Below are 54,152 nucleotides of genomic sequence, written 5' to 3' on the forward strand. Positions count from 1 at the left end.
ACGTCCCCCCCCCCCCCCCCCCCCCCCCCCCCCCCCCCCCCCCCCCCCCCCCCCCCCCCACCCCCCCCCCCCCCCCCCCGCGCCGGTTAGTGCTGCGGTCCGGATCGGGCGTCGGATAAGTACATTCGGGGGTGGTTCGTCGGCCGCGCTTCGCCCTGAAGGAGATTCCCGATCCAACCGGTCTGTCCGAATAGTCCGATCGGTCGCACACATTTGCGTCAGATTGATCGGATTCGCGCGAAGTTGATCAATTTCGCGCGGGTGCGGATGCGCTCGCCCTATAGGCCCGTGCTACGGCCTGGACCCAGCCACGGGGACTAATGCCTTCGGGCGGAGCAATCCACCGTGCGTCTACAAGGGTCTCCCCCACCGGGTCGTGCGCCCACCGCGCCACCTGGGCGGCCCGGTCTGCCACCGAGGCAGGCGGCGACGCCAGTTCCGCCAGCACGAGACCGCCGCCGGACTGTAGATACAGCGCGTCGATGATCTGCGCCACCTGGTCGGAAGCTTTGAGCTGCGTGGAGAATCCGCTCTGTTCGTGGGCGACCACCTCGGGGAAGCGTCCGACCATGGTCCGGTGCAGCGAGCGGATCCGGCGCAGCAGCACCCGCGCGCGCACCCAGAGTTCCACCACGATCCACACCGCGCCGAGTGCGATGAGCAGGCTCGCGAGCCCCCAGAGCGGCCATGCCCACGAGGGAGTACCGGGCGCGGCCGGGAGCGCGTGCTGGAACGCGCGCCGGACCCGACCTGCCGCGAGCAGCCCGACCACCGCCGTGCCCGCCGTGTAGAACGCGATACCGCGCCCCAGCGCGGTCCAGTCCAGAGTGCGCAGGCCGGTGACGACGACGAACACGCTCCCCGCGGCCACCGCCGACCACCCGAAGGTGTACGACCAGGTCAGCGTGACCATCGCCGCGCAAAGGCCGACGCCGTAGACGACCAGGGCGACCAGCCGCAGGTTGCGCCGTGACACCACCGGCCAGGCGGCCGAGGCGACCACCGAGGTGGCCGTGGTGAAGGCGATCCAGCTCGCGGTGACGACGCCGTCCGACAGCCGGCCCGCGGGCACACCGCCCGGGGCGAGATTGTCCAGCGCGACGGCGATCTCGGGCACCGCGACGGTCGCGGCGAGCGCGACGGCGGCGACCGCGACGACGATGGCCACCCGGGCCGTGGTCGCGGGCTTGACCAGGACGCGACCAACCCGAGCGCCGGCGGCCATCCAGACCAGCAGAGCCGTCGACCACAGGATCATCCGAGCGCCTCGTCGAATCGGAGCACCGAGACGCCCGCGCCCCGGCTGTTGAACACGCGCAATCGGGTCATCAGCATGGCGGCGAACGTCTCGGCCTCCCATTCGGCGAGCTCGTCGGCGCCGTCGTCGACGATCCGCTGATGCGCGCGCCGGCTGAGCATGTAGGCGATCAGGTCGTCGCTCGCCTCGAGCGTCACTTCCGGGGCGGGCGCGCCTTCGTGGTCGAAGACGATGTGACCCAGTTCGTGCGCGAGGGTGTGCTCGCGGCTCGGCAGCGTCTCGGAGAGCACGATCACGTCGCGGTCGGGATAGCGACGGCGCTGCCCGCAGACGCCGGGACCCAATCGCGCACTGGCGATCTCGATCTCACGGCGCCGCTCGCCCGCGATCGCGTGCACGACTTCGTCGAGGGTGGTCGCGTCGAAGTCGGCCGCCACCGCGCACACCGCGTCGACGGCGGCGGCGACTCGGCGGTAGGACCGCAGGTCACCGCGTATGCGGCTCACGCTCATCGGCTGCCCCCTCACGGCCTCGGGAAGAACTGGGCGCGGGCGGCGTCGATCCTGGCTTGCGCGGCCGCCGCGCTCTGGAAGCTGATCACGCCGGATCCCGCTCCCGCGAGGCCGAGCGCGATCAGGCCGCCGATCACCGGCAGCAGTTTCGTCGCGGGAAGGGCGTCGGTGGAGCCGATCGGGAGGACCGCCGGGGTCGCGGGCTGCTGCGCCTGCGGCGGCGCGGCGACATCGGGTGCCGGGGCGGCGAGATCGGGTGCCCGCGCGGCGAGCGGCGGAAGCGTCGACGCGCCGATCGGAATCGGCGAGGTCCCCGGTGTCACCGGGGCGGGCGCCGGAGGAACGGTCACCGGCGGCAGCGCGGGGGCGGGCGGAGCGGTCCCCTGCGGGAGCGGAATCAACAGCAGCAGTAGGGGACTCGCGGATCCGACGGCAGCCGAACCCAGCGCGGCGGAACCCGTTGCGGCCGAACCGGTCGCGGCGGAACCGACACCTGCGGATCCGAGGCCTGCCGAGCCGACCGCGGCGGAACCGGTGCCGCCGAGGACGGCGGAACCCGCACCCAGCGCGGCGGAACCCGTACCGCCCAGCACGACGGAACCGGCACCCAGTGCGGCGGAGCCCGTCGCCAGTGCGGCCGAACCGGTACCGAGGATCGCGGAGCCGGAACCAACCGCAGCGGAACCGAGAGCCGCCGACCCGGTGCCGAGCACTACCCCGAGACCGGCCGAGCCGGAACCCAGCACCACACCCAACCCGGCGGAACCGGCGGCGGATCCGGCCGCCGCCGAACCCGCTGTGGCCGAACCGGTTCCGGCGGTCGGCTGGGCGGGAGCCGCGCTGATCTGCGCCTCCTGTCCGGGCACGGCCAGCGCGTACCAGGGCTCACCGCTGTCATAAGGCGGCGGGGCGGGGTCCGCGACGCACGAGGGGCAAAAAGGTTGCGCGGCGGCGACGGCCGGGCTGCCGAGCAGCGCGCAACCCGTCACGGCGCAGGCTGCTGCCAGCGCACGGAATGCGCGACCTCCTGCCATGCGCCGAGCCTTCCCCTCATCAGTCGAAGCGCAGTTCTGTGCCCGGTCGCCACTCTCACACGGGACTTTCCGAACGAATGGGTGCCCATATTAGACCCCGTTCCGCGAACGTGCCTCGGAAGGGCGAAGCCGATCAGGCCCCGTACACCGGCTCCGGCGGAGTCGCCTTGGCGATCAGATCGGCCACGACGGGGCCGAGTTCGGCCGGATCCCAGCGCGCGCCGCGGTCCACGGCCACCCCGTGCCGCCAGCCGTCGGCCAGCGCCACCTTGCCGCCCTCGACCTCGAACACCCGTCCCGTCACCGCCGACGACCGGGTGCTGCCCAGCCACACCACCAGCGGAGACACGTTCTCCGGCGCCATCGCGTCGAAGCCGTCCTCCGGTCTGGCCATCATGTCCGCGAACACCGTCTCGGTCATCCTGGTGCGCGCGGACGGGGCGATCGCGTTCACCGTCACGCCATAGCGCGCGAATTCGGCCGCAGCGGTCAGCGTCAGGCCCGCGATGCCCGCCTTGGCGGCGCCGTAATTGCTCTGCCCCACGCTGCCTTGCAGACCCGCTCCGGAGCTGGTGTTGATGATCCGGCCCTCGACCGGACGGCCCGCCTTGGCCTCCGCGCGCCAGTACTCGATCGCGTGCCGCATGGTGGCGAAATGCCCCTTCAAGTGCACGCGGACCACCGCGTCCCACTCGTCCTCGCTCAGGTTGACCAACATCCGGTCGCGCACGAAACCGGCGTTGTTGACCAGCACGTCCAGCCTGCCGAAGGTGTCGACGGCCTCGCGGACGAGATTGCGGGCGCCTTCCCAGTCGGCGACGTCGTCTCCGTTGGCCACGGCCTGGCCGCCGAGCGCCTCGATCTCCGCGACCACCTGAGCGGCGGGCGTTTCCGCGGTGGCCGCGCCGTCCAGCGTCGAACCGATGTCGTTGACCACCACGCGGGCGCCCGCCGCGGCGAAGGCGAGAGCGTGCGCCCGGCCGATGCCCCGGCCCGCGCCGGTGACGATGACGACGCGCCCCGCGCAGATCTGCTCGGTGTCCATACTTTGTCCCTTTCCGATGTGAGCGGGGCCTTTGGTGGTCACGCTCCGCTGCCGCCACCGGGCGTGACGTTCATGCCCGGTCTCCCTTTCCGATATGAGCGAGGCCTGCCACGGTCACGCTCCGCTGCCGCGCCCGCACTGCTCCCCCTCCGGTGTGTTCAGGACTGCTGGTCGGCGGTGGAGGCGGCGAGGAAGGCGGGCCGCTCACCCCCGCCGTGCACCAGCAGAGTCGCGCCGCTGACGTAGGCGGCCAGCGGCGAGGCCAGGAACACCGCGCAGCGGCCGACGTCGTCGGGGCGGGCCATGCGGCCCAGCGGGATGGTTCGGCCCACCGCGTCGACGCCGTCCTGATCGCCGTAATGCAGCTGACTCAGTTCGGTGTGCACCGGGCCCACCACCAGCGAGTTCACCCGCACTTTCGGAGCCCACTCGACGGCGAGCGAACCGGTGAGGCTGTCCATGCCCGCCTTGGCCGCGCCGTAGGCCGCGGTGCCCGGCGACGGACGGTGCCCGCTGACGCTCGACACGTTCACGATCGAGCCGCCCTCGTCCTGCCGCTGCATCACCGCGTTGGCGGCCTGCGCCATCAGCAGCGGAGCGAGCAGGTTCAGCTCGACGATCTTGGTGTGGAAGTTCTTGCTCGCGTCGGCCGCGAGCGCGAAGGGAGCGCCACCGGCGTTGTTGACCAGATGGTCGAGGCGGCCGTGGCGCTCGACGATCCCCTCGACCAGCGCGCGCACCGCGTCCGCGTCCCGCACATCGCAAGGCAGGTACTCGATCGCGCGCCCATCGACTTCGACGGGCGCGTCCGCCGGTCGCCGCGCGCACGCCACGACGGTCGCGCCCGCGGTCAGGAACGCCTTGCTCACGCCCGCGCCGACGCCGCGCACGCCGCCGGTCACCAGAACGACGCGCTCGGCCAGATCGATTTCGAGTGCCACCGTGCTAACCTACCAAGCAACTGCTTGCTTTGCCAATGCGTTCACACACGACGGGAAGTGCCATGGGGATCAACCGCCACTCCGAATCGACCGGCATCAGCGTGGTCACGGTGGACTATCCGCCGGTCAACGCCATCCCTACCGACGGCTGGTTCGCCATCGCCGACGAAGTGCGCGCGGCGGGCCGGGATCCGGACACCAAGGTGGTGGTGCTGCGCGCGGAGAACCGTGGGTTCAACGCGGGCGTGGACATCAAAGAGATCCAGAGCAAGCCGGGCCACCAGGCGCTGATCGACGCCAATCACGGCTGCTTCGAGGCGTTCGCCGCGGTGTACGAGTGCCAGGTGCCGGTGATCGCGGTGGTCCAGGGCTTCTGCCTCGGCGGCGGCATCGGACTGGTGGGCAACGCGGATGTGGTGATCGCCTCCGACGACGCCACCTTCGGGTTGCCCGAGGTCGACCGCGGCGCCCTCGGCGCTGCGACCCACCTCGCACGGCTGGTACCCCAGCACCTGATGCGGGCGCTTTTCTACACCGCGAGCACCATCACCGCGCAGCAGTTGCACCACTACGGCTCGGTCTACCAGGTGGTGCCGCGCGCCGAACTCGACGCCGCCGCCTTGGAGCTGGCCAAGAACATCGCGGCCAAGGACGGCCGGGTGATCCGGGCGGCCAAGCGGGCTCTGAACGGTATCGACGTGCAGGACGTGCACCGCAGTTACCGGTACGAGCAGGGATTCACCTTCGAACTCAACCTCGCCGGCGTCGCCGACGAGATCCGCGCCCGGTTCGACGACGATCTCGCGGCGCGCAAGAGCGGGCAGTAGAGAGGAATTTCCATGCGAGACAAGCGGATGTCGCTCGACGAGGTCGTCGGCGAACTGCGCAGCGGGATGACCATCGGCATCGGCGGCTGGGGGTCACGGCGCAAGCCGATGGCGCTGGTGCGAGCCATCCTGCGTTCGGACATCACGGATCTGACCGTGGTCGGCTATGGCGGGCCCGACCTGGGGCTGTTGTGCTCGGCGGGGAAGGTTCGCAAGGCGTACTACGGCTTCGTGTCGCTGGATTCGCCGCCGTTCTACGACCCGTGGTTCGCCAAGGCGCGCACCTCCGGCGCGTTGACCGCCCGCGAGATGGACGAGGGCATGCTCAAGTGCGGGCTGGAGGCGGCCGCGGCGCGACTGCCGTTCCTGCCGATCCGCGCCGGGCTGGGCTCCGATGTGCCGAACTTCTGGGAGGGCGAGCTGAAGACGGTCGAATCGCCCTACCCCGTCGACGGCGCGCCCGAGACTCTGATCGCCATGCCCGCGCTGAATCTCGATGCCGCGCTGGTGCACCTGAACCTCGGCGACGCGCACGGCAACGTCGCTTACACCGGCGTCGACCCGTACTTCGACGACCTGTTCTGCCTGGCCGCGCAGCGCCGCTACGTCTCGGTCGAGCGCGTGGTGGAGACCGAGGAGCTGGTGAAAACCGTTCCGCTGCAAGCGCTGCTGCTCAACCGCATGATGGTGGACGGCGTGGTCGAGGCGCCGGGTGGCGCGCACTTCACCCTGGCCGGGGACGACTACGGCCGGGACGAGAAGTTCCAGAAACACTACGTCGAATCCGCGAAGACGCCGGAGGCGTGGCAGCGGTTCGTCGACACCTACCTGGCCGGCTCCGAGGAGCAGTACCAGGCCGCCGTCCGCCGATTCGCCGAGGAGGCGTGATGACCAGCACCGAAACCGTCACCCGCGCCGAGATCTGCGCCGTCGCCTGCGCCGAGATCTTCAGCGGCGCCGGGGAGATCATGGCCAGCCCGATGTCACCGATGTCGATCATCGGCGCGCGCCTGGCCAAACTCACCACCGAACCGGATCTGCTGCTGTCCGACGGCGAGGCGCTGCTGTTCGCCGACACACCCCCGCTGGGCGGAAAGGCACCGATCGAAGGCTGGATTCCGTTCCGGAGGGTCTTCGACGTGGTCGCCTCCGGCCGGCGGCACGTGGTGATGGGCGCCAACCAGATCGACCGGTTCGGCAACCAGAACCTCTCCGCGTTCGGCTCGCTCCAGCGGCCGACCCGGCAGATGTTCGGCGTGCGCGGCGCGCCGGGCAACACGATCAACCACGCCACCAGCTACTGGGTCGCGCGGCACACGAATCGCGTCTTCACAGACAGTGTCGACATCGTCTCCGGTGTGGGCTACGACAAGGTCGACGCCGCGAACCCGGCCTACCGCTTCCACCACCTGCACCGCGTGGTGACCAATCTGGGCGTCTTCGATTTCGAGGGCCCCGGCCACACCATGCGCGCCCGCAGCCTGCATCCCGGCGTCACCGCCGACGAGGTCGCCGAGAACACCTCGTTCGAGATCGCCGGTCTCGCCGAGGCGGGCGAGACCCGGCAGCCCAGCCCCGAGGAGCTGCGGCTGATCCGGGAGGTGCTCGACCCCAGGAAGATTCGCGAAACCGAGGTCCCGTCATGAGCCCGCGCCTGCGCACCGCGCTGACCGATCTGGTCGGCATCGAATACCCGATCGTGCAGACCGGCATGGGCTGGGTCGCGGGCCCGAGCCTGGTGTCGGCCACCGCCGAAGCGGGCGGGCTCGGCATCCTCGCCTCCGCCACGATGACCTTCGCCGAGCTCGAGGCGGCCATCGCGAAGACCAAATCGCACACCGCGAAGCCGTTCGGCGTGAACATCCGCGCCGACGCGGCGGACGCGCCCGAGCGGATCGATCTGCTGATCCGGGAGAAGGTCGCGGTCGCGTCGTTCGCGCTCGCGCCCAAGCAGGATCTGATCGCGAAGTTGAAAGACGCGGGCGTAGTGGTCATCCCGTCCATCGGCGCGGCCAAGCACGCGGTCAAAGTGGCGTCCTGGGGCGCGGACGCGGTGATCGTGCAGGGCGGCGAGGGCGGCGGGCACACCGGCCCGGTCGCCACCACCCTGCTGCTGCCCTCCGTGCTGGACGCGGTGGACATCCCCGTTGTCGCGGCGGGCGGGTTCTTCGACGGGCGCGGCCTGGCCGCCGCCCTGGCCTACGGCGCGGCGGGTATCGCGATGGGCACCCGGTTCCTGCTCACCCAGGAGAGCACCGTTCCCGACGCGGTCAAGCAGGAGTACCTGCGGCGACAGCTCCAGGACACGGTGGTGTCACTCAAGGTCGACGGCATGCCGCACCGCGTGTTGAACACCGAATTGGTGCAGCGCCTGGAGCATTCGGGCCGCTGGCGCGGGCTCACCGCCGCCGTGGGCAACGCGGCCCGGTTCAAGAGCATGACCGGCATGAAGTGGTCGACCATGATTCGCGACGGCCTGGCCATGCGAAAGACCAAGGACCTCAGCTGGTCCCAGGTCGTGATGGCCGCGAACACGCCGATGCTGTTGCGCGCCGGATTGGTCGAGGGCAACACCCAGGCGGGCGTGCTCGCCGCAGGTCAGGTCACCGGGATCATCGACGACCTGCCTACGTGCAAGGAGTTGGTCGACAGGATCGTCACCGACGCGGTGGGGCGGATCGAGACGATCTCGGCGCTCGCCGGGCAGAAGTCGGCCGCCAAGTCCGACTGATCGGCGACGCCCACCGTCACCCTCAGTCGCGCGGGAGCCCGGCGGGATCGGCGAGGCAGCCACCGACCCCGTTGGTTCGCGCGTCGCGACCGCGAACGGATCGCGGTGACGTCGTCGTGCGCTTGATCGGGGGCCTGGCGGCCGCCGCCGCAGATCGCCCGGCGGCGCTCGGCCGGGCGCGCGGGCCACCGAGTCCAGGCAGGTGGAGTGGCGTGCTCGTCCGTGCCCGGGCAGCGGCATCGGAACGATAGTGCCCTCGCGTGCAGGTACACCGAACCGGCGACCATGGATACCGCGCATCCCGTCCCCCGATAGCGGCGTGTCAGCGGCCGCGCCTGGTCGACTTCATGTCGTCGGCCTACGCTGGTCTGATAACGACATACCGGGTTCGCCTGGTATCCGCCGCCGTCGCGCGCCGGACTCGTCCGCACGGACCGGGACAGGCGAATCGCAGGACTCGACTCCCATCCTCGACCCGAGCGGAGGCCGCGATGCCCGCGACGACCGAGATCTCGGTGCGTAGTACCGCTTTCAACCACGGCGATCCGATCCCGGCGGTCTACACCTGCGAGGGCAGAAACGAGTCGCCCCCGCTGGCCTGGACAGCTCCCCCGCAGGCCGCCGGTCTCGCCCTCATCGTGGATGATCCCGACGCACCCAGCGGCCTGTTCACCCACTGGGTGGTCAGCAATATCCCACCGGCCACCACGTCCACGGAGGAGGGGCAGACGCCCGCGGGCGGGGTGGTCAGCCTGAACAGCGCCGACCGAGCCGAATACTTCGGCCCGTGCCCACCCGCGGGAACCGGCACCCACCACTACCGCTTCATCGTGTACGCCCTCTCCCACCCCGTACGGGTGGATTCCCGGACCTCACCGGCCGACGCCAGATCCGCCATCGTCGATGCCAGCCTGGGAGACGGACAGCTCATCGGTACCTACACCGTCGACAGGTAGCAGCCCACGACCCCGGTTCCGACACCCACTGGCCGTCGATAACACCTGACCCGGAGCGCTTTCGAAGCAGACCGCGCCGGGCGCTGCTATGTAGCTCGGATTCGGCGGCCTTCGGGCCATTATCGCCGTAGGTCAGATCGGACACGGTGGCCAGATGGACATCAGCAGGGGCAGCCAGCTGCCCGTCGGAGGCAAATAACTGCCCGTGGGCGGCAACCAATGGAACATGCGCAACTCTCCCGTCGGTCGAACGTCGTGATGAATCCGTCCGCTACCGCGGCGGGCAGGGCGGCTGGTCGGGGCCCTGCGGCTGCCCCGGCGGGGGACAATGCGGATCCTGCGGTTGCGCGGGAGCGGGCGGCCGCTGATCCGGCGCCGGATCGGCGCTCGCCATACCGCCGCCGATACCGACCAGGCCGACCACAACGCCGGCGGCGACAACGGTCTTGGCCAGCGTCGACTTGATGCTCAATTCGTATCCTCTCTTCGGTGGATGCCGGTCCGGACACGCGGCTTCCGGACCGGCGAGAGAATCCTCGAAGAGAAACTTGTGTGCGCGCTGGGCCGTGTCTATGTGTGCGCTGTGAACCGGAGCACCAGATCCGGGTGACGTTCACAGGCCGAAGGTTTCGCGTGCGCGGTTTTTCCATTCCTCGATGAGTCGGCGTGTGACGAAACATTTTCGGATACGTAGAACTTCGAATTCGGCGTCATCGAGGTCCTCGCGTTTCTCGAGCAAGGGGTCGAATCTGCGTGGGATGTGTGCACGGTCGGTGTCGAGGGCGGGGTGGTACCAGGTTTCGGTTTCGTCGAAATCACCCCGTGCCTCGAACAGGTCACCGTGTCGATGGAGCGGCCTCCGGTGAACAGGTCGGGCCACGCTCAATGGACCTGCTGAGCATCGGCGGCCGCGGTCTCGCGCACGGCTTGGGCGACGGCTCGGAAATCCTTGCGCAGGATGTGCGAGTGGTTGCTCGCGACCTTCGCGCTCACCTTCACGTTCGGGTTGTGCGCGAGCACCGGATCGAGCGAGGCCCGCACCCGCTCCATCTCCCCGTCCTCGCTCCCGAGGCTGTTGCCCGTCGCCAGGACGAAACGCACCGGGCAGGTCAGGCGCTCGAGAACCGGCACGCTGGCGGTGGCGACTTCGTTGGCATCGATGCCGACCTCGGCGTGCTGGGCCGCCGTCATCCGCGCGGCCAAGCCGAACGGGCGCGCCAGCGGCAGCACGAACCGCATCTTGTGGAAAAGCTTCCGGATCCGCTCCCGGCCCTCCTCGCCGGTCAAGCCGTATGGCGCGGAGTCCACGGTCACCACACCCAGGACGCGATCCGGGTTCCGGTCGGCCCAGTGCCACGCGAGTATCCCGCCGTAGGACCAGCCCACGAGCAGCGGCCGGTCCACGCCCCGCGCCGCGAGCACGGCATCGACATCCCGCAGGGACGCCTCGAAGGAGTAATCCGCCGACCGCTTCGACTTGCCGCGAGCCCGCTCGTCGAAGGTGATGTGCCGGTAGCCGCTGCCGAGTTCGGCGATCACGGGCCGCCATGGCCGCTGACTGGCGTAGGCGCCGTTCAGGTAGACGATGGGACGGCCGGGGCCGCCGGTGTCGGTCACGGCAAGGGCTGTGTCGTCCACCGGCACCATGCCGGTCCAGGTCGAGTCGTTCGCTGTGCTGCTGATTTTGGCTGCGCTGTTCATGTGAATACTGTCGCCGGACCGGCTGACATCGGACTGATACTGACCTGACACGACCACTGACACGATGACGTCCTGGTCGCAGCGCATAGAAGGGGCACAGGCGGGCGTCGGAACGCACTGCACATGCGCGAAGATCTATGGCACCGCCACCAGGACTCCAGTCCAAACATGTACCTTCGCTGCGATCGGCCAAGAGAACAGCCGGGGATGGCGGATCAACCACCTCCGCGGAGGACGAGATCTACGTCCGTCACCAACGGACAAAGTTATGAAACCGCCGTGCCGTGAGCCGGATTCTTCGACCCACCTAATGACAGAAGCCAATGCCCCGGAACCGTCGAGTTCCAGGGCATCGTTGATCGAAGACCCCCCGAGCGGGTCTGTTCAAGCTTGCGTTCGAGTGAACTCTGTAGCTCGTACTCCCGCAATGAAGACGTCCCACTGGCGAGGGGCGAAGACAAGCACGGAGCCGTCCGGTTTCTTGGAGTCCCGGACGCAAACATCGCCGCATGCGAGGAAAGCGACTTCGACGCAATCAGCCTGAGTCGCACTGCGGCTGCTCTTGAACCACCGCAGCCTCACCGATTTGGCCATCACACCGACTTACCCCCCTTTGTTCAGGTCACTGGCAAGAAGGCGGCGACTACCGCCGCCGAATCTCATCAGCTATCGAGTCTCGGTGAACCCGTCCCACGTGCGAGCTTCGAACACGAGCGCAGGACCGTCCGGATTTTTGGAGTCTCGCACGCCGACCCGGCCACCATCCAAGAACGCGATTTCAACGCAGTCGGAATGGGTGCCGCTGTGGCTGCTCTTGAACCAGTTCGCCCCCGATAGGTCGACAGTCATGCTGAAAACTCCTTCGCTATCAGCCGGAGCAGGCTCCTGCTGTCTGTCTCGTCCAGCGCTGCCCGCCGGAGACTGTCATGCACTCGATTGTACCGTTGAACATCATCTGGTTTTTCCAAATACATGCAGCCAGTGAAGGTTTCGAGGTAGATGACCGGCGGGGACACGTTGACGCCCTTGGCGTCCTCATCGAAATCCATGATGGCGAACTGCCCCACCGGATCACCCACCGGCGCGCCAGCCGAGCAGGGCAGAACACGGATCGTCACGTTCGGCAGCTTCCCCACCTCGGCCAAGTGCCGAAGTTGCGGCGTCATGACATCGGCTCCGCCGACGGTGCTGCGCAGAACCGACTCATGAAACACCATGTCCAGTGTGATGGGCCGATGCTTTCTGGTGACGATGGCCTGGCGTTTCATCCGGAGTTCGACACGCCGGTCGTGGTCGTGCCTGGTTTCGGTAGGGTTGGCCGCCCGGATGAGGGCGCGCGCGTAGTCGACAGTCTGAAGTAGGCCGTGCACCAGCGACGGCTGGTACACGGTCAGCTTCCGTGCCGCCGTCTCCAACCCGACGTACACGTCGAAATCCGCAGGTATCACCGTCCCGTACTCGTGCCACCAACTCTTCGCAGCGCCTTGCTGGTGTAGCCCGACCATGGCAGCCGTCACCTCACGGGACATCCCCAGCACATCACAAAGCGCCTCGATATCACGCACCTTCAACCGAGTTGCCGCCCCCTTCTCCAGTCGTTGCAATACCGACGAACTCAAATCCGTCAGCTCTGCAAGCCTTTCCAACGACAAGTTCAGCGCTGTCCGGGCATCACGCAGGTAATACCCGAGCTGACGCCTCGGCAGAGTCGAGCCGGTGCTGCGCTCGTCCATGGGTCCCCTCTCTAGTGCGAATTCGACCCGTACCGGGTGACGACTACGACCCGGCACGGGATTTGCTCTGGACCTTCGGCCGAGTTCGGCTGGGAAACCCAGACTTCGAACTCCGCGCAGGTCAAAGGTGTTTTGCTGACTTCGCGCCCAGGAGGGGGCCACCCCGATTTCCCACCACGCCCCCACCCCTGGGTTCTGCCGACTTCCAGGGCTGGGCGCACCCTAGCTCACCGACTCGCGCAGAGGTCTGGAAATGAACCAATCGGAGTTCGGGGACACGCCTGTGTCCCGCTGCCGGTATTACCGGCAGGTGTGCGGCCTGCCCGCGATCGTCGACCCACCCGAGTTGGGCCGCATCGTGATTCGGGCCGGAATCGTCTGGGCGCTGATGATGCCCGCCCACCTGGGGAAACTCGTGAAGATCGACCTTCAGCGCCGTGGGCACGATATCGGCCCCATCATGTCCCACCCGCGTTCACAACGGTGGAGTTACTTGGTGCGTCCCGACCTGCCGAACGACGACAGCCTGTTCGCGGAGATGTTCCGCCTCGACGTCTCCATAGTGCGCGCGGGCGGTGAGATCGCGCTCCCCTCCCCCACCGACCGATGCGCCTTGTTCCGCCATTGGATCGAACCTCCGCGCTCCGCGTACCGCCCGTCCGGCCAGTTGGTCTTGGCGGCGATCCGGCACCTGGCACTCGGAGCGTCCACTCGACACCCGCGAAACCGGCACACGGTGGCGAACGGCGAATCCGGAAAGGGTCTGAGCGCGTGACCTTCCCGCTTCGCCATATCGCCCATCCGCAGATGGACCAGCCCTCCCCCGGCGGCGCGCGATGACACCGGAACCTTTACCCCCCAAACACCGCCTGTTGGCCGCCTGTCGCGGCGACGCTCGAGACGACCATCCCCTCTTGACCGCGGCTCGAGACCTCACCGCCCTGCACGAAAGCCGCCTCTCCGCCGGACTGGCGCAGGCCGAGTCGATCGATCAATGCCGCGCCCGCCTGGTCCGCGACATCGACCGCTGGGTCACTGCCCAGCTACGACCATCTCTCGGCGCGGCCCGCGTCCACACCGAGACGGTCGGCTCGGTGGTAGACCGCCTCGCCGAGTACACCGCACTCGCCTACGCGGCGTTGGCAAGCAGCTCGAATTGGGTCCTCGGCGAAGCGTGGGAACGTTTGGCGGAATTGGCGGTCGGCTACGAGGACTTGAAGGACGAAGTGGGGACGGGTCAACGCCGCCTGCCGGGCGGGCCGTAGCGCGGTACGGCTGCCAGCGGGTCAGCGGGAGGCTGGACACAAACCACCGAACTCACGCGGAGTCGTATCGGTAGCTCGCCTGTCGCGCAAGTTGGAGCTGATGCCGCCTGCTGCGATGCCCGGGCCGAAGAAGGCCAGTCGCCCGGCTGAGCCGTAGACAGCACTGAGGGCGTGAGGCGCTCACCCTTGCACCCGATCGTGGCTGGTGAGGTGTATTGCACAACTTCACAATCGCGATGGCGTGAATCAGCACCGACCTGGTTGCACCCGTGAGGACCGGCCAGTAGCGTCGATCCCAGCTTGCAGGGGGCGGATAAGCCGGTCCGGCCCCCGTCGCTGCGTTACGGCACCGGCGGTGAGGAACCGATGACGAGCTGGGGGAAGTTTCTGCGTGGTGCCGCGCTCGCGATGGGTGCGGTGGTGGCGCTGGCCGGATGTGAGGACAGCAGCGGGGACACTCCGCCTTCCACATCGGTGGCGGCCACGTCGACCTCCGCCTCTACGAGGTCAACCGATCCCGATGCCGCACTTTGGAACCCGTGCAACCTATCGGATTCAGCGATATCGGCTGCCGGACTGGATCCTGCCAGCAAGAACAAGGACGCGGCCGGCGTTGACTTCACCGGATGGAAGGTATGCGGGTGGCGAGCCAACTCTCGTTGGTACGACTTGACGGTCTTCTCAGGTACGCCCACTCTGCAGGACGTCCAAAAACGTCGTGATTTCGAATCCTTCACACCGCAGTCGGTAAGAACCCGTAATGCCGTCGAGTTCCTCGACGTAGGCGACAGCAAGCAGCTCAAGTGCAGCATCGCGGTCGAGGTGGCACAAGGCACCGTGTTGTTCCGGGTTGTCACCCGCTACTCCATTGGCAAGCAAGGCGATCCGTGCGTAGAGGTCCGTCGCCATGCCTCCGAGCTGGCGCAGTATCTGCCGAGGAACTAAGGAGGGGACGTGTCTGTCGGCGTCGACCCAATGGACTGGCGGAGGGTTCTCGAACTGGCGAACTCCGGTGAGGTATCGCTGCATCCCGAGATCGGCAAGGGACTGGACAAGATCTGCGACGACTACTTGGACCGGCTGGACGCTATCTTGCAAATGGCGGACAGGGTCAAGATCATCGACGGGTTCGGTCCCTTTCCCTCAGGACAGGCTCTACAGGAGAAGTTCACCGGTAAGGCTGCTGGTTCCGAGCAATCCCTGGACGCCGTCCTCATGCAGCACATCGACGCCGTGAAGATCGCGAAAGAGGTTGTGGCCAAGGCTATTGCGAACTTCGTGGAGCTGGATCAGTCCAGGGCCGACCAGCTCACCGGTCTGGATGTCCAACCATGACCTACGACGAGTACCGGAGCCGGATCATCGCCGCGCAGGAGCAGTGGAATCGCGAGCGCGACACGATCTACGACTTCACCGGTCGGTTGGGCACGTCGTTTCAGGGGGAATACGAGCCGCCGCGGATTCCCGGGCCGGACAACTACGACAGTATGACGTTGGCGCAGATGGTCGATGCCGTGAACGCGATGCGGCCGGGGACGGTGCGGGAGGCGTCCGAGGCGTGGCTGAACATCGGGATGAACCTGACCGGTGCGATTCAGGCGTTCAACGAGCAGTTCGGCCGCACTGTGACCGGTGACGGCACGAATCCGGGCTGGACGGGGCAATCCGGCAAGGCGGCGGCCGAGGCGGTCACGAACTACCGCAATCAGTCGGGGAACCTGGCCGATGCCGCTTGTCTGGTGAGTTTCAAGCTGTCGGAGATGCATACCGGTCTCGAGCAGACGCAGGCGCTGATGCCGCAGGCCACCGAACGCCCGGACCTGATGGGTAAGACGTTGCCGCAGGACGGCGTCATGAAGGCGGGTGATTACACCGAGGAGGAGGCCACGCAGGAAGCGCGGCGGATCCTTCGCACGGTGTACGGGCAGGTCGCCACTCAAACCGACCACGGCGTACCCGTCCTGCCGACCGCCCCGCGGATCGTGGCGGATAGCGGGCAGCCAGGTCCGTCGTCACCTGGTACCTCGAATTCCGCCGCGCCACAAGAGACTTCCGACTCGGCCGATCCCGCAGGCGCGGAGCCGGAATCCACCGAACCGTCCGGCGGTGACCCGCAGGAATCACCCGGGACCGACCCCGCAGCCACCACGCCCCAGTCGGTCACCCCGGCGGGGGTGGACCAGCCGGCCAGCGTGCAACCCATCACCTCGACGACCCCGTCGACGACGCCGAGCAGCACCACCACACCGAGCCCGAATATCACTACCGCCACACCGGGTCGACCCGATGCCACGAGCCCGAGCGCTCCCCGGCGATCCGGCAGCCCGAGCAGTACCGGTACGCCGAATTCCACCGCCACGCCGGTGCCGGGCCGCAACGTTCCCGCCGGTCCGCAGCAGCCGAACGCCCTTCCGGCCGCCACGGCAACCGGCAGCCAGGCGGCTCGATCCGGCGCGGCCGGCACGACCGGCATGGCCCCCGGAATGGGGGCTCGCGGCAAGGACGACGAGCGGGAGACCTCCGGCGTCAAGGACTACCTGATCAACCAGCACAACGGCGAGGAACTCATCGGTCTGGACGCCTTGCCGAAGTCCGTCCCTCCGGTCATCGGAGACAACCCGAATGGCTGACTGGCGCTTCACGGGGCAGGAATTCGAAATCCTCTGGGCGGCCTATGGTCGTGACCGCCTGCCCTACCCGCTGCAATACCGGCCGGAAGAGATGGATTTCGCCGACCTGAAGCGTCAGCGCGAGGCAGCGGTGGACGCGCTACTCGGGCGATACGCCGTCGAACTGGAACAGGCGCTCGACGTGTTGCTGGAACCGGAGGCGCGTGTCGAGTGCAAAGGGATGGGCGGCCCGGACATGTCGATCGTCTTCCGTTTCCACGGGGCGGTACGCGGGCAGATCGGCGCCACCCTGGTCCAGCTTCCCGGTACCGCGCCGGACGCCGGCGGTGACGTGATCGTGAGTTTGTGCGCCGCGCAACGAGTGGCCGCGAAAGCTGTCGCCGCGCTGCCCAAGATGCCTGCGGGCACCCATCCGCCGATCGAAGCGCGGCGGGAAGAAGTGAGCGCCGACCGGGATCGGCCGGTGCGCAAGCCGTATGAGGTCGGCGTCGTCGCACAACTGGACCGAATCTTCAAACGCGAACGCCTCGGCCTCGGTGAGATCACGGTGCTCGCGGGTCCGGCCATCGATGCGCGCCCGAGCTTCGGACGCGGCTTCTGGTGGATGGATTACGCGGACGGCCGCTACTACGTCAAGACCGGCGACCCCATCGTCGCCAAACCGCTGGAGCCTTCCGCGATGGCGGCCGAGATCAACCGGCTCACCGCTCTGACCCAGCGTTACTACCGCGAAGATCGCGAACACGACGAATACCTGCGGTCGCAGCGATAGCGGGCCATCCGGGCATCCCGGGACTACGTCACAGCGGGATGTCGGCCTCGTCACGAGGGCATTCGGGCGCGGCGAGCCCGGAAAGCGCGGCTCGTTCCCGGTGCTAACTTCGCGCCGTTCCACCGACGAAACCGATCACCAGGGAGGTTTGGTAGTGGGAAAGACAACCGTTCGGGCCGTCGTGACGGCAGCGGCGGTCGCCGCGGGCACGTTGACGATAGGTCTCGTCGCGCAGCCCGCGACGAGCGAGACGATCGGCGGCGATCCGGTCACGTTCCTGGCGCAGGACGAACACCAGGGTCAACCCTCCGACACGAGTGACGCCGACCAAGCCGAAGGCAAGGGAAAGGGCAAAGGAAAAGGCAAGTCCGAGGGTAAGGGCAAGGGAAAAGGCAAGGGTAAGGGCAGCGAGGGCAAGCCGACCGCCCTCGGCGAGAACGAGCCGGAGTCGTCCGCAGAACCCGACGCGCGCAGCGACGAACAGACCGACTCATCAACAGCACCCACCGCCCGCGACGCCGAGACCGACCCGTCCACAAGACCCGACACCCGCAACGACGAACAGACCGACTCGTCCGCGAAACCGGACGCTCGCACGGACGGAGACAGCGAATCCGCCAACGGTTCTACGAGCAGCGCGTCATGAACGACGTTTCGTCAGAAGGACAGTCGGATCACGAGGTGCCATCCGACTGAGGCCCCCACGATGCGCAGGCCGAGCGGCACGTCGGGGCGACGCGAATTCGCCGACGTGCCGCTCGGTGCCGGTCAGCGGGGCAGGCGCTCGATGATCGTCGCGTTGGCGGTGCCGCCGCCCTCGCAGATGGTGAGCAGGCCGTAGCGGCCCTCGATCCGTTCGAGTTCGTTGAGCAGCGTGGCGAACAGTTTCGCACCGGTCGCACCGAGCGGGTGGCCCAGCGCGATGGCGCCACCGTTGACGTTCACCTTCTCGGGGTCCGCGCCGGTCTCCTTCAGCCAGGACAGCACCACCGGCGCGAACGCCTCGTTGATCTCGATCACGTCGATGTCGTCGATGGTGAGGCCGGTCTTCTCCAGCGCCCACTTGGTCGCCGGAATCGGTGCGGTGAGCATGAAGATCGGGTCAGCGCCGCGCGCGCTCACATGGTGGATGCGCGCTCGCGGGGTCAAGCCGTACTCCTGCACCGCCCACTCCGAAGCGAGCAGGGTGGCGCTGGCGCCGTCGGAGATCTGGCTGGCCACCGCGGCGGTGAGCGGGCTGCCCTCGGCCAGGGGCGGCAGCGAAGCCATCTTCTCCAGGCTGGTCTCGCGCGGACCCTGGTCGATCCAGAAGTCGCCGACCGGCACGATCTCGTTGTCGAAGCGGCCGTTCTTGATCGCGTCGCGGGCCCGCTCGTGGCTGCGCAGCGCCCAGCGCTCCATCTCTTCCCTGGTGATGCCCCACTTCTCGGCGATCAGCTGGGCGGCGCGGAACTGCGTCACCTCACCGGTGCCGTAGCGGTGGTCCCAGCCTTGGGCGCCGACGAACGGGGTGTCGAAACCGTACTCCTTGCCAGCCAGCATGGCCGCGGAGATCGGGATCGCGCTCATGTTCTGCACGCCGCCCGCGACGATCACCTCGGCGGTACCGCTCATGATGGCCTGCGCGCCGAAATTGATGGCCTGCTGGCTGGATCCGCACTGCCGGTCCACGGTGACGCCGGGAACCTCTTCGGGATATCCGGCGGCCAACCACATGGTGCGGCCGATGTTGCCCGCCTGCGGGCCGACATTGTCGACGCAACCGACGATCACGTCGTCCACGACGCCCGGGTCGATCGGGGTGCGGTCCAGCAGGCCGCGCAGAGCGGCCGCACCCAGATCGGCCGGATGCACGCTCGCCAACGCGCCGCCGCGCTTGCCGACGGGGGTGCGTACCGCATCGATCACGTAGGCGTCCCGCAGCGGGGCATACGGACGACGGGACGCGGAAGGTGCTGACATGTAAGGACTCCTACGTGGTGCGCTCGGGGACGGTGAGTCCGTCGAGCACGATGGTCAGGTACTGCTTTGCTAGGTTCTCGACGGTGATCGGCCCACCCGGCCGGTACCACCGCACCGCGACCCAGACCGTGTCACGCAGGAAGCGGTAGGCCAGTTCGACGTCGAGTTCCGGCCGGAAGGCGCCGTCCCGCACGCCGTTGGTGAGCACTCGGTGCCACAGCTCGCGGAATTCGCGGTTGTAGTCGGCGATGTAGGTGAACCGCTCCGAGTCGCGCAGTCGCTTCGCCTCGGTCTGGTAGATCGCCACCGCGGCGTGCCAGCGGTCGAACGACTCGTAGGAGGCGAGCACCAAGGCTTCCAAGGTGTCTCGCGCGCTCAGGCCGGACGCGACGATCTCGCGATAGCGGCCGAACAGCTCGTCGAGGAACCCGCGCAGGATCTCGTCCACCATCGACTCCTTGGAATCGAAGTGGTGATAGAGACTCCCCGAGAGGATTCCGGCCGCGTCGGCGATGTCGCGCACCGTGGTGGCGCGCAATCCCCGCTCGGCGAACAATTCGGCCGCCAAGGCGAGCAACTCACTGCGCCGAGCTGATTTAGAGGCGTCTGTTGCGGGCACACGGCCATCATACAACCAAGCATTTGCTTGGTCGAGAGGTCCTGTTCAGCGCTCCGAGTAGCGCAGCGGCGAGGAGACCGACAGATCGGCCAGCAGGCGATCGCAGATGATCACGGGCGAGACGCCCGCCCGCGCCATGCGCGCCACGAGCGCGAGACGGCGTTCGCAACTGTCCCATTCCACGGTGAGCTGACCGCGATCCGGACCGGCGTCCACCGTGGCCATCACCCGTGGCGGGCCGCCGCGCACGGGTTCCTCGCTCAGCTTGAGCACCATGCCGCGCTGCCAGGCGTGGTAGGCGTCCATATCGGCCTCGACCACCAGCTTGTCGGTGGCCGCGCACAGGCCCTGGGCGATCTCGTCGGCGAAAGTCACCTGGTCGAAGCGGAATTTCCGGCATTTCGCGACCACCGCGAGCAGATCCGAGCGCACCTCGCACAGCAGGGCGGTCTGGCGCTGCCTGCGCCGCTCCTGCTCGGTCTCGGTACCGTCGGCGCTGAGGCCGATGCGCCGGGCACGCTCGCGATCGCGCGCCAGATCGGCGCGCAGCGCGCGGCGCGGGTCGCGGGCGACCTCCCCCTCGTCGACGGCGTGCTGCGCGAGAATGCGCATCGCGGCCGTGGCGACGGCCCTCGCGGAAGTGTGCTCGATGAGTTCGGCGCCGAGGGTGAGCGCCGAGAGGACGAGGCTGTCGAGCCGTCGCCTGGCCAGCACGACTTCGCGCACCACATCGAGTTCCAGTTGTTCGCGGGCAGGTGGGCGATCCAGGCCCATAGCCATCGCCCCCTTGTCGAGCGCGGATCCGATCTCATCCAGCATGGCACACCCCGCCCCCTCGCGGCTTGCCCTTTTCTACCTGATCAGCCGCTCATTTCGGGTGGCGTGCACGATGCGAGAAGGCGATCGCAATACGGCGCGCGAGGACTCGCCCGCGACGGCGGGCAACCGGCTGCTCGATGGTCGCCGGGCGGGCTCGTCCGCCCGGCGCGGCGCGGACGAGCCCGGGAATCGCTGCGGCTCAGGCGCGTTGACTGCTGATCGAGACCACCTCGCCGGTCAGGTAGGTGGTGTAGTCGCTGGCCAGCATGGCGATCGTCGCGGCGACCTCCCACGGCTCGGCCGCGCGGCCGAACGCCTCCCGCTCCGACAGGTGGTCGAGCAGCTCGGTGGAGCTGACCTTGTCCAGGAAAGCGTGCCTGGCGATGCTCGGGGCCACCGCGTTGATCCGCACGCCCAGTTCGGCGGCCTCGACCGCGCTGCATCGGGTCAACGCCATGACGCCCGCCTTCGCCGCGGCGTAGTGCGCCTGACCGTGCTGCGCGCGCCAGCCCAGCACGCTGGCGTTGTTCACGATGACGCCGCCGTGGCCCGCGTCGCGGAAGTAGCCGAGCGCGGCACGGGTGCAGCGGAAGGTGCCGTTGAGGGTGATGTCGAGGACTCGGTCCCACTGCTCGTCGGTCATGTCGACCACGGGCGTCTCCCCGCCGAGCCCGGCGTTGTTGACCATGACGTCGATCCGGCCGAGCGCTTCGGCGGCACCGCGGACCAGCGCGTTCACCTCTTCGGTGCTCTGCACGTCGCACGGGATCGAGGCGACCCGCCGGTCCGGGAACTCGCCGGCCAGCTCGGTCGCGGTCTCGGTCAGACGCCGCTCGTGCCAGTCGGAGACCACCACGTCCGCGCCCTCGGCCAGCAGTCTGCGCGCGGTGGCCGAGCCGATACCGGTGCCCGCGGCCGCGGTGATCACGGCGGCGCGCCCGGTCAGCAGGCCGTGCCCGGGGACGGGCGCGGGGGCGACCGACAGCGGGCCGGTCACGGGCGCGCCTCGCGGGGTAGGCCGAGCACGCGCTCGGCGATGATGTTGCGCTGCACTTCGTTCGAACCTCCGTAGATGGTGTCGGCGCGGGTGAACAGATACAGCCGCTGCCATTCGTTGAGATCGTTCTCGCCCGCCACCAAGCCGCGGGCGCCGAGCACGGCCATCGCCAGCTCGCCGAGGCCGCGATGCCAATTGGCCCAGAGCAGTTTCGCCACCGAGGCCTGGCCCGCGCCGTCGTCCACGCCAGCGCCTTCCATCGTGCGCATGGCATGCGCGCGCAGGACTCGCAGCCCGACCCAGGCCCGATCGATCCGGTCGGCGATCAGCGGGTCGTCGGCCGCGCCGGTGCGGCGGGCCAATGCCTCGATGTCGGCCAGCTCCCGGGCGAACCGGATCTGCTGGCCCAAGGTGGAGATGCCGCGCTCGAAGGTGAGCGTGCCCATGGCGATGCGCCACCCGTCGCCCGGCTCGCCGACCACCAGGTCAGCCGGGGTGCGGGCGTTGTCGAAGAAGACTTCGTTGAATTCCGACGTGCCGGTCAGCTGGATGATCGGGCGCACGTCGATGCCCGGCTGCTTCATCGGGACCAGCAGGTAGGACAGGCCCTTGTGCCTGGCGGACCCGCGCTCGGTGCGGGCGACGACGAAGCACCAGTCCGCGACGTGCGCGAGCGAGGTCCAGATCTTCTGCCCGTTGATCGACCACTCGTCGCCGTCCAGGTGCGCGGCGGTGGTGATCGCGGCCAGGTCGGAGCCCGCGCCCGGTTCCGAATAGCCCTGGCACCACAGTTCGCTGACATCGCGGATGCCCGGCAGGAACCGGTCCTTCTGCGCCTGGGTGCCGAACGCGAGCAGGGTCGGGCCGAGCAGTTCCTCGCCCACGTGCGACACCCGCGCGGGCGCGTTCGCCTTGGCGTACTCCTCATGGAAGATCACCTGCTGGCGCACCGTGGCCTCGCGGCCGCCGTACTGCTTCGGCCAGCCCAGGCAGGTCCACCCGGCCGCGGCCAGGTGCCGGTCCCAGGCGAGGCGTTCGTCGAACGCCTCGTGTTCGCGGCCTGGGCCGCCGAGGCCGCGCAGCTCGCGGAAGGCCCCGTTGAGGTTCTCCTCCAGCCACTCGCGCACTTCGGCGGCGAATCGCTCGTCCTGCGCAGCGGAAAACCGCCTGTCCGGAGCGGCGGTGTCGGATTCTGAGGTCTGGATCGCACCCACGCCGGTAGGATAACCTACCAAGCACTTGCTTTGTAGAGCACTCGCATAAGTGACTCGCGGACGGTGAGGACAACCGTGACAACCCCTGCACAGACGACACCGATGGCACTGCACCACGCCGCTCGGACCTTCGGCGACGCCCCTGCGATCGCCGACGGCGAGGTCCGGCTGGACTGGACCCAATTGTTCGAGGCGGTCCAGGAAGTGGCGCGGGCGCTGATCGCGCGTGGCGTGCGGGTGGGCGACCGCGTGGCCATGTGGGCGCCCAATACGCACCACTGGGTGGTCGCCGCGCTGGCCGCGCACTACGCCGGAGCGGCACTGGTACCGCTGAACACCCGCTACGTGGCCGACGAGGCCGCCGACGTGCTCGGACGAGTGGACGCGAAGGCGCTGTTCATCGCGGGGCCGTTCCTCGGCCGCGACCGGCTCGCCGAACTGCGCACGACCGCGCCCGACCTGGCCATCGATACCGTGGTGGTGATCCCGGTCGAGCCCGGCACCGAGAACACCGACATCGCCGCGCTGGACTGGTCGGAACTCGCGACCGTCGCCGCGCCGGTGCCGGTAGCCGAAGCCGAGCAGCGCGCCGAGTCGGTGCGTCCCGACGACATCTCCGACATCCTGTTCACCTCCGGCACCACAGGCCGCAGCAAGGGCACCCTGGTCGCCCACCGGCAGGCGCTGTCGGTGGTGCGGGCCTGGGCCGAGTGCGCCACGTTGCGCGGCGACGACCGGTATCTAGTGGTGAACCCGTTCTTCCACAACTTCGGATACAAGGCGGGCATTCTCGCCTGCTTGGTCACCGGGGCCACGATCATTCCGCAGGCCACCTTCGACGTGCCGGAGACGATGCGGCTGATCGGCGCGGAGCGGGTCACCGTGCTGCCCGGCCCGCCGACGATCTACCAGACGATCCTGGATTTCCCGCGCCGCGCCGAATTCGATCTGAACTCGCTGCGGGTGGCCGTCACCGGTGCGGCGACGGTGCCGGTGGTGCTGATCGAGCGGATGCGCTCGGAGCTGGCCTTCGACGTCGTCATCACCGCCTACGGCCTGTCCGAGAGCGCCGGCTTCGGCACCATGTGCCGGGTCGATGACGACGCCGAGACCATCGCGAACACCTGCGGCAGGCCGATCGCGGAATTCGAGCTGCGCCTCGGCGAGGCGGGCGAGGTCCTGCTGCGTGGGCCGAACGTGATGCTCGGTTACCTGGACGACCCGGACAGCACCGCGCAGACGATCGACGCCGACGGCTGGCTGCACACCGGCGACATCGGCACGATCGACGAGCGCGGGTATCTGAAGATCACCGACCGGCTCAAGGACATGTACATCTCCGGCGGCTTCAACGTCTATCCCGCCGAGGTCGAACAGGCGCTGGCACGGCTGGACGGCGTGGCCGAGTCGGCGGTGGTGGGCGTGCCCGACACGAGGATGGGCGAGGTGGGCAAGGCGTACGTGGTGCGCAAACCCGGCTCAGCGCTCACCGAGGAGCAGGTGCGCGCCCACGCGGCGACCGTGCTGGCCAACTTCAAGGTGCCGCGAGTCGTCGAATTCCGCGACCAGCTGCCCTACAGCGCCGCCGGGAAAGTGCTCAAGCGTCAACTACGTGAGGAGAAGTCGTAATGTCGGAACCGGCAACCCCGAACGAGGGTCCGGCGATCCCGGACGAAGGTGAAGTCGTCACCTATGAGCGGCGCGGTCGCGTCGCGATCGTCACGCTGAACCGGCCGGACTACCGCAACGCGCAGAACTCGGTGATGACCTACGCCATCGACGCCGCCTTCGAGCGCGCCGTGGAGGACCCCGAGGTCGGCGTGATCGTGCTGGCGGGCAACGGGAAACACTTCAGCGCCGGGCACGACATCGGCACGCCGGGCCGCGATCACCATGTGCGGTACCAGAACAAAGCGGCGCTGTGGTGGGACCACGTGGACCGGGCCGGTGGCGATCAGCGCTTCGCCCGGGAACTCGAGGTCTACCTCGGCATGTGCAGGCGCTGGCGGGAGATTCCGAAGCCGACCATCGCCATGGTGCAGGGCGCCTGCATCGCGGGCGGGCTCATGCTGGCCTGGGTGTGCGATCTGATCATCGCCTCCGACGACGCGTTCTTCTCCGATCCCGTGGTCCGCATGGGCATTCCGGGCGTCGAGTACTTCGCGCACCCGTGGGTGATGGGTCCGCGCGCGGCCAAGGAATTCCTGTTCACCGGCGATCGGTTCGGCGCCGCGCAGGCCAAGGAATGGGGCATGGTCAACCGGGTGGTGCCCCGCGCCGAACTGGAGACCGAGACGCTGGCGTTGGCCGAGAAGATCGCCACCATGCCGCAGTTCGGTCTCGCGCTGACGAAGAAGGCGGTCAACCAGGCCGAGGACCTGATGGGCATGCGGTCGGGCATGGACTCGGTCTTCGGGCTGCACCACTTCGCGCACGCGCACAACGCCGAAGTCGGCGCCGACTCCCTCGGCGGCATGAACGCCAAGTCGATGAAGGCGTCGGCGGGTACCGCAGAACAGAACGGAACGACGTAGTGGATCTGGATCTCGACCAGGCGACCCAGGAATTCCAGCGGGAGGTCCGTGAATTCCTCGCCGCGAACAAACCCGCGAAACCGCTGGCCTCGATGGACACGAAGGCCGGATTCGAGGCGCACCGCGCCTGGGAGCGCACCCTCGCCGACGCCCGGCTCTCGGTGGTCGCCTGGCCGGAGGAGTTCGGCGGGCGCGACGCCTCGCTGCTGGAATGGGTGCTGTTCGAGCAGGAGTACTACGCGGCGGGCGCGCCGGGGCGGGTCAGCCAGAACGGCATATTCCTGCTGGCCCCGACGCTGTTCGAACACGGCACGCCCGAACAGCTGGAGCGGATCATGCCACGGATGGCGCGCGGCGACGACATCTGGGCGCAGGCCTGGTCGGAGCCGGAAGCAGGCAGCGATCTGGCCGGTATCCGCTCGACGGCCCGGCGCACCAGCGGCGGCTGGCTGCTGAGCGGCCAGAAGACCTGGAGTTCGCGCGCCTCCTTCGCGGACTGGGCGTTCGGGCTGTTCCGCAGCGATCCCGAGGCCGAGCGGCACAAGGGACTCACCTACGTGATGTTCCCGCTGACCGCCGACGGCGTGTCGGTGCGCCCGATCCCGCAGCTGGACGGCGAACCCGGCTTCGCGGAGATCTTCCTCGACGACGTGTTCGTGCCCGACCGCGACGTGATCGGCGCACCCGGCGAGGGCTGGCGGGTGGCGATGAGCACCTCCAGCAACGAACGCGGCCTCTCGCTGCGCAGCCCCGGCCGGTTCAGCGCCACCGCCCAGCGGCTGATCGATCTGTGGCGCGAGGCGGGCGACGAGGACAACACCGCACAACGCGACGCCGTGGTGGACGCCTGGATCGGCAGCGAGGCCTACCGGCTGCACACCTTCGGCACGGTCACCCGCCTCGACGAGGGCGGCAAGCTGGGCGCGGAATCCTCGATCACGAAGGTCTTCTGGTCCGAGCTGGACATCGCCATGCACGAGACCGCGCTCGACGTGCTCGGCGCGTCCGCGGAACGTTCCGGGCCGTGGACCGACGGATACCTGTTCGCGCTGTCCGGCCCGATCTACGCGGGCACCAACGAGATCCAGCGCAACATCATCGCCGAGCGGCTGCTCGGACTACCGAGAGGAAGCAGCCGATGAGATTCGCGCTCAGCCCCGAACAACTCGATTTCGGCGCCAGCCTGCGCAAACTGCTGGAAGCGGGCCGCGCGCCCGCCGCCGTGCGCGCATGGGCATCGGGCGACAGCGGCCCGGGTCGCGCGCTGATCCGGCAGCTGGCCGATGCCGGTGTGCTCGGACTGGCCGTCGCCGAGCAGCACGGCGGCATCGGCGCCGAGCCGATCGATCTGGTCGTGGCTTTCCAGGAACTCGGGCGCGCGGCCGTGCCCGGACCGCTGGTGGAGACCGCCGCGGCGATTCCGGCCCTGCTGCAAGCGCTTCCGGGCCAGGATCTGGCGGCACGGTGGTTGCCCGGCTTCGCCGAGGGCGCGGCGCTCGGCACGGTCGCCTTCGCGCCGCCCGGCCCCGGCGTCGCCCTGGACGCCGACACCGCCGAAGTGGTCCTGCTGGCCGGCGAGAATCAGCTGTCCACCGGGAACCGCACCGGCCTGGTGCGATCGGTCGATCCCGCCCGCCGCTTGTTCACGGTCGCCGCGGCAGAGACCGTCGCCGGGGGCGATCAGGTCCGCGCGGCCGCCGCCGCCGGCTTCGACACCGGCGCGCTGGCCTGCGCGGCTCAGCTGCTCGGCGCCGGAAAGGCGCTGCTGCACGCGTCGACCGAATACGCAAAGCAACGCAAGCAGTTCGGCAAGCCGATCGGCGAGTTCCAGGCCGTGAAGCAGAAGCTCGCGGACGTGCTGATCGCGCTGGACTTGGCCGAGCCACTGCTGCACCGGGCCGCGCTGACCATGGCCGGAACCACCCGGAGCCGGGACGTGTCGGCCGCCGTCATCGCCTGCGGCGATGCCGCCTACCGTGCGGCTCGCGCCGCCCTCCAAGTGCACGGCGCGATCGGTTACACCGCCGAGTACGACCTCTCCCTGTGGCTGACCAAGGTGACCGCACTGCGTTCGGCCTGGGGCACACCGGATCTGCACCGTGCCCGGATCGCGCGGGCGCTGCGGGAGGACACCGACTCCGATCGCATCGCGCGAGGCATCGCATGAGCGGTCAGGCCCGGAGGAGGCAGCGCAGCGTCACCACGCAGGGCCCCGCTCATGCGACCAACAACCACAGCGTGAGCGGTCAGGCCCGGAGGAGGCAGCGCAGCGTCACCACGCAGGGCCCCGCTCATGCGACCAACAACCACAGCATGAGCGGTCAGGCCCGGAGGAGGCAGCGCAGCGTCACCAGACAGCGCTCCCGCTCATGCGCGAAAGGACACCGATGAGCACCGCCGAACACCAGGAATTCCTCGCCTCGGTGCGGGCGCTGCTGACCAAGCACGCCGGGTCGGCGGCGGTGCGCGCCGCGATGGACACCGAACTCGGCTACGACCCGGCCCTGTGGCGGCTGCTGTGCGAGCAGATCGGCGTCGCCGCGTTGGCGATCCCAGAGGAGTTCGGCGGCTTCGGCGCGGGCTTGGTCGAATCCTCGCTGGTGGTGGGCGAATTGGGCCGCACGCTCGCCGGGGTGCCGATGCTCGGATCGGCCGTGCTCGGCGCGCAGGCCGTGCTGCTGTCGGGCGACGCCGAAGCCTGCGCGCGGCTACTGCCCGAGGCGGCTGAGGGCACGCGCACGATCGCGGTCTGCTGGGCGGACGAGCGCGGCTGGGACGAACCGGGCGTGCGCGCGACGGACGACGCCCTCACCGGGACCGCGCACTACGTGCTCGACGGGATGTCGGCGGGCACCCTCGTCGTTGTCACCCGGACCGGCCTGTTCGAGGTCGAGCCCGCCGCACCGGGTGTCACCCGGCGATCCGCGCCCACCATGGACCCCACCCGCAAGCTGGCCGAAGTCGATTTCGCCGACGTGCGCGCCCGACGGCTCGGCTCGGGCGACCAGGCGGCGGCCGTGGCCCGGCTGCGCCGCATCGCGTGGGCGGCGCTGGCCGCCGAGCAGGTCGGGGCCGCCGATCGCTGCCTCGAGATGACGGTGGACTACGCCAAGTCCCGGGTGCAGTTCGGCCGGGTGATCGGCAGCTTCCAGGCGCTCAAGCACCGGATGGCGGACATGTACGTGCTGCTGGAATCGGCCCGTTCCGCGTCCATCGCGGCGACCGCGGCGGTGGCGGCGGACAGCCTGTCGGCCGCCGAAGACGTCTGGGCCGCCCGCGTGCACTGCTCGGAGGCGCTCACCGCGATCGCGGCCGAGACCGTTCAGCTGCACGGCGGCATCGCGATCACCTGGGAACACGACGCGCATCTGTTCTTCAAGCGCGCCCACGGGGACGCGCAACTGTTCGGCGCCGCACGCCGTCCGGTGGCGCAGCCGGCCTGAGCCGGGGCAGGGGCGCGCCGGGGCGACGGCGCGCCCTGTCCCGAGTGGCTGTCAGCGGCTGAGCCGATGAACTAGGATGTGACACGCGACACATGCGCATAGGCGGGGATGCGTTTTCCAGTGGCACCGCAGGTCGGGATCGGTGCCGTCACGAGTCGAACTGCCGGCTCGTCACCCAACAAGTCGTCGGGGCCCACCAGCTGGGAGGATGCCATGACGCGAACAGTGAATTCCGATCACGAGGTACTACGTTCCACGATGGACGGGCCGGTGTTCGGCCCCGGCGACACCGGGTACGACCGGGCTCGCGCCATCTGGAACGCCGACATCGACCGGCACCCCGCGGTGATAGCCCAGTGCGTGTCGCCCGGTGACGTGGCCGCGGCGCTGGCCTTCGGCCGGGAGCGCGCGCTGGAGATATCCGTTCGCGGCGGCGCCCACTCCTACAGCGGGACCGCGGTCGGTGAGGGCGGCCTGATGATCAACCTCAGCGCGCTGAAGGGCGTCGTGGTGAATCCGCAGGCCGAGCGAGCCCGGGTCGGCGGTGGAGCGACGATGGCGGATCTGGACGCCGCGACCCAGGCATACGGGCTGGCGGTGACCGGCGGGGTGGTCAGCGACACCGGCGTCGGCGGCCTCACCCTCGGCGGCGGCATGGGCTGGCTGACCCGCATGGCCGGACTGGCCATCGACAACCTCGTCTCGGCGCAGGTGGTTCTCGCCGACGGCCAGGTGCTGCGGGCGTCCGAGAACGAGAACGCGGATTTGTTCTGGGCATTGCGCGGGGGCGGCGGCAATTTCGGCGTCGTCACCGAATTCGAATACCGCCTGCATCACGTCGGGCCAGAAGTGCACCTCGGCCTGTTCTTCTGGGACATGCCGGACGGGACGGATGCGCTGCGCCTGATCCGGGAGTTCATTCCCACTCTGCCGCGTCGGTCGGGCGCGTTGATAGCGCTGGCCATGTCGGCGCCGCCGGCGCCTTTTGTTCCGGAGCGATACCACGGCCGAGCGGGGCATGCCCTGATCGTCGCGGGTTTCGGCACAGCCGAGGAGCACACCGCCGCGGTGGCGCCGATCCGCGAAGCACTGCCGCCGCTGTTCGAATTCCTCGGCCCCGTCCCGTACGCCGGGCTGCAACGGATGCTCGACGGCGCGGCGCCATGGGGCTTGCGCGGGTACGAGAAGGCACTCGACCTCGGCGATTTCTCGAACGACGTGATCGCGGTCCTGACCGCGAACGCCGCCGAGAAGACCGCGCCGCTGTCGTTCATGCCGATCTTTCCGCTCAGCGGCGCGTTCAGCACCGTCGGTGAGGACGACACGGCATTCGGCGGCGCGCGCACCCCGCATTACGGGTGCAATATCACCGCGATGGCTCCCGACGCCGAGACGCTGGCCCTCGACCGGGACTGGGTGCGCCGCACGTGGGAAGCGTTGCGCCCGATGGCTTCCAACCGCGGCGGGTATGTGAACTTCATGGCGGACACGGACCGCGACCGGGTCCGCGAATCCTACGGAAGCGTCAAATACGCGAAGCTGGCCCGCATCAAGGCCGTCTACGACCCGTGCAACGTCTTCCACCGCAACGCGAACATCGCCCCCGGCTGACTCACTCGTTCGAGCGTCTACCGGACGCGCCGGGGCGCAGGCCGTCCAGAACGATCTCCACGAGCCGCCGCCAATCACCGCTACCGCTGCCGATGGTCGCGGACATCGCGCCGACGATCATGTAGACGTCGGTCACCGTGCAGTCCTCGCGCACCATCCCGGCCGCCCGATCCCGCTCGACGAGCTCGCCGATCACCTCCTCGAGCCTGCTGCGCGATTCGCCGCGCGGCGCGCTGCCCGCCGATTGCCGCGCCGCCTCGATGGCCGCCGACAAGCCCCGATCGGCGGTCAGCACCTCGCCCACGTGGCGCAGGTAGCGGGCGAGCCCTTCCCCCGGCTCGGCACGCAGGCATTCGGTGCGGGCGAAATCCTCGATCTCGGCGAAGCGCTGCGCGGCCGCTGCCTCGATGAGGTCGGTCTGGGTGGGGAAATGACGGTAGACGGTCCCGATACCGACTCCGGCGGCGCGAGCGATCTCGGGCAGTTGCACCGCACTGCCGCGCTCGGCGAACAGCGCGCGAGCCGTAGTCAGGATGCGGGCGCGGTTGAGCGCGGCGTCCGCGCGCCGCGGACGGGGCGATGGTGGCCTTGACACCGGCGATCCCTCCATGTTTACCCTTCAATCGGAAGCGGAATCCTGTTCCGTTTCATGTCATCGAAGGGTAGCAGTTCATGTCCCACAATCGTTTCCGCGTCCTGAACCCAGGCGAGGCACGAGCCGGCCGGGTGCCGTTGCCGCCCGCCTTCGCGGTGAAAGCCACCACCGCCGACACCGAAGGCAGGTTCTCCCTGCTGGAGGTGACCCTCGCGCGCGACATCCCCCGGCATACCCATCACGTCGCCGACGAGTGCATCTACGTACTCGAAGGCACACTCGACGTCGAATTCGACGATCGGACGCTCTCCGCGACCCGAGGCATGTTCGTCCTGCTGCCACACGGGGTGCCCCACGCCCTGCGCTGCGGGTCACAGCCACCGCCACGGGTACTTCAGATCTCCTCACCCGGCGGCTGGGAGTGCTACCTAGAGGACCTCTTCGAAGCCGGTGCGTCGGTGCTGACCGACGGAGCGCTGGACCCGGTGAAGATCAATCCGATCGCGGCGAAATACGACATCCGCTACGAGGAAACGGCTTGATCCGGTCGATCGCGCCTGTCGGGCAACAGCTTTGACGACAGTGCGGTTCACTTGCGATAGCCCCCGATAGAGCAGGCCGCTGCACCGGGGGCACCCGCTTCGGATCATGTGGCCGACTTCACCGCCAATAGATAGTTAGCCTATGTAATAATATTTCCTGTGCAGCAAGCTCAGGTGAACGCAGCGGATGACATCGTCGTCGACCTTCTCGTCACCGCGGGCAGGCTCACTCGGCTGGCCGGGGTGATCAGCGGCGACGACCTGCCGCGCGCGATGTTGCGGGCACTGGCGGTGCTCGACGAACACGGAGCGCTGCGGGTCAGCGAATTCGCCAGGATCGACCGATGTTCACAGCCGGCGGCAACGGCGCTGATCGGCAAGCTGGTCGCGGAAGGTTTCGCGAGCCGGCGCAAGGACCCGGAGGACTTCCGGGCCGTGATCGTCGAACTCACCCCGGCCGGGCGGGCCCGTCTGGCCGAGTTCCGCCGAGCATTCGCCGCCGCGATCGGCGGACATCTTCCCGGCTTCGACGCCGAACGCCTGGCGCGGCTGGACACCGAATTACACGACTTGCTGGAGGCCTTGAAAACGGCTACGCGACAGCACGATCCGATCTCGAGGGGACATTGATGAGCACTTTGGCTCCCACCCGCGCCGCGACGCCTGCCGCGGACGACACCAAGCAACCGAAAGCCGTCTGGGCGGTCGCGTTCGCGAGCGTGATCGCGTTCATGGGCATCGGCCTGGTCGATCCCATTCTCAAGCCGATCGGCGAACAACTGCACGCCTCACCTTCCCAGGTGTCGCTGCTGTTCACCAGCTACATGCTGGTCACGGGTGTGGCCATGCTGATCACCGGCGTGGTGTCGAGTCGCTTCGGCGCCAAGAAGACGCTGCTGGCGGGCCTGGCGATCATCATCGTGTTCGCCGCGCTGGCCGGCATGTCCGACACGGTGGCGCAGATCGTCGGCTTCCGCGCGGGCTGGGGTCTGGGCAACGCGCTGTTCATCGCCACCGCGCTGGCCACCATCGTCGGCGCGGCCAGCGGCGGCGTGGCCCGCGCGATCATCCTGTACGAGGCGGCGCTGGGCATCGGCATCGCGACCGGCCCCCTGGTCGGCGGCGTGCTCGGCGGAATCAGCTGGCGCGGACCGTTCTTCGGTGTCTCGGCGCTGATGGCCGTCGCGCTGGTCAGCATCGTCGTCCTGCTGCCGGAAGGCCCCGAGCCGGCCCACCGCACCTCGATCGCCGCGCCGTTCCGCGCGTTGCGTCACCGCGGTCTGCTGATCGTGAGCATCACCGCCCTGCTGTACAACTTCGGCTTCTTCACGCTGCTCGCCTACACCCCGTTCCCGCTGGACATGGGCACCTACGCGATCGGCTTCATCTTCTGCGGCTGGGGTGTGCTGCTGGCGATCGCGTCGGTGTTCCTGGCTCCCCGGTTGCAGCGCCGGTTCGGTTCGCTGCCGATGATGGGATTCTCGCTGGGGCTGTTCGCGGCGGATCTGGCGATGATGGCCGTCTTCGCCGAGCACAAGCCGGTGCTGATCATCGGCACCGTGCTGGCGGGCCTGTTCCTCGGCGTGAACAACACGCTGATCACCGAGGCCGTGATGATCTCGGCGCCGGTCGAGCGGTCCACCGCTTCGGCGGCCTACAGCTTCGTCCGCTTCGCGGGCGGCGCCGCCGCGCCCTACCTCGCGGGCAAGCTCGGCGAGCACAGCATCGCACTGCCGTTCTGGGTGGGCGCGGCATGTACCGCCGCCGCGGTGGTCGTGCTGATGGCAGGGCGCACCGCCTTGGCCCACCTCGACGACCACGATCCCGCACCGCACAGCGTCGAGGAAGCCCAGGCCATCACGGTCGGCGACGACTGACCCGATACCCCGCCGGAGGCAGCCACCAGCGTGGCTGCTTCCGGCGTTTCCACCCCTGGCGCCCGCCGGTGCGAGGAGTACGGTCGAGAAATATGACCGAAGCGAAGCGGGGCCGCGTCAGCGTCGAGACCAGTCAGAAGCGGGTGCGCGTCTATCTGGGCGGTCATCTCGTGGCCGACAGCGCGCGACCGGTGCTCGTGTGGGAGAACCCGCACTATCCCGCCTACTACCTGCCGGTCGCGGATCTGCGCGCGAAACTGGAACCGAACGGACATACCCAGCACTCCGCCAGCCGCGGCGACGCGACCGTCTATGACGTCATGGTCGACGGCACCACGGCGGGCGGCGCTGCGCTGCGATATCACGACTCGCCGCTCACCGAATTGCGCGATCTGGTGCGGTTGGAGTGGAACGCGATGGACGAGTGGTTCGAGGAGGACGAGCCGACCTACGTCCATCCGCGCAACCCGTACTCGCGCGTCGACATCCTGGCCAGCTCACGGCATGTGCGGGTGGAGATCGACGGCGTCACCGTCGCCGACTCGCGGACGCCGCGCATCCTCTTCGAAACCGGGTTGCCCGCGCGGTATTACCTGCCGATGACCGACGTCCGCATGGACTTGCTGCACCCGTCCGCCACCCACACCAGCTGCCCGTACAAGGGCACCGCCGACTACTGGACCGTCCGCGTCGAGGGCGAGGAGTACCCCGACTACGTGTGGGGCTACCGCACGCCGCTTCCGGAGAGCCAGAAGGTCGCCGGGCTGGTCTGCTTCTACAACGAGAAGGTCGACATCTACGTGGACGGTGAACTTCAGGAACGCCCCCGCTCGCCGTTCAGCTGAGTTCAGTGACAGCCCGCATGCCCGTTCGCGCACGAACGGGCATGCGTGCGCGGCGGCTTCGGTCCGCGCCGGGCCGACCCCATGGTCCGGTCGGGCAGGACGGCGCCCCTCACACACCTGAGTGCGGACAGGTCGGTCACACCGCGACCAGAGGCGTGTTCTCACCCACGCGGCGGTATTGCCCCGGCGCCAAGCCGTATTCGCGCTTGAAGGCTTTCGCGAAAGCGAATTCGGAGGTGTAGCCGACCCGGCGAGCCACGGCGCCGAGACTGCTGTCGGTATCGCGGAGCAGGCGGGCGGCGGTGAGCATGCGCCAGCGGGTGACGTAGGACAGTGGCGGTTCGCCGACCGTCGCGGTGAAGCGCCGGGCGAGGGTCGCGCGGGAGACGCCCGCGATGTCACCGAGATCCGTCACGGTCCATGCTCGCGCGGGCTGCTCGTGCACGGCGCGCAGCACCGCGGCCACCGCGGGGTCGGCGAAAGCGCCTGCCCAGCCGGAGGATCGCACGTCGGCCTGCTCGTCGAACCAGGCGCGCAGGATGAACAGCAGCAACGTCTCGAGGATCGCGGGCACGGCCGCGTCGCTGCCCGGACGCGGCTCGGCGATCTCCGCGGCGAGCAGGTCGACGGCGCCGCGCAGCGCCGGATGACGCCCCGGACGCGCGGGCAGATGAATGAACTCGGGCAGCTCGTCGAGGATGGGGTGGCTGCGCCCGCGTCCGAGTTCATAGGCGCCGCACAGCAGCGCGGTCCGGACGCCGGGCCCGACGATCTCCCTGGGTTCGCCGGGCAGCGCGGTCTCGGTGACCGGGCTGTCCAAGCTGTCCACCAGGTCGTGGTCGGCCCCGCGCGGCATGAACAACACGTCCCCCACACCGAGCGCCATAGGCTCGCCGCCGGTCGGCACCACCCAGCAGGAGCCCTGCAAGACGACGTGGAAACCCGCGCCGGGCACTACGGGATACCGGCGGCCCCACGGGGCGTGCCGGATGAACAGGCCGGAGGCGGGGCTGCCGGTGCGGATGGCCGCGATGGCTTCGCTGAGGATGTCCACTTGTAAACCGTAACTCTTACCGTGAGCGTTTAAGACAAACTATTGCGCTTTACTAGCATTGGTCTACTCGACGGATGGCAATAGATTCGTTCTCATGACATCAACCAAAGCCTCCCCCGTCATCGCCGTCTACGGCGCCACCGGACACACCGGCGGCTACCTGCTCGAGGAACTGCGCCGCCGCAACCTCGCTCCGATCCTGGTCGGCCGGGATGCCGATCGCATCCGCGCCGCCGCCGATGCGGTGGATCTGCCCGGCGCCGATGTCCGGGTGGCCGATCTGACCGACCACGCGGCCCTCGTCACCGCGTTCACCGGAGCCGACGCGGTGATCAGCAGCCTGCCCGCCTACGTGGAGCACGGCTCGGCGGTGCTCGCCGCGGCCATCGAGGCCGGTGCCCACTACACCGACATGTCCGGCGAGCAACTGTTCCTGAAGCGGGTCTTCGACGAGTTCGGCCCGCGCGCGGCGGCGGCGGGCGTCACCGTGGTCTCCGGCATCACCGACAGCAATCTCCCCGGCGATCTACTCGCTCACCTCACCACGCGCCGGGTGACCGGCCCGGCCGAGGTGGTGCTGAGCCACCTGAGCAACAGCGGCGGCAACGGTTCGAAAGGCAGCGCCAAGACGGTCTTCGCCAGCTTGGACTGGTTCCGCGGCGGTGGCTGGCACTACGCCGATGGCGAACTGCGCACCGGCGCTACCGCGCGCCACGACAAGATCACCTTCCCCGGCCACACCGAGCCGACGGCGGTCGCGAAATTTCCGCAGCCCCCCGTCCTCACCATTCCCCGGCACTCGGAGGTCTCCTACGTCGAAGGCGTCCTCGCCACCTCGATCCTCGACACGCTCAGCGGGTTCACCGCCGAACTGATCGACGCGCTACCCGACGCGCCCAGCGCGGACCTGCGCTACGACCTCGTCGTCGACGCGTTCGGCGCGGACGGACATCGCGTCCGGGGCGTGCTCAGCGGCGTCGACTCCTACCGCGATTCGGCGCTGATGGCGGTGGAGACAGCCGTCCGGCTGACCGAGGGCGCCGCCGCACCGGGGGCACTCGCGGCCGCTGAGGCGTTCGACGCGACCGATTTCCTCGACGCGCTCGCTCCTTTCGGCATCACCTGGCGTATCGAGGAAACCGATCGCGCCGGTGATCGGGCATAGTCGAACGATGACCGACAACCGGCCGCCGCTCGCCGTCGCACTCGATCTCGCGCCGCACCCGGAGGGCGGCTGGTATCGCGAAACCTGGCGCAGCCCGGTGGAATTCACCCCGGAGGGCTACCCGGGCCCGCGCGCCGCCGCCACGGCGATCCATTTCCTGCTGTTGCCGGGCGAGCGGTCGGCCCCGCACACCGTGCGCTCCGACGAGCTGTGGCTCTGGCATCGCGGCGGGCCGCTGGCGCTGGACATCGGCGGCGAGGTGGTGATCCTCGGCCCCGACCTGGAGCGCGGTCAGGCGCTCCAGGCCGTGGTGCCGGGTGGCGTCAGCCAGTCGGCGCGACCGGCCGGCGCGGAATACGCGCTGGTCAGCTGCATCGTCGCGCCGGGATTCGACTTCGCGGACTTCCGGCTGGACTGAGCGGGTTCAGCGCACCGGCACGGTGGCGAATTGGGCGAGTTCGTGCGGGTCGTGGGCACTGAACATCCGCACCCGGTCACCGTGGTCGGCGCGCAGCGTGCGCAGCCGCTCCAGATTCTCCACCCGCTCGCGGCCCAGCGTGCTCGCGAGGACCTCGAAGACGCCGAGCCCGACCGGCGGGCGCGACCTTCCCGCCGCCAGCTGCCGGTGGTGGAAATAGGCGTCACCGCAGTGCAGCAACCACCCGTCGCTCTGCCGGACCGCGACGCCGCTGTGCCCGCGGGTGTGCCCGACCAGCGGAATCAACATGATGTCCTCGAGCACCGGGACGGCGGTGAAGCCGAACCAGGTGTCCGCGCCGGTTTCGTGGGCAAGCCAGCGTGGGCCGTGCTCCCACTGGCGCGGCTGGTAACGCAGTTTCTCCCCGAGGGTGGGACGCTGGATCGCCGCGTCGAGTTCGTCGGCGAAGACGTGCACTGTCGCGTCGGGGAAGTCGGACAGCCCCCCGGCGTGATCGATATCGAGATGGGTCAGCACGATGTGCCGGACATCCTCGCGCCGATAGCCGAGCCCGCGGATCTGGTGCAGCGCCGTGAGTTCCGGACGCAGCCGGGGTCGCAGCAGTTGCGCGGTGCCGGCACCGAGCCGGCCGCGGTCGAGCACGTCGGCCATGCCGAACCCGGTGTCCACCAGCACCAGCCCGTCATCGGATTCGACGAGCAGGCAATGGCCGACCAGCCCGCCGGTCAGCAGCCCACCGCTGCCCAGCAGCGCGCGCCCGCCGACCGGGCACATGGTCGCGCAGTCCAGATGCCGCACCAGCATCGCGGAAACTCCCTCCTACGGCGCCGGATCGAACGCGGTCCGTTCCGGCACGAAGGTCCTTTTTGTTCCCGTCAACGTAGCCCGAGCACGACTCGCCCGCGACAGCACGGTCACCGCCACGGCGATCGGCGGGCAAACCGACCCGCGCCGACCGCCCCCGAAAACCCCGCCTACTCGGGGATTTCGAGCACGCCCTCGTCCACGGCCCAGGCGATGGTGCGCTCGAGGTTCGGACACGAGTCGGGGCGGCCCGGCCCGTGACCGCTCGCACTGAGTTCGGCGAAAACCGGGCAGCGCTCGGCCGGATCGCCGGTCCACTGCACCGAGGTCTGGTGCGGGCTGCTCTTGCGCACCAGCACCTGACTCTGGCAGGCCTGACACCGCAGCGGGGTCAGGCCGTCCTCCAGGTAGCGCTGCTGGTCGACCACCGTCTGGGCGCGCACTTCGGCTCGCCGAGCGGGCTGGTCGGCGAAATCGGGTGCCTTCGCCCAGGTGGCCGACATCAGACGCTTGCCTCGGCTTCCTCGGACTCGCGCTTGCGCCGCAGGTTCTCGGCGACCTCGGCCTCCCACGCCTCGTTCGCCTTGGTGGTGTCCACCTCGAACTCGAAACGCTGGGTCATCTTCTCGGTGACGTCGGCCAGGTCGACGTAGAACTGGTCGTACCAGCGACGCAGCTGGTAGACCGGCCCGTCCTCCTCGCACAGCAGTGGATTCTCGACCTTGGACTTGTGCTTCCAGATCTCGACGTCCTGCAGGAAGCCGACGCTGATGCCCTCGGTCATCTTCTCCGCCAGCTTGGTCGCCATCTCGCCCTCGACGCCCTTGGGCTTCTCCAGCGTGATGCCCCATTGCAGGACGAAGGAGTCCTGGGTGACCGGGTAGTGGCAGTTGATCAGGACGCTTTTCACCTCGTAACCGCTGTAGATGTTGATCAGCGGGTTGATCATGTACGAGGGCCCGAAGTAGGAAGCCTCGGACTTGAGCAGCGTGTCACCGCCGTACTTGGAGGCCATACCGATGTCCGGCCTGCCCTTGGTCTCCAGGAACTGGGTGGCGATGTGCCCCTCGAAGACGTTCTTGAAGTACGTCGGAAAGGCGAAATGAATGTAGAAGAAGTGGGCCATGTCGACCACGTTGTCGATGATCTCGCGGCAGTTGGCGCCCTCGATCAGCATGGAGTTCCAGGTCCAGTCGGTCCAGCCGCTGTCGAGCTGCTCGGTGGGGTTGCCGTCCGCGTCGGTGTAAGGACCCTCGATATGCGGAATCGTGACTTCCGGCGGCGGCTGGCTGCCCTCGTGGTCGTGCCAGACGAACAGCTGGCCGTTGCGCTCCAGCGTGGTCCACTTCCTGGTGCGCGCCAGCGGTGGCACCCGGCGCGCGTACGGAATCGCGGTGCACTTGCCGTTGGTGCCCGACCAGCGCCAGTCGTGGAACGGACAGGCGATGTCGTCGCCCTTGACCTCGCCCATGCTCAGGTCGCCGCCCATGTGCCTGCAGTAGGCGTCGAGCACCCGCAGTTCACCGTTGCTGTCCGCCCAGACGACGAGCTTGGTGCCGAAGACGTCCACCGCGTGCGGCTTGCCGTCCCGGTACGTCTTGGCCAGACCCAGGCAATGCCATCCCCGCGCATACCGGGTCGGTGCGGTGCCGACATCCAGCTCCCGGACCTTCGCACCGCTCCGCGTCGATTGAGCCGCCTCCCGGGGCCCTTCGTGGTGACGCACGCTGCCGCCTCCGGGCCCGTCGCTCGGCGGCGGTGGGGTAACTGCCATCGCGATTCCTCCTCCTTCTGTACTAGAACACGTTACAAAATTGACGCCCTAGACGCCAGCGATTCACCTCACTTCCTGCATGAGCGCATGTCCGGGTGGGGGTGAACACCGGTTCTCGACATAAATAGGAACCTGTTCTAGTCTCAGAGGCAAATGAGATTTCGGACATCAACCGACCAGGCAGGAGCAGGTCCCGAGATGACGCAAGAAGTGACCGAACGGGTCGAAGCGCTGTTGCCGACGTTGCGCGAACGCGCACAGGAGGCCGAGGACCTGCGGCGCATCCCCGACGAAAGCATGAAGGCGTTGCAGGAGACCGGCTTCTTCCGGTTGCTCCAGCCCAAGCAGTGGGGCGGTCACGCCGCCGATCCGGTGGTCTTCTACGACACCGTGCGCAAGATCGCCAGTGCGTGCGGGTCCACCGGCTGGGTGGCGGGCATTGTGGGCGTGCACAACTGGCACCTGGCGCTGTTCGCGCAGCAGGCGCAGGAGGACGTCTGGGGCGAGGACACCGAAGTGCGGATCTCCTCCTCCTACGCACCGATGGGCGCCGGCACGGTCGTCGACGGCGGCTACCTGGTCAACGGCGCGTGGGCCTGGTCGTCGGGCTGCGATCACGCCACCTGGGCGGTGCTCGGCGGCCCGGTGATCAAGGACGGCAAGCCGGTGGATTTCGGCAGCTTCCTCATCCCGCGCGACGACTACCGCATCGATGACGTGTGGAACGTCGTCGGCCTGCGCGGCACCGGTTCCAACACCGTCGTGGTGAAGGACGTCTTCGTGCCGTCGCACCGGTTCCTCAGCTTCCGTGCCATGAGCGAGCTGAAGTCGCCCGGCCTGGAACAGAATCCGGACCCGGTCTACAAGATGCCCTGGGGCACCATCCATCCCACCACCATCTCCACCCCGATCGTCGGCATGGCCTACGGGGCCTACGCGGCGCACGTCGAGCACCAGGGCAAGCGGGTGCGCGCGGCCTACGCGGGCGAGAAGGCCAAGGAGGATCCGTTCGCCAAGGTGCGCATCGCGGAGGCGGCCAGCGATATCGACGCCGCGTGGCGGCAGCTGTCGGGCAACGTCGCCGACGAGTACGCGCTGCTGGTGGCGGGCGAGGAGATCCCGTTCGACCTGCGCGTGCGGGCCAGGCGCGACCAGGTGCGCGCGACCGGTCGTTCGATCGCGGCGATCGACAAGTTGTTCGAGAGCTCCGGGGCCACCGCGCTGGCGAACGGCACGCCGTTGCAACGCTTCTGGCGCGACGCGCACGCGGGCCGGGTGCACGCTGCCAACGATCCCGAGCGCGCGTACCTGATGTACGGCACCCACGAGTTCGGCCTGCCCGTCACCGACGGCATGGTCTAGGAGGACGGCGTGACCTCTACCGCGGAACTCACCGCCGAATCGACCTCGCGCTACGCGCAGGTGCGGCCCGACCTGCGGCTGCACTATCACGAAGCGGGCGTGGGCAACGGGCCGACGATCGTCCTGCTGCACGGCGGCGGACCCGGCGCGTCCTCGTGGTCGAACTTCGCGCGCAACATCCCGGTGCTGGCCGAGCACTTCCACGTGATCGCGGTGGACCAGCCCGGCTACGGCCGCTCGGACAAGCCGACCGAGCATCCGCAGTACTTCGTGCACAGCGCCTCGGCCCTCAAGGATCTGCTCGACCACCTGGAGATCACCACGCGGGTGCACCTGCTGGGCAACTCGCTCGGCGGCGGCGCGGCGGTCCGGTTCGCGCTGGACTACCCGGATCGGGCAGGCAAGCTGATCCTGATGGGTCCGGGCGGGTTGAGCACCAATCTGTTCGCGCCCGACCCGACCGAGGGCGTGAAGCTGCTTTCCAAGTTCAATTACGAGCCGACCAGGCAGAACCTGGAGGCATTCCTGCGCATCATGGTCTTCGACCAGTCGCTGATCACCGATGAGTTGATCGACGAGCGGTTCGCCTCGGCGAGCACGCCCGAGGCGCTGGCCGCGACCCGGGCGATGGGCAAGTCGTTCGCGAGCGCGGACTTCGAGAAGGGCATGCTCTGGCGCGACGCCTACAAGCTGCGCCAGCCGGTGTTGCTGATCTGGGGTCGCGAGGACCGGGTCAACCCGCTCGACGGCGCGCTGGTGGCGACCAAGGTGATCCCCAGGGCGCAGTTGCATGTTTTCGGCGGATGCGGACACTGGGCACAGCTGGAGAAGTTCCACGAATTCAACCGGCTCGCGATCGATTTCCTCGCGGGCGTCAAGGAGAAGTGATGGGCATCCGTTCACTGGGATATCTGCGCATCGAGGCGACCGACATGGCCGCCTGGCGGGAGTACGGCCTGAAGGTCCTCGGCATGGTCGAGGGCAAAGGCGCCCACCCCGGCGCGCTGTACTTGCGCATGGACGAGTTCCCGGCCCGGCTGGTGATCGTCCCCGGCGAGAAGGACCGGCTGCAGATCTCGGGCTGGGAAACCGCCAATGCCGAAGAGCTGCAGGACATCCGCAACCGGCTGGACGCGGCGGGCGTGCCCTTCAAGGAGGGCACCGCCGCCGAACTGGCCGATCGCCGGGTGTACGAGCTGATCCGGTTCGACGACCCCTCCGGCAACACCCTGGAGGCGTTCCACGGCGCGGCGCTGGAGCATCGCCGGGTGGTCAGCCCCTACGGGCACAAGTTCGTCACCGAGGAGCAAGGGCTCGGGCACGTGGTGCTCAGCACCAAGGACGACAAGGCGGCGCTGGAGTTCTACCGCGACGTGCTCGGCTTCCGGCTGCGCGACTCGATGCGGCTGCCACCGCAGATGGTCGGGCGCCCGGCCGACGGCGAGCCGGCCTGGCTGCGTTTCTTCGGCTGCAATCCGCGCCACCACTCGCTGGCCTTCCTGCCCATGCCGACGCCGAGCGGCATCGTGCACCTGATGATCGAGGTGGAGAACGCCGACGACGTGGGGCTGGCCTTGGACCGCGCGTTGCGCAAGAAGGTCAAGATGTCGGCGACGCTCGGACGGCACGTCAACGACAAGATGCTCTCCTTCTACATGAAGACTCCGGGCGGATTCGACGTCGAATTCGGTTGTGAGGGCCTGGAAGTGGACGACCACGACTGGATCGCGCGGGAATCCACCGCGGTGAGCCTGTGGGGCCACGACTTCACCGTCGGACAGCGGCAGCAGTGACCGAGAGGGCGAGCGAAACGATGACCGCGGACGGATCCGGGATCGATCCACGGCAGTTCCGGAATGTGCTGGGGCAGTTCTGCACCGGGATCACCGTGATCACCACCTTCGACGGCGATCAGGCCCCGGTCGGCTTCGCCTGCCAGTCGTTCGCCGCCCTCTCCCTCGAACCGCCCCTGGTGCTGTTCTGCCCCACCAAGGCGTCCCGGTCCTGGGCGGCGATCGAGAAAACCGGGCGTTTCTGCGTGAACGTCCTGGCCGAACAGCAGCGCGAACTGTGCGCCCGCTTCGGCTCCCGCGAACCCGACAAGTTCGCCGGCGCGGCGTGGCACACCTCCGACCGCGACCTCCCGGTCCTGGACGAGGCCCTCGCCACCATCGAGTGCACCGTCGACAGCGTGGTGGACGGCGGCGACCACTACATCGTGATCGGCCGGGTCCATGCCCTCTCCGAAACGACCACCACCGGCCGCCCCCTGCTGTTCTACCGCGGCCAGTACACCGCCATCGAACCGGAGAAGACCACCCCGGCCCCCTGGCGCGCCGACTTGGAGCACTTCCTCACGACGACGACGTTGGATACCTGGTTGTAGCTGCGATCCAGTGCAGTTCACGCCTTTCGCCCGCGCCGGGATCGGCAATGGACGCACTGATCGAGGGCAATGGATACAGTAGAGTCATGTCGCTACTAGGCCGTATCACCACGGACTCGGAAATTTGCCACGGTAAGCCCGTGGTGCGGGGTTTGCGGTATCCGGTCGAGATGCTGCTGGAACTGCTCGCCTCGGGGATGCGGCCCGATGAGATCTTGGGCGACTATCCGGAGCTAGAGCATGAGGACATTCTGGCAGCGCTCGAATACGCTGCCGTGGTGACTGCGCAACGGACCACGATCCCCTTCGACGCGGCGTGAAATTCCTGGTCGATGCGCAGCTGCCGCGTCGGCTCGCCACGCTGTTGTCCGAGGCGGGTCACGATGCGGTGCATACTTCCGACTTCCTGCTCGGAAATCGCACTACGGATCATCAGATCGCTATGCGAGCGGATCGAGAAGACCGTGTGGTCGTGACGAAAGACCGCGATTTCTGGGTCAGCCATGTCCTGCGCGGGTCCCCTCGGTCGCTGCTCATCATCGCCACCGGGAACATCACCAACGCGGCGCTGCTCGAGCTGTGCACAACGCATCTTTACGAGATCGTGCCGCTGTTGAAGACGTGCGCCGTAGTGGAAATGGGTCGTGACCGGCTGGTCGGACATACCGACAGCGAAACAGACAGTCAGCGCTGACCGAGCTGACTCGATCCGTGGTAGGGGGGGCCAGGATCGAGGTCGATTACGGTCCGAGTCATGACGCACCCCCGGTAAGCGCTGTCACTTCGACGCCTCCATAGTCCGCGGTGCTCGGCGCCCCGCCGGTCAGTACTTGTAGAAGCCCTCGCCCGTGGCGATGCCGAGCTTGCCCTTGTCGATGTAGTTCTCCTTCAACCACTTGGCCAGCCGTTGGGAGTCCGCGTCCTCGTTGTTGACCAGGATGTTGTACGGCGTGGTCAGACCGATGATGTCGAGGATGCGGAACGGCCCCGCCGGTGCGCCGGTGCCGATCTGCCAGGTCTTGTCCACCGCCTCGGGATCGGCATAGCCGCCCGCCGCCAGGCTCATACCCGCGTTGAGCAACGGCACCAGCAGTGAGTTCAGGACGTAACCGGCCTTCTCCTTGTGGATTTCGATCGGCACCATGCCGATCTTCGAGGCGAAGTCGACCACGGCTCGGTACACGGTCGGGTCGGTGTCGGCCGTGCCCATGATCTCGGCCGTGTTGAAATGCCACACCTGATTCGCGAAATGCAGCGCGAGGAACCGGTCCGGGCGGCCGGTGAAGTCTTTCATGGCGCTGGGCAGCAATGTGGAGGAGTTGGTGGCGAAGATAGTGCGCTCCGGCGCGACCCGGCCGAGCTCCTCATACGTCTGCTGCTTGATGCTCAGCACCTCGGGAATGGCCTCGATGACCAGGTCCGCGTCCTGCACCGCCCGAGCCAGATCGGAACTCAGCGTGATGCCGGCGGCGGTCTGCTCCGCCTTGCCGTCTCCGCCACCGGGCACCTGCTCGCGGTAGACCGCCGCGAGCTTGGCGAGTCGCTCCCTAGCCGCTGCCAGCGCCTTGTCGTCGATGTCGTATGCCGTCACCTCGAAACCGCGGAAGGCGGTCTGAAAGGCGATCTGGGAGCCCAGTACCCCGGTGCCGAGTACGGTCACCTTACCGATATCGATGGTCATTCGTTTCTCCTCTCGACTGTCGCGAAGAAGGCCGCGACGATCTGGGCGACCTCACGATCACCGCCGCCACGGGTTCAACGTACCGGCGCCACCCGCGTGGGGTCTTCGGCGAACAGCGTGTAGCCCCATGTGCTACATTTGGCTACAATGTCGTCATGAAGGTGATCACGCAGCGCGAGTTCCGCAATAATTCAGCGGCGGTGATGAATGCGGTCGAGGCCGGGGAGACCTTCCGCGTCACCCGCAATGGCGTCGAGGTTGCCGAGGTCCGGCCGGTCGGCCGACAGCGCCGCCGTACCGCAGAAGAACTCGTCGAACGGCATCGCAAACTGCCGCGGGTCGACTACACCCGAATGCGACAGGAAGCCGACGACTTCTTCGGAACGGAAGATCGAGTCGGCGACGACGATGCTTGGGGCTCACCTTCATGACCGAGCGGCACGCATCGGGGGTATTGGACACCTGCACCTACATCGACCTGTACGCACTCGATCCTGCTTCTTTGCCGGAGTTACCCGAGATCACGGCGATCACGCTGGCCGAATTGCACCAGGGCGTCGCCATGGCGAAAGACACCGCCACTCGGGCAGCACGATCCGAGCAACTCGGCGCCGCCATCGTGGATTTCGATCCATTGCCCTTCGATGAAGACGCCGCGACACGCTACGGCACCCTGGTAGCACTCACTCTGGCCGCGAAACGTGACCCGCGGCCCCGCCGGATGGGCTTGCTCATCGCGGCGATCGCGTCAGCACGGGGTCTACCTCTGTACACCCGCAACAGCGCAGATTTCCGCGGACTGGAAAGCATGCTCGAGGTCGTCGCGGTGTAGCGCACCAAAGTGCTCAGATGATGAGCACTTCGGGTTGGAGGATGAGGTGTAACGACAGCACCGCATCTTGGGAGGGCCCCGTGGGTCAGTTGGATGAAGCAGGAATCCTGGTTTGCGCCGACATCGCGCAATGGGAGGAGTGGCTCGCAGCCAATCACCACCGGGCGGCCGACGTCTGGTTGAAGATCGCCAAGAAGGGCGCGGCGGGCACGACGATCAGCAACGGCGCGGCGCTCGACGGCGCGCTGTGCTTCGGCTGGATCGACAGTCACCGCCGCGGCCTCGACGCCGACCACTACCTTCAGCGATACTCGCCGCGGCGTTCGAAGAGTCCTTGGTCGCAAGTCAACGTCGCCAAAGCCGAAGCGCTGATCGCCGCCGGACGCATGCGTTCATCCGGGTTCGCCGCCATCGCCGCCGCCCGGTCCGATGGCCGCTGGCAGGCCGCCTACGCGCCCCAGCGCACCGCCACCTGCCCCGGCGATCTGACCGCCGCTCTCACCGAGAACACCCGCGCACGAGCCCGTTTCGACCAACTCGACCGCACTGCGCGGTACGCGGTGTTCCTGCGGCTGATGAAGGCGCGGACGTCCGCCGAGCGCGCCACCCAGCTGCGCCGGATCGTCGCGGAGTTGAGCGGATGACAGTCGCGACACGTGGACATAGATGACGCCGTTCGAAAAAACTCCGCCGACTAGCCCGAGCCACACGCGTACGTTGCCACCGACACACAACTCGGCTTTCTGGGCGGACCGGGCCGCGAACGGTGCTTCCGTTCGCGGCCCGCGTTGTCCGGATGGTCAGGCGGAGACGGTCGCCTTCTCCCGCTGCAATTCCAGCGCGATGTCGATGAGCTGGTCCTCCTGACCGCCGACGAGCTTGCGCTTGCCCGCGCGGACGAGCATTTCGGCGGCCGACACGCCGTAGCGCTCCGCTTGCCGTTCGGCGTGCTTGAGGAAGCTGGAGTAGACGCCCGCGTAACCCATCATCAAGGCCTGACGGTCGAGCAGGCATTCCTGCGGCATGGCGGGGCGGACGACGTCTTCGGCGGCGTCGGCGATGGCGAAGAAATCGATGCCGGTCTTGACGCCCAGCTTGTCGCACACCCCGACCAGCGCCTCCACCGGCGTATTGCCCGCACCCGCGCCGAAACGACGCGCGCTGCCGTCGATCTGGGTGGCGCCCGCGCGGATGGCGTAGACCGAGTTGGCGACGGCCAGATCGAGGTTCTCGTGGCCGTGGAAGCCGACTTGGGCGTCGTCACCGAGTTCGGCGACCACCGCCGCGACCCGGTCGGACACCTGTTCCAGCACAAGCGCTCCGGCGGAATCGACGATGTAGACGCACTGGCATCCGGCGTCGGCCATGATGCGCGCCTGCTTGGCCAGCACCTCCGGCGGCTGAGTGTGCGACATCATCAGGAACCCGACGGTCTCCAGCCCGAGTTCGCGCGCCAGGCCGAAGTGCTGGATCGACACGTCGGCTTCGGTGCAGTGGGTGGCGATGCGGCAGATGGACGCGCCGTTGTCTTGGGAGATCTTGATGTCTTCCTTCACCCCGACGCCCGGCAGCATCAGCACGGCGATCTTCGCCCGCTTCGCCGTCTCGGCCGCGATGGTGACCAGTTCCTGCTCCGGCGTCTTGGAGAAGCCGTAGTTGAACGACGAGCCGCCGAGGCCGTCGCCGTGGGTCACTTCGATGACCGGGACGCCCGCGCCGTCGAGCGCGGCCACGATGTCACGGACCTCGGTGGCGGTGAACTGGTGGCGCTTGTGGTGGGATCCGTCGCGCAGCGAGGTGTCGGTGACGCGGATGTCGAGTTCTGCTGAGTAGGCCATGTCGAAAGCTCCTTACACCCGGGCCGTGACGATCTGTTCGGCGATGACCTCGCCGACCTGCGTCGCGGCGGCGGTCATGATGTCGAGGTTGCCCGCGTACGGGGGCAGGAAGTCGCCCGCGCCCTCCACCTCGACGAACACCGACACCTTGGCCATCCCGCCGGAGACCACCGAGGGCTCGTCGAACTGCGGCTCGTTGAGCAGCCGGTAGCCGGGGACGTACTGCTGGATGTCGGCGACCATCCGGTGGATCGAGTCGGCGACCGCATCGGTGTCGGCGTCGTCGGGGATGGCGCAGAAGATGGTGTCGCGCATGATCATCGGCGGCTCGGCCGGATTCAGGATGATGATGGCCTTGCCGCGCTGCGCTCCGCCGATGGTCTCGACGCCGCGGCTGGTGGTCTTGGTGAACTCATCGATGTTCGCCCGCGTGCCGGGGCCAGCCGAGACCGACGACACCGACGCGACGATCTCCGCGTACGGCACCGGGACGACGCGTGACACCGCGGCCACGATCGGGATCGTCGCCTGGCCGCCGCAGGTGATCATGTTGACGTTCGGCGCGTCGAGATTCGCGCCCAGGTTCACCGGCGGCACGACGGCGGGGCCGACGGCGGCGGGAGTGAGGTCGACGGCGCGGATCCCGGCTTCGGCGTAGCGCGGGGCGGCGGCGCGATGCACATACGCCGAGGTCGCCTCGAAGATCAGATCCGGCAGCTCGGATTGCCCGAGCAGCCAGTCCACGCCCTCGTGCGAGGTTTCCAGCCCCAGTCCACGCGCCCGCTTCAAGCCCTCGCTGTCGGGGTCGATCCCGATCATCCAGCGCGGCTGGATCTTCTCCGAGCGCAGCAGTTTGTAGAGCAGATCGGTGCTGATGTTGCCGGACCCGACGATCGCGGCGGTGACGGTCCCGTTGGACACGACAGCCTCCCTAGGTGAATTGCAGACGGACAGAGCCGAGTCCGGCGAACTCGGCGTGGAACTCCTCGCCCGGACGGGCGTCGATCGCACGGGTGCACGAGCCGGGCAGCACGATGTCACCGGCCTTCAACCGGACGCCGAAGCTCGCGACCTTGCGCGCCAGCCAGGCCACCGCGATCACCGGGTCGCCGAGCACGGCGTCGCTGCGGCCCTCGGCGACCACCTCGCCGTTGCGGGTGAGCACCGCGTCGATGGCCTTGATGTCGATGTCCTCCGGCGCGACGCGCTCGGCGCCGAGCACGAAACCGGCGGAGGACGCGTTGTCGGAGATGGTGTCGGCCAGGCCGATGTTCCAGTCCTTGATCCGCGAGTCGATCAGTTCGATCGCGGGCGCGAAGGCGACCGTGGCGGCGAGCACGTCCGCTTCGGTGCAGTCCGCGCCCGGCAGGTCGGCGCCGAGCACGAACCCGACCTCCACCTCCACCCGGGGAAACAGGTAGCGGCCCGCCTCGACCGGAACGTCTTCGTAGACTTCCATTTCCGCGAGAAGATGCCCGTAGTCGGGTTCGTCCACGCCCATCATCTGCTGCATGGCCTTCGAGGACAGGCCCACTTTGTGCCCGACCACGCGCGCGCCCGCGGCGAGCCTGCGCCGGATGTTGATCAGCTGGATCTCGTAGGCGTCGACCACATCGATGTCGGGGTGGCGGGCGATCAGCGGATCGATCGCGACCCGTTCGCGCTCGGCGCGCTCGAGTTCGTCGGCCAGTTCGGTTCGTACCGCGTCGGACAGCACGCTAGTTTCCTTCCGTTGCTTTTTCGAGCGCCGAGACCTGCTCGCCCGCGGCGGACCGGCCTGCCCTGCGGCCGGAGAAGATGCAGTCCGACAGCGACAGCCCGCTGACGTAGGACCTGGAGCAGACACCGATCGCGGTGCGTCCGGCCGCGAAGAGCCCCGGGATGTCGTCGCCCTCGGCCGTCTTGACCGCGCCGGTGCGCTCGTCCACGACGACGCCGCCGAGGGTGAGCATGGGGCACGGGTTGGTCAGGCTCGGTTTGATGCCCACATCCAACAGCCAGAACGGGCCGGTGCGGACCGGATTGGTGAACTCCCCGGGCTTGCCGACCGGATCGGGGGCTCCGGTCTCGATCGCGGTGTTGTGCGCCTCTACCGTCGCGCGCAGCCCGGCGGGGTCGATGCCCGCCTTCGCGGCGGCCTCTTCCAAGGTGGCGCCGCGAATCGCGGTGCGCCGCATCGTTTCGAACTGCCCGCGCTGGAACCAGGCGCCCTGTTTGCCGATCTGCCCGATCGCGGTGCGCATCAGCGGGTCGTCGGCCAGCAGCCAGCCCTTGCCGTCGTGCTCGGTGATCAGCGCGTGGCCCACCGCGGCGCCGTAGCGCGTCTCGTCGATCACCCGGCGACCGGCGGCGTCCACCAGCAACGCGCCGGTGAAGGAGCTGGGCGGGAGCAGGAAACGCCAGGCGGAGACGTTGTCCATGTGGTCCACCGCCGCGCCGGCCTGCTGGGCCATCAGGATGCCGCTGCCGTCGTCGGCGGTGGTGCCCAGGGCGAGACCACCGTGGAAGGCGGGCGCGTACTGCCGCACCATGTCGCGATTGGCGATGAATCCGCCCGCGCTGAGCACCACCCCGCGCCGCGCGAGAACGCGAATCGTGCTGCCGTAGCGGCGTTCCAGCCGGTCCAGCCGCTGTTCCAGCGCCCGCCGCAGCGGCGGGTAGTAGATGCCAGGCTTGGCCGCGACCTTCGCCATGCGGGTGTAGCGGTCGCGGACCCGGCCGGGCGCGTCACGCAGCGTGTTGCACTCGACGCCGATGACCGCGCCCGCCGCGTCGGTGATCAATCGGGTCACCCGGGTGAGGGTTTCCACCCGGACACCTGCGCGGGACGCCGCGGCGGCGAGCGGTCCGGTGAGCTTCTTGCCCGAGGTGCCCCTGCCCTTCACCCGATGGCCGCGCTGGGCGGCCGGGATGTCCCGGAACGCGCCGGAGATCTCGCTGCCGGAGTAGTAGAGGTAGTAGCGGTCGTTGGGGTAGGAGGTCTTGTATGGGCACAGCGAGGCTTCGAACGGGACGCCGTGCGCCTTCAGCCACTCGATCAGCTGCGGGCTCTCGTCGACGAACTTGCGCAGCGTCTCCGGGGTGACCGCGTCGCCGACCTCGCGCTCGAGGTAGGCGTACATCGCCTCCGGGGTGTCTTCCACTCCCGCCTCCCGCTGCACCGAGGTGCCGCCGCCCGCGTAGATGATGCCACCGGACAGCGCCGACGTCCCACCTCCGGCGAACCGCTCGAGCACGAGCACCTGCGCGCCCGCCGCGGTCGCTTCCAGCGCGGCCGCCGCACCCGCGGCGCCGTATCCGACCACCACAACGTCGGTGGCCAGGTCCCATTCGAGGCCCATGTTCTTAACTCCGGTCTGAAACTGAAACAAGTTTCCTCGACAAACGGAACGTCGAGCAAGTCTTCTGCCACACAACATAGACCAATGGCGCGTCCATTCTATAACGTGTTCTACATGACTGATCGGGAATACGACGTGGTGGTGGTCGGCAGCGGCGCCGCCGGCATGACCGCTGCCCTCACCGCGGCCCACAAAGGCCTGAGCGTGGTGGTCATCGAAAAGGCCGCACACTACGGCGGGTCGACCGCGCGCTCCGGCGGCGGCGTGTGGATCCCGGGCAACAAGGCGCTGCGCGCGTCCGGTCGGCCCGACGACCGCGAGGACGCACGCACCTACCTGCACAGCATCATCGGCGACGTCGTGCCCTCCGAACGGATCGATACCTACATCGATCGCGGCGCCGAAGCGCTGGACTTCGTGCTCGATCACTCGCCGCTGAAGATGACCTGGGTGCCCGGCTACTCCGACTACCATCCGGAGGCGCCGGGCGGGCGGCCCGAGGGTCGCTCGTGCGAGCCCAGGCCCTTCGACACGAAGATCCTGGGTGACGAGCGGTTCAATCTGGAGCCGCCGTACGCGAAGGCTCCGCTGAACGTAGTGGTCATGCAGGCCGACTTCGTCCGGCTCAATCTGATCCGGCGTCATCCGAAGGGCATGCTCCGGGCGATGCGCGTCGGCGCGCGCACCTACTGGGCCAAGTTCACCCGCAAACACATCGTCGGCATGGGGCAGGCCATCATCGCGGGCATGCGCAAGGGGCTCATGGACGCGAACGTGCCGCTGCTGCTGAACACCCCGATGACCGACCTCGTCGTGACCGATGGCGTCGTCACCGGCGTCCACGCGCTGCACGAGGGCGAGCCGGTCACCTTCACCGCACGCTACGGCGTCGTCCTCGGCAGCGGCGGTTTCGAGCACAACGCGGAAATGCGCACCAAATACCAGCGCCAGCCCATCACCACCGAGTGGACCACCGGCGCGGCCGCCAATACCGGCGACGGCATCCAAGCGGGCATGGCGGCGGGCGCGGCCATCGGTTTCATGGAGGACGCTTGGTGGGGGCCGACCATCTTCAAGGGCGGCAAACCGTGGTTCGCGCTGGCCGAACGGAATCTGCCCGGCAGCATCATGGTGAACGCCGACGGCAAGCGATTCGGAAATGAGTCCGCTCCTTACGTCGAGGCGGTGCACACCATGTACGGCGGCGAGTACGGGCAGGGTGAGGGACCGGGCGAGAACATCCCCGCGTGGCTGGTGTTCGACCAGCGCTACCGGAACCGCTACATCTTCGCCGGGCTACAGCCCGGTCAGCGTTTTCCATCCCGGTGGATGGAAAACGACTTCATCGTCAAGGCCGACAGCATCGAGGAATTGGCAGGCAAGATCGGCGTGCCCGCCGACCAGCTGGCCGCGACCGTCACCCGGTTCAACGGTTTCGCCGAGACCGGGAAGGACGAGGATTTCGGCCGTGGCGACAGCCACTACGACCGGTACTACGGCGATCCGACCGTGCGGCCCAACCCGTGCCTGGCCGCGCTGGTGGAGGGTCCGTACTACGCCGCCCAGATCGTGCCGGGCGATCTGGGCACCAAGGGCGGGCTGGTGGCCGACACCGCCGGGCGGGTGCTGCGCGAGGACGGCAGCGCCATCGAGGGGTTGTACGCCTCCGGCAATTGCTCCACACCGGTGATGGGCCACACCTACGCAGGGCCCGGCGCCACCATCGGCCCCGCGATCGCCTTCGGCTACCTCGCCGTGCTGGATATCGTCGAGCGCAAGAAGGACCAGCCCGCCGCCACCGCGGGGGCGTGAGACGAGAACGCGGTACGAGCCACGGCTCGCAGGCGTTGCCCGCCGGAATGCGCTCGGCCCCACCTTGCGATCCATCCACAGGCCGATGCGTAGCCGCTGAACGGTCCCGCGGAACGGACGACGCACTGGCGGGCCGGTGTCCCGGAAGCGCAGGATCGGACCCGGGCGCCGTCGAGTTCCGGCGCGGCCTCGCTCGCGGCGCGGGCGGGCCGGATCCATCCACAATCATGCACAAGGAGAACTGATGCCCATCGACCCGAAGATCGCGCTCGGCGCGCAACTGCCGAGCCGGGAGTTCGCCTGGACCCCCTCGGACGTGCAGCTCTACCAGCTGGGCCTCGGTGCGGGCACGCGCTGGACCGACCCCGCCGAGCTGCGCTATCTCGATGATCGGGAACCGCAGGTGCTGCCGACCTTCGCCACCGTGGCGGCGACGGTGCACGAGACCGAGCCGCCACGGGTGAGCTTTCCCGGCATCGAGATCGACCTGGCGAAGGTGGTGCACGGTCACCAGGAGGTCGAGGTGCACCGGCCGATCCCGGCCGCGGGCAAGGCGACCAAGGTCAGCCGGATCGCCGAGGTCTGGGACAAGGGCTCGGCGGCGGTCATCGTCCAGGAGCACACGGTCACCGGCTCCGACGGAGCGCCGCTGTGGACCGAGCGCTCCTCGATCTTCGCCAAGGGCGAGGGCGGTTTCGGCGGCGAGCGCGGCCCCAGCACCAAGTCGGAATTGCCCGACCGGGCACCGGATTTCGACGTCACCACGCCGACGCTGCCGCAGCAGGCGCTGCTCTACCGGATGTCCGGCGACCGCAACCCGCTGCACTCCGACCCGGAATTCGCTCGCGCGGCCGGGTTTCCCGCGCCCATCCTGCACGGATTGTGCAGCTACGGCATCGTCTGCAAGACCGCGACCGACACCGTGCTCGACTCCGACGCCAGCCGCGTCATCGGATTCCGCGCCCGGTTCGCAGGCGTGCTCTACCCGGGCGAGACGATCCGCACCCGGATCTGGCGCCAGGACGACGTACTCACCATCGCGGCGACCGTTGTAGAACGCGACGACGCACCTGTCCTCGGCGACGTCTCCCTACGGATCCGCCCCGCCTGAGCAGTCTCCCTCGCACGACGGCGCGCCACATGTGGGTGCGCGCGTCCGCGGGGCGTCTTGCGTGGCCGGGCGCTCGTCTCCTGGAAGCAT

60 protein-coding genes are annotated in these 54,152 nt (G+C 68.5%); 35 read left to right on the forward strand and 25 right to left on the reverse strand.

What is annotated here, in order from left to right; all coding sequences use genetic code 11:
* Window positions 1-247: 247 nt before the first annotated feature.
* From ACZ6DL_RS13680 to ACZ6DL_RS13700, 5 genes are all read right to left on the reverse strand, one after another.
* Window positions 248-1,258, reverse strand: a complete 1,011-nt coding sequence (locus tag ACZ6DL_RS13680; protein WP_466051010.1) for a hypothetical protein — start codon at window positions 1,256-1,258, stop codon at window positions 248-250.
* Window positions 1,255-1,770, reverse strand: a complete 516-nt coding sequence (locus tag ACZ6DL_RS13685; protein ID WP_466051012.1) for an ImmA/IrrE family metallo-endopeptidase — start codon at window positions 1,768-1,770, stop codon at window positions 1,255-1,257. Before ACZ6DL_RS13685 ends, ACZ6DL_RS13680 begins: the two co-directional genes overlap by 4 nt.
* Before the next feature lie 11 nt (window positions 1,771-1,781).
* Window positions 1,782-2,804, reverse strand: a complete 1,023-nt coding sequence (locus tag ACZ6DL_RS13690) for a hypothetical protein (protein ID WP_466051014.1) — start codon at window positions 2,802-2,804, stop codon at window positions 1,782-1,784.
* A 133-nt stretch (window positions 2,805-2,937) separates the two neighbouring features.
* Entirely contained in the window at window positions 2,938-3,849 is a 912-nt protein-coding gene (locus tag ACZ6DL_RS13695; protein WP_466051016.1) for an SDR family oxidoreductase, read from the reverse strand.
* Window positions 3,850-4,007: 158 nt separating this feature from the next.
* Window positions 4,008-4,790 carry an SDR family oxidoreductase gene (locus ACZ6DL_RS13700; RefSeq protein WP_466051018.1) on the reverse strand — a complete coding sequence of 261 codons (783 nt, stop codon included), beginning with the start codon at window positions 4,788-4,790 and terminating at the stop codon, window positions 4,008-4,010.
* Between the two features lie 62 nt (window positions 4,791-4,852).
* On the opposite strand from ACZ6DL_RS13700, the gene ACZ6DL_RS13705 reads away from it, so the two are divergent.
* The 5 genes from ACZ6DL_RS13705 (at window position 4,853) to ACZ6DL_RS13725 (ending at window position 9,304) form a co-directional block, all read left to right on the forward strand.
* Complete coding sequence (locus tag ACZ6DL_RS13705; RefSeq protein ID WP_039794869.1) at window positions 4,853-5,617, forward strand: enoyl-CoA hydratase family protein; 765 nt, start codon at window positions 4,853-4,855, stop codon at window positions 5,615-5,617.
* Window positions 5,618-5,629: 12 nt separating this feature from the next.
* Window positions 5,630-6,505, forward strand: coding sequence for a CoA transferase subunit A (locus ACZ6DL_RS13710; RefSeq protein WP_466051020.1), 876 nt, complete (start codon window positions 5,630-5,632; stop codon window positions 6,503-6,505).
* Window positions 6,505-7,263, forward strand: a complete 759-nt coding sequence (locus ACZ6DL_RS13715; RefSeq protein WP_466051022.1) for a CoA-transferase subunit beta — start codon at window positions 6,505-6,507, stop codon at window positions 7,261-7,263. The genes ACZ6DL_RS13710 and ACZ6DL_RS13715 overlap by 1 nt, the downstream gene beginning before the upstream one ends.
* Window positions 7,260-8,348, forward strand: coding sequence for an NAD(P)H-dependent flavin oxidoreductase (locus ACZ6DL_RS13720; RefSeq protein ID WP_466051024.1), 1,089 nt, complete (start codon window positions 7,260-7,262; stop codon window positions 8,346-8,348). Before ACZ6DL_RS13715 ends, ACZ6DL_RS13720 begins: the two co-directional genes overlap by 4 nt.
* A gap of 491 nt (window positions 8,349-8,839) precedes the next feature.
* Complete coding sequence (locus ACZ6DL_RS13725) at window positions 8,840-9,304, forward strand: YbhB/YbcL family Raf kinase inhibitor-like protein (protein ID WP_466051026.1); 465 nt, start codon at window positions 8,840-8,842, stop codon at window positions 9,302-9,304.
* A gap of 271 nt (window positions 9,305-9,575) precedes the next feature.
* Here the strand turns inward: ACZ6DL_RS13725 and ACZ6DL_RS13730 are convergent, their stop codons facing one another.
* The 5 genes from ACZ6DL_RS13730 to ACZ6DL_RS13750 all read right to left on the reverse strand — a co-directional run bounded on the left by ACZ6DL_RS13730 (window position 9,576) and on the right by ACZ6DL_RS13750 (window position 12,738).
* Entirely contained in the window at window positions 9,576-9,776 is a 201-nt protein-coding gene (locus ACZ6DL_RS13730; RefSeq protein WP_466051028.1) for a hypothetical protein, read from the reverse strand.
* A 410-nt stretch (window positions 9,777-10,186) separates the two neighbouring features.
* On the reverse strand, window positions 10,187-11,005 hold the full coding sequence (locus ACZ6DL_RS13735; RefSeq protein ID WP_466051030.1) for an alpha/beta fold hydrolase: 819 nt from the start codon (window positions 11,003-11,005) through the stop codon (window positions 10,187-10,189).
* A 384-nt stretch (window positions 11,006-11,389) separates the two neighbouring features.
* Window positions 11,390-11,599 carry a DUF397 domain-containing protein gene (locus tag ACZ6DL_RS13740; RefSeq protein ID WP_466051032.1) on the reverse strand — a complete coding sequence of 70 codons (210 nt, stop codon included), beginning with the start codon at window positions 11,597-11,599 and terminating at the stop codon, window positions 11,390-11,392.
* 72 nt (window positions 11,600-11,671) lie between these two features.
* Entirely contained in the window at window positions 11,672-11,854 is a 183-nt protein-coding gene (locus ACZ6DL_RS13745) for a DUF397 domain-containing protein (RefSeq protein ID WP_466051034.1), read from the reverse strand.
* Window positions 11,851-12,738, reverse strand: a complete 888-nt coding sequence (locus ACZ6DL_RS13750; RefSeq protein WP_466051035.1) for a helix-turn-helix domain-containing protein — start codon at window positions 12,736-12,738, stop codon at window positions 11,851-11,853. The genes ACZ6DL_RS13745 and ACZ6DL_RS13750 overlap by 4 nt, the downstream gene beginning before the upstream one ends.
* 253 nt (window positions 12,739-12,991) lie before the next feature.
* On the opposite strand from ACZ6DL_RS13750, the gene ACZ6DL_RS13755 reads away from it, so the two are divergent.
* The 7 genes from ACZ6DL_RS13755 (at window position 12,992) to ACZ6DL_RS13785 (ending at window position 18,051) form a co-directional block, all read left to right on the forward strand.
* Window positions 12,992-13,513, forward strand: coding sequence for a DNA-directed RNA polymerase subunit beta (locus ACZ6DL_RS13755; RefSeq protein WP_466051037.1), 522 nt, complete (start codon window positions 12,992-12,994; stop codon window positions 13,511-13,513).
* Window positions 13,514-13,652: 139 nt separating this feature from the next.
* Window positions 13,653-14,003 (forward strand): DUF4254 domain-containing protein, encoded by a 351-nt coding sequence (locus tag ACZ6DL_RS13760; protein ID WP_466051039.1) that lies wholly within the window; start codon window positions 13,653-13,655, stop codon window positions 14,001-14,003.
* A 366-nt stretch (window positions 14,004-14,369) separates the two neighbouring features.
* Complete coding sequence (locus tag ACZ6DL_RS13765) at window positions 14,370-14,948, forward strand: DUF3558 domain-containing protein (RefSeq protein ID WP_466051041.1); 579 nt, start codon at window positions 14,370-14,372, stop codon at window positions 14,946-14,948.
* Between the two features lie 9 nt (window positions 14,949-14,957).
* Window positions 14,958-15,338, forward strand: coding sequence for a hypothetical protein (locus tag ACZ6DL_RS13770; RefSeq protein WP_466051043.1), 381 nt, complete (start codon window positions 14,958-14,960; stop codon window positions 15,336-15,338).
* Window positions 15,335-16,633, forward strand: coding sequence for a hypothetical protein (locus ACZ6DL_RS13775; protein ID WP_466051045.1), 1,299 nt, complete (start codon window positions 15,335-15,337; stop codon window positions 16,631-16,633). Before ACZ6DL_RS13770 ends, ACZ6DL_RS13775 begins: the two co-directional genes overlap by 4 nt.
* Complete coding sequence (locus ACZ6DL_RS13780) at window positions 16,626-17,405, forward strand: ESX secretion-associated protein EspG (RefSeq protein ID WP_466051047.1); 780 nt, start codon at window positions 16,626-16,628, stop codon at window positions 17,403-17,405. Before ACZ6DL_RS13775 ends, ACZ6DL_RS13780 begins: the two co-directional genes overlap by 8 nt.
* A 154-nt stretch (window positions 17,406-17,559) precedes the next feature.
* Window positions 17,560-18,051, forward strand: a complete 492-nt coding sequence (locus ACZ6DL_RS13785; protein ID WP_466051049.1) for a hypothetical protein — start codon at window positions 17,560-17,562, stop codon at window positions 18,049-18,051.
* Window positions 18,052-18,173: 122 nt separating this feature from the next.
* Here ACZ6DL_RS13785 and ACZ6DL_RS13790 read toward each other — a convergent pair whose 3' ends face one another.
* The 5 genes from ACZ6DL_RS13790 to ACZ6DL_RS13810 all read right to left on the reverse strand — a co-directional run bounded on the left by ACZ6DL_RS13790 (window position 18,174) and on the right by ACZ6DL_RS13810 (window position 23,016).
* Entirely contained in the window at window positions 18,174-19,367 is a 1,194-nt protein-coding gene (locus ACZ6DL_RS13790) for an acetyl-CoA C-acetyltransferase (protein ID WP_466051050.1), read from the reverse strand.
* A gap of 10 nt (window positions 19,368-19,377) precedes the next feature.
* A complete protein-coding gene (locus tag ACZ6DL_RS13795) occupies window positions 19,378-19,986 on the reverse strand; it encodes a TetR/AcrR family transcriptional regulator (protein WP_040864602.1) in 609 nt (202 codons plus the stop codon).
* 45 nt (window positions 19,987-20,031) lie between these two features.
* Window positions 20,032-20,805, reverse strand: coding sequence for a hypothetical protein (locus ACZ6DL_RS13800; RefSeq protein ID WP_393234388.1), 774 nt, complete (start codon window positions 20,803-20,805; stop codon window positions 20,032-20,034).
* A 199-nt stretch (window positions 20,806-21,004) separates the two neighbouring features.
* On the reverse strand, window positions 21,005-21,802 hold the full coding sequence (locus ACZ6DL_RS13805) for an SDR family oxidoreductase (protein WP_466051053.1): 798 nt from the start codon (window positions 21,800-21,802) through the stop codon (window positions 21,005-21,007).
* A complete protein-coding gene (locus ACZ6DL_RS13810) occupies window positions 21,799-23,016 on the reverse strand; it encodes an acyl-CoA dehydrogenase family protein (protein WP_466051055.1) in 1,218 nt (405 codons plus the stop codon). The genes ACZ6DL_RS13805 and ACZ6DL_RS13810 overlap by 4 nt, the downstream gene beginning before the upstream one ends.
* 75 nt (window positions 23,017-23,091) lie before the next feature.
* On the opposite strand from ACZ6DL_RS13810, the gene ACZ6DL_RS13815 reads away from it, so the two are divergent.
* From ACZ6DL_RS13815 to ACZ6DL_RS13840, 6 genes are all read left to right on the forward strand, one after another.
* Window positions 23,092-24,645: a FadD3 family acyl-CoA ligase gene (locus ACZ6DL_RS13815; RefSeq protein ID WP_466051057.1), complete on the forward strand. Its 1,554-nt coding sequence runs from the start codon at window positions 23,092-23,094 to the stop codon at window positions 24,643-24,645.
* On the forward strand, window positions 24,645-25,550 hold the full coding sequence (locus ACZ6DL_RS13820; protein WP_051174824.1) for an enoyl-CoA hydratase: 906 nt from the start codon (window positions 24,645-24,647) through the stop codon (window positions 25,548-25,550). The genes ACZ6DL_RS13815 and ACZ6DL_RS13820 overlap by 1 nt, the downstream gene beginning before the upstream one ends.
* On the forward strand, window positions 25,550-26,692 hold the full coding sequence (locus ACZ6DL_RS13825; RefSeq protein WP_040864598.1) for an acyl-CoA dehydrogenase family protein: 1,143 nt from the start codon (window positions 25,550-25,552) through the stop codon (window positions 26,690-26,692). Before ACZ6DL_RS13820 ends, ACZ6DL_RS13825 begins: the two co-directional genes overlap by 1 nt.
* Entirely contained in the window at window positions 26,689-27,717 is a 1,029-nt protein-coding gene (locus ACZ6DL_RS13830) for an acyl-CoA dehydrogenase family protein (RefSeq protein ID WP_466051059.1), read from the forward strand. The genes ACZ6DL_RS13825 and ACZ6DL_RS13830 overlap by 4 nt, the downstream gene beginning before the upstream one ends.
* 220 nt (window positions 27,718-27,937) lie before the next feature.
* Window positions 27,938-28,993: an acyl-CoA dehydrogenase family protein gene (locus ACZ6DL_RS13835; protein ID WP_466051061.1), complete on the forward strand. Its 1,056-nt coding sequence runs from the start codon at window positions 27,938-27,940 to the stop codon at window positions 28,991-28,993.
* Window positions 28,994-29,206: 213 nt separating this feature from the next.
* Complete coding sequence (locus ACZ6DL_RS13840; protein ID WP_466051063.1) at window positions 29,207-30,604, forward strand: FAD-binding oxidoreductase; 1,398 nt, start codon at window positions 29,207-29,209, stop codon at window positions 30,602-30,604.
* A 1-nt stretch (window position 30,605) separates the two neighbouring features.
* Here the strand turns inward: ACZ6DL_RS13840 and ACZ6DL_RS13845 are convergent, their stop codons facing one another.
* On the reverse strand, window positions 30,606-31,199 hold the full coding sequence (locus tag ACZ6DL_RS13845) for a TetR/AcrR family transcriptional regulator (protein ID WP_466051065.1): 594 nt from the start codon (window positions 31,197-31,199) through the stop codon (window positions 30,606-30,608).
* A 77-nt stretch (window positions 31,200-31,276) separates the two neighbouring features.
* Between ACZ6DL_RS13845 and ACZ6DL_RS13850 the strand changes: the two genes are divergently transcribed.
* The 4 genes from ACZ6DL_RS13850 (at window position 31,277) to ACZ6DL_RS13865 (ending at window position 34,463) form a co-directional block, all read left to right on the forward strand.
* Window positions 31,277-31,741 carry a cupin domain-containing protein gene (locus tag ACZ6DL_RS13850; protein ID WP_466051067.1) on the forward strand — a complete coding sequence of 155 codons (465 nt, stop codon included), beginning with the start codon at window positions 31,277-31,279 and terminating at the stop codon, window positions 31,739-31,741.
* 174 nt (window positions 31,742-31,915) lie between these two features.
* Window positions 31,916-32,371: a MarR family winged helix-turn-helix transcriptional regulator gene (locus ACZ6DL_RS13855; protein ID WP_393234360.1), complete on the forward strand. Its 456-nt coding sequence runs from the start codon at window positions 31,916-31,918 to the stop codon at window positions 32,369-32,371.
* Window positions 32,371-33,618, forward strand: coding sequence for an MFS transporter (locus ACZ6DL_RS13860; protein WP_466051069.1), 1,248 nt, complete (start codon window positions 32,371-32,373; stop codon window positions 33,616-33,618). The genes ACZ6DL_RS13855 and ACZ6DL_RS13860 overlap by 1 nt, the downstream gene beginning before the upstream one ends.
* A 92-nt stretch (window positions 33,619-33,710) precedes the next feature.
* On the forward strand, window positions 33,711-34,463 hold the full coding sequence (locus ACZ6DL_RS13865) for a DUF427 domain-containing protein (protein ID WP_466051071.1): 753 nt from the start codon (window positions 33,711-33,713) through the stop codon (window positions 34,461-34,463).
* A gap of 136 nt (window positions 34,464-34,599) precedes the next feature.
* Here ACZ6DL_RS13865 and ACZ6DL_RS13870 read toward each other — a convergent pair whose 3' ends face one another.
* A complete protein-coding gene (locus tag ACZ6DL_RS13870) occupies window positions 34,600-35,517 on the reverse strand; it encodes an AraC family transcriptional regulator (protein WP_466051072.1) in 918 nt (305 codons plus the stop codon).
* A gap of 94 nt (window positions 35,518-35,611) precedes the next feature.
* Between ACZ6DL_RS13870 and ACZ6DL_RS13875 the strand changes: the two genes are divergently transcribed.
* The gene (locus ACZ6DL_RS13875) at window positions 35,612-36,682 is read left to right on the forward strand and encodes a saccharopine dehydrogenase NADP-binding domain-containing protein (RefSeq protein ID WP_466051074.1); all 1,071 of its coding nucleotides are present in this window, start codon (window positions 35,612-35,614) and stop codon (window positions 36,680-36,682) included.
* Window positions 36,683-36,689: 7 nt separating this feature from the next.
* Window positions 36,690-37,100 (forward strand): cupin domain-containing protein, encoded by a 411-nt coding sequence (locus ACZ6DL_RS13880; RefSeq protein WP_466051076.1) that lies wholly within the window; start codon window positions 36,690-36,692, stop codon window positions 37,098-37,100.
* A 6-nt stretch (window positions 37,101-37,106) separates the two neighbouring features.
* Here ACZ6DL_RS13880 and ACZ6DL_RS13885 read toward each other — a convergent pair whose 3' ends face one another.
* The 3 genes from ACZ6DL_RS13885 to ACZ6DL_RS13895 form a co-directional block, all read right to left on the reverse strand.
* The gene (locus tag ACZ6DL_RS13885) at window positions 37,107-37,925 is read right to left on the reverse strand and encodes an MBL fold metallo-hydrolase (protein WP_466051077.1); all 819 of its coding nucleotides are present in this window, start codon (window positions 37,923-37,925) and stop codon (window positions 37,107-37,109) included.
* Window positions 37,926-38,095: 170 nt separating this feature from the next.
* Window positions 38,096-38,428, reverse strand: coding sequence for a hypothetical protein (locus tag ACZ6DL_RS13890; protein WP_393234345.1), 333 nt, complete (start codon window positions 38,426-38,428; stop codon window positions 38,096-38,098).
* On the reverse strand, window positions 38,428-39,699 hold the full coding sequence (locus ACZ6DL_RS13895; RefSeq protein WP_466051080.1) for a Rieske 2Fe-2S domain-containing protein: 1,272 nt from the start codon (window positions 39,697-39,699) through the stop codon (window positions 38,428-38,430). Before ACZ6DL_RS13895 ends, ACZ6DL_RS13890 begins: the two co-directional genes overlap by 1 nt.
* A 198-nt stretch (window positions 39,700-39,897) precedes the next feature.
* On the opposite strand from ACZ6DL_RS13895, the gene hsaA reads away from it, so the two are divergent.
* Genes hsaA through ACZ6DL_RS13925 form a run of 6 tightly spaced genes read left to right on the forward strand, consistent with a single transcriptional unit; the run spans window position 39,898 to window position 44,141 of the window.
* Window positions 39,898-41,061, forward strand: coding sequence for a 3-hydroxy-9,10-secoandrosta-1,3,5(10)-triene-9,17-dione monooxygenase oxygenase subunit (hsaA, locus tag ACZ6DL_RS13900; RefSeq protein WP_063049346.1), 1,164 nt, complete (start codon window positions 39,898-39,900; stop codon window positions 41,059-41,061).
* A gap of 9 nt (window positions 41,062-41,070) precedes the next feature.
* The gene (gene hsaD, locus ACZ6DL_RS13905) at window positions 41,071-41,949 is read left to right on the forward strand and encodes a 4,5:9,10-diseco-3-hydroxy-5,9,17-trioxoandrosta-1(10),2-diene-4-oate hydrolase (protein ID WP_466051082.1); all 879 of its coding nucleotides are present in this window, start codon (window positions 41,071-41,073) and stop codon (window positions 41,947-41,949) included.
* Window positions 41,949-42,854 (forward strand): iron-dependent extradiol dioxygenase HsaC, encoded by a 906-nt coding sequence (gene hsaC / locus ACZ6DL_RS13910; protein WP_357119877.1) that lies wholly within the window; start codon window positions 41,949-41,951, stop codon window positions 42,852-42,854. Before hsaD ends, hsaC begins: the two co-directional genes overlap by 1 nt.
* Window positions 42,855-42,874: 20 nt before the next feature.
* Window positions 42,875-43,447: a 3-hydroxy-9,10-secoandrosta-1,3,5(10)-triene-9,17-dione monooxygenase reductase subunit gene (hsaB, locus tag ACZ6DL_RS13915; RefSeq protein WP_466051084.1), complete on the forward strand. Its 573-nt coding sequence runs from the start codon at window positions 42,875-42,877 to the stop codon at window positions 43,445-43,447.
* Between the two features lie 47 nt (window positions 43,448-43,494).
* On the forward strand, window positions 43,495-43,767 hold the full coding sequence (locus ACZ6DL_RS13920) for a DUF433 domain-containing protein (protein WP_466051086.1): 273 nt from the start codon (window positions 43,495-43,497) through the stop codon (window positions 43,765-43,767).
* Complete coding sequence (locus tag ACZ6DL_RS13925) at window positions 43,764-44,141, forward strand: DUF5615 family PIN-like protein (protein ID WP_466051088.1); 378 nt, start codon at window positions 43,764-43,766, stop codon at window positions 44,139-44,141. The genes ACZ6DL_RS13920 and ACZ6DL_RS13925 overlap by 4 nt, the downstream gene beginning before the upstream one ends.
* Window positions 44,142-44,270: 129 nt before the next feature.
* Here the strand turns inward: ACZ6DL_RS13925 and ACZ6DL_RS13930 are convergent, their stop codons facing one another.
* Window positions 44,271-45,128 (reverse strand): 3-hydroxyacyl-CoA dehydrogenase, encoded by an 858-nt coding sequence (locus ACZ6DL_RS13930; RefSeq protein WP_466051090.1) that lies wholly within the window; start codon window positions 45,126-45,128, stop codon window positions 44,271-44,273.
* A 155-nt stretch (window positions 45,129-45,283) separates the two neighbouring features.
* Here ACZ6DL_RS13930 and ACZ6DL_RS13935 point away from each other — a divergent pair, with 155 nt between their 5' ends.
* The 3 genes from ACZ6DL_RS13935 to ACZ6DL_RS13945 all read left to right on the forward strand — a co-directional run bounded on the left by ACZ6DL_RS13935 (window position 45,284) and on the right by ACZ6DL_RS13945 (window position 46,604).
* On the forward strand, window positions 45,284-45,559 hold the full coding sequence (locus ACZ6DL_RS13935) for a type II toxin-antitoxin system Phd/YefM family antitoxin (protein ID WP_396980739.1): 276 nt from the start codon (window positions 45,284-45,286) through the stop codon (window positions 45,557-45,559).
* Window positions 45,556-45,960 (forward strand): hypothetical protein, encoded by a 405-nt coding sequence (locus ACZ6DL_RS13940; protein WP_466051092.1) that lies wholly within the window; start codon window positions 45,556-45,558, stop codon window positions 45,958-45,960. The genes ACZ6DL_RS13935 and ACZ6DL_RS13940 overlap by 4 nt, the downstream gene beginning before the upstream one ends.
* Before the next feature lie 80 nt (window positions 45,961-46,040).
* Window positions 46,041-46,604 carry a YdeI/OmpD-associated family protein gene (locus ACZ6DL_RS13945; protein WP_466051094.1) on the forward strand — a complete coding sequence of 188 codons (564 nt, stop codon included), beginning with the start codon at window positions 46,041-46,043 and terminating at the stop codon, window positions 46,602-46,604.
* A 156-nt stretch (window positions 46,605-46,760) separates the two neighbouring features.
* Here the strand turns inward: ACZ6DL_RS13945 and dmpG are convergent, their stop codons facing one another.
* The 4 genes from dmpG to ACZ6DL_RS13965 are packed head-to-tail and all read right to left on the reverse strand — an operon-like array spanning window position 46,761 to window position 51,139.
* Complete coding sequence (gene dmpG, locus ACZ6DL_RS13950) at window positions 46,761-47,798, reverse strand: 4-hydroxy-2-oxovalerate aldolase (RefSeq protein ID WP_466051096.1); 1,038 nt, start codon at window positions 47,796-47,798, stop codon at window positions 46,761-46,763.
* 12 nt (window positions 47,799-47,810) lie between these two features.
* Window positions 47,811-48,719, reverse strand: coding sequence for an acetaldehyde dehydrogenase (acetylating) (locus ACZ6DL_RS13955; RefSeq protein ID WP_357038259.1), 909 nt, complete (start codon window positions 48,717-48,719; stop codon window positions 47,811-47,813).
* A 10-nt stretch (window positions 48,720-48,729) separates the two neighbouring features.
* On the reverse strand, window positions 48,730-49,515 hold the full coding sequence (locus ACZ6DL_RS13960) for a 2-keto-4-pentenoate hydratase (protein ID WP_466051098.1): 786 nt from the start codon (window positions 49,513-49,515) through the stop codon (window positions 48,730-48,732).
* Between the two features lies 1 nt (window position 49,516).
* Window positions 49,517-51,139, reverse strand: a complete 1,623-nt coding sequence (locus tag ACZ6DL_RS13965; protein ID WP_466051100.1) for an FAD-binding protein — start codon at window positions 51,137-51,139, stop codon at window positions 49,517-49,519.
* A 105-nt stretch (window positions 51,140-51,244) separates the two neighbouring features.
* Here ACZ6DL_RS13965 and kstD point away from each other — a divergent pair, with 105 nt between their 5' ends.
* Together kstD and ACZ6DL_RS13975 are read left to right on the forward strand one after the other, a co-directional pair.
* The gene (gene kstD, locus ACZ6DL_RS13970; RefSeq protein WP_466051102.1) at window positions 51,245-52,951 is read left to right on the forward strand and encodes a 3-oxosteroid 1-dehydrogenase; all 1,707 of its coding nucleotides are present in this window, start codon (window positions 51,245-51,247) and stop codon (window positions 52,949-52,951) included.
* 244 nt (window positions 52,952-53,195) lie between these two features.
* Window positions 53,196-54,062, forward strand: a complete 867-nt coding sequence (locus ACZ6DL_RS13975) for a MaoC family dehydratase (RefSeq protein ID WP_391464658.1) — start codon at window positions 53,196-53,198, stop codon at window positions 54,060-54,062.
* Window positions 54,063-54,152: the final 90 nt, after the last annotated feature.

This window comes from Nocardia sp. NPDC041819 (assembly GCF_055590505.1).

What these genes read in the sequence shown, in the direction of transcription:
- ACZ6DL_RS13745 (WP_466051034.1), bottom strand. Translation starts at nt 11,854, where the DNA reads ATGACTGTCGACCTATCGGGGGCGAACTGGTTCAAGAGCAGCCACAGC.
- ACZ6DL_RS13830 (WP_466051059.1), top strand. Translation starts at nt 26,689, where the DNA reads ATGAGATTCGCGCTCAGCCCCGAACAACTCGATTTCGGCGCCAGCCTG.
- ACZ6DL_RS13820 (WP_051174824.1), top strand. Translation starts at nt 24,645, where the DNA reads ATGTCGGAACCGGCAACCCCGAACGAGGGTCCGGCGATCCCGGACGAA.
- ACZ6DL_RS13850 (WP_466051067.1), top strand. Translation starts at nt 31,277, where the DNA reads ATGTCCCACAATCGTTTCCGCGTCCTGAACCCAGGCGAGGCACGAGCC.
- ACZ6DL_RS13750 (WP_466051035.1), bottom strand. Translation starts at nt 12,738, where the DNA reads ATGGACGAGCGCAGCACCGGCTCGACTCTGCCGAGGCGTCAGCTCGGG.
- ACZ6DL_RS13720 (WP_466051024.1), top strand. Translation starts at nt 7,260, where the DNA reads ATGAGCCCGCGCCTGCGCACCGCGCTGACCGATCTGGTCGGCATCGAA.
- ACZ6DL_RS13860 (WP_466051069.1), top strand. Translation starts at nt 32,371, where the DNA reads ATGAGCACTTTGGCTCCCACCCGCGCCGCGACGCCTGCCGCGGACGAC.
- ACZ6DL_RS13680 (WP_466051010.1), bottom strand. Translation starts at nt 1,258, where the DNA reads ATGATCCTGTGGTCGACGGCTCTGCTGGTCTGGATGGCCGCCGGCGCT.
- ACZ6DL_RS13695 (WP_466051016.1), bottom strand. Translation starts at nt 3,849, where the DNA reads ATGGACACCGAGCAGATCTGCGCGGGGCGCGTCGTCATCGTCACCGGC.
- ACZ6DL_RS13895 (WP_466051080.1), bottom strand. Translation starts at nt 39,699, where the DNA reads ATGGCAGTTACCCCACCGCCGCCGAGCGACGGGCCCGGAGGCGGCAGC.
- ACZ6DL_RS13865 (WP_466051071.1), top strand. Translation starts at nt 33,711, where the DNA reads ATGACCGAAGCGAAGCGGGGCCGCGTCAGCGTCGAGACCAGTCAGAAG.
- ACZ6DL_RS13965 (WP_466051100.1), bottom strand. Translation starts at nt 51,139, where the DNA reads ATGGGCCTCGAATGGGACCTGGCCACCGACGTTGTGGTGGTCGGATAC.
- ACZ6DL_RS13765 (WP_466051041.1), top strand. Translation starts at nt 14,370, where the DNA reads ATGACGAGCTGGGGGAAGTTTCTGCGTGGTGCCGCGCTCGCGATGGGT.
- ACZ6DL_RS13885 (WP_466051077.1), bottom strand. Translation starts at nt 37,925, where the DNA reads ATGCTGGTGCGGCATCTGGACTGCGCGACCATGTGCCCGGTCGGCGGG.
- ACZ6DL_RS13715 (WP_466051022.1), top strand. Translation starts at nt 6,505, where the DNA reads ATGACCAGCACCGAAACCGTCACCCGCGCCGAGATCTGCGCCGTCGCC.
- ACZ6DL_RS13690 (WP_466051014.1), bottom strand. Translation starts at nt 2,804, where the DNA reads ATGGCAGGAGGTCGCGCATTCCGTGCGCTGGCAGCAGCCTGCGCCGTG.
- ACZ6DL_RS13880 (WP_466051076.1), top strand. Translation starts at nt 36,690, where the DNA reads ATGACCGACAACCGGCCGCCGCTCGCCGTCGCACTCGATCTCGCGCCG.
- dmpG (WP_466051096.1), bottom strand. Translation starts at nt 47,798, where the DNA reads ATGGCCTACTCAGCAGAACTCGACATCCGCGTCACCGACACCTCGCTG.
- ACZ6DL_RS13840 (WP_466051063.1), top strand. Translation starts at nt 29,207, where the DNA reads ATGACGCGAACAGTGAATTCCGATCACGAGGTACTACGTTCCACGATG.
- ACZ6DL_RS13890 (WP_393234345.1), bottom strand. Translation starts at nt 38,428, where the DNA reads ATGTCGGCCACCTGGGCGAAGGCACCCGATTTCGCCGACCAGCCCGCT.
- ACZ6DL_RS13705 (WP_039794869.1), top strand. Translation starts at nt 4,853, where the DNA reads ATGGGGATCAACCGCCACTCCGAATCGACCGGCATCAGCGTGGTCACG.
- ACZ6DL_RS13930 (WP_466051090.1), bottom strand. Translation starts at nt 45,128, where the DNA reads ATGACCATCGATATCGGTAAGGTGACCGTACTCGGCACCGGGGTACTG.
- hsaB (WP_466051084.1), top strand. Translation starts at nt 42,875, where the DNA reads ATGACCGCGGACGGATCCGGGATCGATCCACGGCAGTTCCGGAATGTG.
- ACZ6DL_RS13685 (WP_466051012.1), bottom strand. Translation starts at nt 1,770, where the DNA reads ATGAGCGTGAGCCGCATACGCGGTGACCTGCGGTCCTACCGCCGAGTC.
- hsaA (WP_063049346.1), top strand. Translation starts at nt 39,898, where the DNA reads ATGACGCAAGAAGTGACCGAACGGGTCGAAGCGCTGTTGCCGACGTTG.
- ACZ6DL_RS13740 (WP_466051032.1), bottom strand. Translation starts at nt 11,599, where the DNA reads ATGGCCAAATCGGTGAGGCTGCGGTGGTTCAAGAGCAGCCGCAGTGCG.
- ACZ6DL_RS13780 (WP_466051047.1), top strand. Translation starts at nt 16,626, where the DNA reads ATGGCTGACTGGCGCTTCACGGGGCAGGAATTCGAAATCCTCTGGGCG.
- ACZ6DL_RS13790 (WP_466051050.1), bottom strand. Translation starts at nt 19,367, where the DNA reads ATGTCAGCACCTTCCGCGTCCCGTCGTCCGTATGCCCCGCTGCGGGAC.
- ACZ6DL_RS13975 (WP_391464658.1), top strand. Translation starts at nt 53,196, where the DNA reads ATGCCCATCGACCCGAAGATCGCGCTCGGCGCGCAACTGCCGAGCCGG.
- ACZ6DL_RS13940 (WP_466051092.1), top strand. Translation starts at nt 45,556, where the DNA reads ATGACCGAGCGGCACGCATCGGGGGTATTGGACACCTGCACCTACATC.
- ACZ6DL_RS13735 (WP_466051030.1), bottom strand. Translation starts at nt 11,005, where the DNA reads ATGAACAGCGCAGCCAAAATCAGCAGCACAGCGAACGACTCGACCTGG.
- ACZ6DL_RS13800 (WP_393234388.1), bottom strand. Translation starts at nt 20,805, where the DNA reads ATGCTGGATGAGATCGGATCCGCGCTCGACAAGGGGGCGATGGCTATG.
- ACZ6DL_RS13775 (WP_466051045.1), top strand. Translation starts at nt 15,335, where the DNA reads ATGACCTACGACGAGTACCGGAGCCGGATCATCGCCGCGCAGGAGCAG.
- ACZ6DL_RS13935 (WP_396980739.1), top strand. Translation starts at nt 45,284, where the DNA reads ATGAAGGTGATCACGCAGCGCGAGTTCCGCAATAATTCAGCGGCGGTG.
- ACZ6DL_RS13710 (WP_466051020.1), top strand. Translation starts at nt 5,630, where the DNA reads ATGCGAGACAAGCGGATGTCGCTCGACGAGGTCGTCGGCGAACTGCGC.
- ACZ6DL_RS13920 (WP_466051086.1), top strand. Translation starts at nt 43,495, where the DNA reads ATGGACGCACTGATCGAGGGCAATGGATACAGTAGAGTCATGTCGCTA.
- hsaC (WP_357119877.1), top strand. Translation starts at nt 41,949, where the DNA reads ATGGGCATCCGTTCACTGGGATATCTGCGCATCGAGGCGACCGACATG.
- ACZ6DL_RS13875 (WP_466051074.1), top strand. Translation starts at nt 35,612, where the DNA reads ATGACATCAACCAAAGCCTCCCCCGTCATCGCCGTCTACGGCGCCACC.
- ACZ6DL_RS13755 (WP_466051037.1), top strand. Translation starts at nt 12,992, where the DNA reads ATGAACCAATCGGAGTTCGGGGACACGCCTGTGTCCCGCTGCCGGTAT.
- ACZ6DL_RS13725 (WP_466051026.1), top strand. Translation starts at nt 8,840, where the DNA reads ATGCCCGCGACGACCGAGATCTCGGTGCGTAGTACCGCTTTCAACCAC.
- ACZ6DL_RS13835 (WP_466051061.1), top strand. Translation starts at nt 27,938, where the DNA reads ATGAGCACCGCCGAACACCAGGAATTCCTCGCCTCGGTGCGGGCGCTG.